The following is a 56,688-nucleotide window of genomic DNA, read 5'->3' as shown; positions in this document are numbered from 1 at the left end:
ATTCAGGGAAAGCGATAGCGGCAGCTGTGTTGCTCATATGCACAGTGGGCAGCTCAATGCCTTGATTCTTTAAAAAGCTGAGAAAACTGACAAATTGCTCGTGCTGCAGCTCGGTTAGTGCGGTGTCTGGTTCATCAGCTGTTGAGAAATGTGTAAAAATACCTGACCATCTTAGGAATTGACTTGCTGTTAATGCTTTCACTACTGCTAAAAGTTCTTCTTTTGTACGCACACCTAATCGGCCCATACCTGTATCTACATTAATATGTATACCCAGTCGGTTAGTACTTGCTTCATTTTCCAATATTTCGTTAGCTTCTTTAATCCAATCAACCTGAAATGCTGATAACTCTATATTCCAAGCTGCTGACTTTTTCACACAGCTTAGGGATGTAAAACCAAGCACAAGAATAGGTGCTGTAATCCCCGCTTTTCGTAAAACGATTCCCTCCTCCACGCTCGCAACAGCGAGCTCACTCGCCCCATGTTCCAGTGCATGTCGTGCCACTTCTACAGATCCATGACCATAACCGTTGGCTTTTACGACAGCCATAATTTTGCTCTTTTTTGGAATATGCCGGCGTATTGACCGCAAATTTTTTTTAATGGCATCAAGGTTGACTTCGATCCAAACTTCTCGGCAAAGTTTTGTCATCAACGATTCCTTCTTTCTTATGGTGTAGTACAAATGTATGTAGCCTCAATCAATCTAAATGTAAATGTTAATTGCTGGATGCGTTCAATCTTATTTTTATTCAACTTTAACTGAAATCATTCAACGGCAAAGCCATGATATACGAGAAGGGGTTAATCATCGAGGTTTGAAGGTTATCTTTACGTCAAGAAAATATGTGATATATGAGGCGCAAAAGAGAGGATAAATTGAACGACGACCTAGAATATAGAGATAGTACGTATCAGCGTATCAACCGGAAAAACAAGCAGGACAGTTAATATGTGAATCATTTTAAATTAAAAGAATAACAAAAATAAAAATAAGTGAGGCATAAGAACGAAGAGTGTATCAAACGATAATTGATTGCATGTTACACTGAAATAACAATTGAGTATAATGTTAGAGAGGGGTGACATGAAAAGGGGCGTTCGTTTTCAAATTCCGGGAATACTGCAGCCGTTTAAAATAGCGGCAAACGAGTGGAGAATCTGATTATGTTGTAGATAGAGAGCTAGATGCTGAAGCGTTCTTTAATGACTGCGCAATTGTTGAAGGGACTGACTTTGCAAATTAATTAAAAACAAATCAGTACTATACTATTTTCGTTGAACTGCAAGCATTTCCGTTTGGTAAAACGGTTAATCAAATCAAGACATATGCAGAGATTGTTGACAGTGATTGCGAACTTGTCCTATTGCTGGCAGACAGCAGCTATGTTTCGATATACTGCAAAGACGAAAATGTCATTGAAAGGATTTACTTCAATGCTTTACAGAACCACATTGTAGAGGTTCAGGTTGTTACTATGAAAATGACTCAAGAACCGGCCTTACCAATATGACAATTAATAATATTAAAGGGAGTAATACATATGACAATGCAAATTAAAATCAAATATCTGGATGAAACACAAACAAGAATCAGCAAAATTGAACAAGGAGATTGGATTGATCTTCGAGCTGCTGAAAATGTAACAATCAAAAAAGATGAATTTAAACTTGTTCCATTAGGTGTAGCAATGGAGCTGCCTGAGGGCTATGAAGCACATGTTGTTCCCCGTTCAAGTACGTATAAGAATTTTGGCGTTATTCAAACAAACTCAATGGGTGTTATTGATGAGTCATACAAGGGAGACAATGATTTTTGGTTCTTTCCTGCTTATGCATTGCGTAATACAGAGATTAAAAAGGGGGATCGGATCTGCCAGTTCAGAATTATGAAGAAAATGCCGGCCGTTGAATTAATTGAAGTTGAGCGATTAGGAAATGAAGATAGAGGCGGGCACGGTTCTACGGGAACGAAGTAAATAATAATTAAAAACCTTGGCTGTCTTCATGAAGCCAAGGTTAATGTCATGTCTTCATATAAAAAAGCCCCGGCAGGTCTCACCGGGGAACGTAATAGATGGTTATGAGATTTAGTGATGTTTTTTATAGGATTCGACAAAATCATAATAGTGATCATCATCATCATGATATTTTTTTTCATAATGATAATCGTGGTCATCGTAATACTTTTTATCATGATTATAATGCTTTTTGTCGTAATCATAATGTTTTTTATCATGATCATAATACTTTTTGTCGCAATCATAATGCTTTTTATCATGGTCATGATACTTTTTGTCGCAGTCATGATATTTTTTATCATGATCATAATACTTTTTGTAATACGTTTTCTTCCAAGTGTAATACTCTTCTTTATACTTTTTATAATAACCCAATTAAAGTCCTCCTTTTAGTTTTAATCGAAATTAATATATGAAGTTTAAATGATATGGTATGGTCTAATGAAATAATAATAGTAAAAAGAGGCTGTTTAAATCTGAAAAACCAGGATGGTACACTAATTAAAATAAGAGTAAGAGAAAGGTAAGAGAAAGGATTCAAAAAAATCAGGATACGTTAAGAGGGACTTCTTAAATGATAGAGGGATTTGAACTTCTTGGTTAAGATTCATGAGCTTGATCATGTAATTTCTGATGCTGCCTTGAAGGATTGAAAGATATGACCTCAACATCAGCAAAACGAAGGAATGATCAATAAAAAGTGTTATTGATGAAATGAAAGAGGATATGTATTAAAAAGGCCTAATTTTACTTGGACAAATGACAATTCATATTGAGAGAAATACAATGCATTAAACCATAGGGAGCAATTGGAGGATTTAACGTGTTTAGACAATATCCAATTTGGTACACACAAACACCTTCCGATTTGACTTTTTATGTGCCTCAATATCAAATCATGTCATATGATCCTCAACGATGTTATCAACGGTGTATGTATCAAACCGGCGGTAACTATGAGCTGTGTGACAGGTTATGTTATGGGGAAATACAGATGTAAAGAGGGGGCTAACTCCTCTTTACACATACAGTGATTGGAATAAGCATCTCTTTTTTATCTGCACGTGATGCGTTATTATTGTTCTTGTCTTGAATGGCAAGCAACTGAAAATGAAAGAAGGATATGAACAGTCATGACTCAATTTGATAAACAATACAACTCAATTATAAAGGATATCATGAATAATGGAATCTCAGACGAAGAATTTGATGTGAGAACCAAGTGGGACTCAGATGGAACACCGGCTCACACACTAAGCATCATCAGCAAGCAAATGAGATTCGACAACTCAGAAGTTCCGATTTTAACGACAAAAAAAGTTGCCTGGAAAACAGCGATTAAAGAGCTGCTCTGGATTTGGCAGCTGAAATCGAACAATGTTAATGATTTAAACAATATGGGTGTACATATCTGGGATCAATGGAAACAAGAAGATGGCACCATTGGACATGCATATGGATTCCAGCTGGGCAAGAAAAACAGAAATCTAAATGGAGAAAAGGTAGATCAGGTTGATTATCTTCTGCATCAATTGAAGAACAACCCATCTTCACGGAGACACATTACAATGCTTTGGAATCCTGATGAATTAGACTCAATGGCCTTAACACCATGTGTATACGAGACCCAATGGTACGTTAAACAAGGGAAACTCCATCTGGAGGTAAGAGCGCGGAGCAATGACATGGCGTTGGGAAATCCATTCAATGTATTCCAGTATAATGTGTTGCAGCGCATGATTGCTCAAGTCACTGGCTATGAACTTGGTGAATATATCTTTAACATTGGGGATTGCCATGTGTACACACGTCATATCGACAATTTGAAAATCCAAATGGAAAGAGAACAGTTTGAAGCACCTGAAATATGGATCAATCCCGAAGTCAAAGATTTTTATGACTTTACCATTGATGATTTCAAGTTAATCAACTATAAACATGGGGACAAGCTTTCATTTGAGGTAGCAATTTAATGCTGCCTCTTTATTATTTATTGGAAGGGTGACGGTATGAGCAGCAGATGATGTATCGAAGAAGTTTATCATTATTTTTAATATCATCCAAGCTATGAACAGCAAGCGATTCTTTTTGTGTATTTGTCCTAAGAAAACCGCCAGCGACGCCGGCGGCTTTTTGCTGCTTTGTTTATTTATTAACAGAAATCGTCACGTTGTTTCCTGAAACAGCAACCTTTGCGAAATCTTGTGTATCTACCACAGGTGTGACGGCTTTATTGTCGATTGTAATATTGTTAAAGGCCGTTGAAAAAGTTGCTTTGATGGCATTACGCTGACTTTCGTACGAAACAGCTGCGGTAGCAAGTGTTTTCCATTTCGAGATCGTTCCTATGCTGGTTCCCTGAATTTCCATGATAATCCGTCCGGTATAACCGTCATTGTTTGTTCCCCAAAGGGTCATGCGTGTATTGCCGTTCAAATTTTTATAGATTGTCATTTGGACTGTACTTCCTGGACGGAAGCCTTTATTGTATGTGAATTTGTCTTTTCCTTCGATGTACGTTTCATCATTTTTGGATCCGACCTTCATGAGGGGTTTCCAGACGTTGTACTGTTTGCTGTACTGAAGGCCGATATCCGCCTCAGTTCCGTTTTTTGCGCTAAATCCTGAATAAATATAAGGAGTAGAGACTGAGTCGTCATTTTTCACAGTATCAGGAAGTTTGATTTTTGCTGTAAAAACTGAGCCAGCGCTGTTCAGGTAGGCGCGGCCCCCGATGCCCTTAGGCAGCTGGGAGGCTGCTTTTGCGACTTGAGTGTCTGCTGCTGGCAAGCCGGGAATACCCGATGAAAGTGTTCCGAAAAGAACTGCAGTTCCTACTGCACCTGCAATAATTACTTTTTTCAACACAATTCCCCCTTTTTAGTGGTTTCGTTATTCATTATACCTTATTTTGGAACTCATTTTATGTATATAAAACGACAAATATTTAACTAAGAGAAACTGCTCCTTCAATTGTAAACTTTTTTAGCATTCTAACCTGCTTACACCCGTTTGAGATAATTTGACATCTTCCTCAAAATAAAAACACAAATGCTTATAGAAACGAGAATCAAAAGAATGACCGCTATCGTTTCCCAGCCGGCAAAGAAGGGGTGATCATTAATGAAAGGTCGTCCTTTTAAAATAATAAAAGTACAGGCACCGACTAGAAAAAGCAAACAAATACTTAGGATCGCAAACGCTTTACGGGTATATGTTTTCATTTCATCTCTAACGTATAGCAAAACGAAAACAAAGCAGCTCACATTGGCAATGGTGCTTATCATGTCAAAGCTTTTCATGACAATTGATATAAAAAGACAAAGTAAAATAAGATAAAATACTAAGTTATTAGACAAAGAATCTCTCCTTTTATGTATCACCATCAAAGAGTTTACAAAAGTTTCATTCCAGCTGCAATGCCTGGAAGAGGGATCAAATATAGTTAAATAAACTAATTAAACTATGTACTAAATATTCATTGTTAATTTAGATTCAGTCATTAAGGTGAAAAAAGATAGGAAGCGATGGATACAACCGGTGGCCAAACAAAAAAAACCCGGCATTTAGCCGGGGAAAAAAGTGAAAACGAGGAGATGTTAATGGAGTTTAGTAATGGTTTTTATGCTTCTTATACTCTACAACATAATCATAGTCTTTTTTGTCGTGATCATAATATTTTTTATCATGGTCATAATATTTTTTGCCATAATCACAGTCGTAATCTTTTTTATCATGGTGGTCATAGTATTTTTTATCATATTCATAATACTTCTTATAATACGTTTTTTTGACCGTATAATACTCTTCTTTATATTTTTTGTAGTAACCCATATATACTCCTCCTTTATTGTTAATACGCTTTATTATATGGCGAATAGATTGTATCGCTTGAGCAATTAAATCATAGGAGGAAAAAAAGGGCTGTCCAAATCATAGAAAAAAGAGACGATGATATAAAAATAAATCAAAATAAAAAGCCGATCATCATCGGCCAAATCATTTATCTTATATTTGTTTGTCTTCTTTGTTTTCTGATTCACTTTTTCTTACATCCTGAGTGAGTCCGCTGGTTGCTTGTTTAAATTCTGATAAGGCTTTTCCAGCAGCGCGGCCAAGTGCCGGCAGCTTATCAGGTCCAAATACTAAAAAGCCTACAAATAAAATAACGAGTATTTTTGTGAAGCTTAATTCCATATTCTTTTCCTCCTGATTGAAGTTCAACCTTCTACACAAATTATAAAAGATGGCGGTTCAAATGGAAATATGTTATTTTGGACATTTTAAAAACCGAGAGCGGGGAAGATGAATAATTCTTAAAATATCTGCGGCGGAATATAATGTCCAATGCCATCTACAAAAGAAGCGGGGAGGTGACCTGGACGGAAGGGACATAGAGGGCCATCCTTGGCTTCATACCGGGTGGCATGTCAGACTCAAAGAAATGACGTATAGTACTGTGAATTGGCTATGATCGAGTAGAGGGGAGATCTGGATGATGAGATTCACTAAGGTAATTGGATTCCTGTCTGTTTTAGGATTCGCTGCGGTTTTTCCATTAACGGCACAAGCTGAAAAAGCGGGGACTGCTGGAGCTGGGGAGTGGGATAAGCTGGGGACTTACACATATACTTATTCAAGTCCGACGGTATACTCGAGCGGGGGAGATTTTAGAGTCTGCCTTTCTGGAAGCACTCCTTTTTCGGTCTCGCTGCACCTATATGAAGATGATGCCGGTGATAATCCTGATGATTATGTAGGGTCAAACTATTTTTCACCCGGAGAATGTCATACCTTTAGCAGTATCGGAAAATTTGTAGATGGAAGCAATAATAGGGCGGAGTTCTTTGTTACTGATTACTCTGGCAAATCAAAAACCGTTACGTTTTATGATTAAAGAGAGAGACACCTCTCTCTTTTTTATTCTTCGACAGCCTTCCGAAGCCGCTCGTTAACAATTCCTGTCCAGCCTCCATCCATTTTGTCTCGAATGACGGAGCTTTTCTCGTTTGCCTTGCCGATCACTTCATTTGGCTTCTTCCACCCGCTGTGAATCAGTGTAAGCGCTGTCTTGTTCCCCAAGTCCTCTAAATGAAATGTAACGACCCATCCATCCGTGTCCCATGTAAAAGAAAGCTCAGTCGGAGCATGAAAATGTAAAACTTTACAAGGGGAGGGTCCAAACGGTGATTGTAAGTGGAATTCTTGTCCTTCCTTCAGCTGAAAGTCATTAGGCATAAACCACTTGGACATTCCTTCTGAAGTGGAGACTGTCTCCCAAACTTTCTGAATAGGCGCTTCCAGGGTAATATGTTTCGTAATATCCGGTAATGTATTTTCGTGATTTTGATTCATTTTGTTTACCTCTTAATAAAAGATATTTTTTCCGTTAAATCATATAATACATAATGAGATCATGTCCATAGCTTGTATTATTATGCTGCAGTCTGTTGATAATCATTTGTACCAGTCATCCAGTTTTATCTGTGAAAGGGTGTTTCTGCGTGTGTGAGAAAGAACATACAGTGAGAGAATGGAAAGTGTATATTTTCGTCTTTTTAATCATGAGTGTTTGTGCAGCGGCACTGGTTCTTTTTGAACCGGGCATCCTGTTCAGCCAAATTGTTTTGGGCGGATTTGATGCATTCATCGGTTATGTTTTACTAGCAAATGTTCTCTTTTTTTGGAGAAAGAGCAAAGGTATAGCATGTTTTTCAGGAGTTTTAGCTGTAATCAATTTTATTATGGTTATAGCTCTGGTTTAAAATCTAAAAACGGGAGGATTTTTGATGCTCGGAAAAATCAAAGCAGCCATTGATAACAGTCCAGGAAAACCGGCTAGAATTGTAGTCAGTGAAAAAACGTTTCAGCAATTAAAGGAGGAAATGCGATTTGTTTACGCTTCCAAACCGAAAACGATAATGGGGATACCTGTTGACGTTTCAGATCAGACAGAAAGCTTCAAACTGGAGTTTTAGTTTAATTGCAAACAGGCTCATTTTGCATCTATACTTGTCCTTTGGACTAGTCCTTGGATGTTGTCGTCGGTATGATTGGCGGCTTTCTTCTGACCTTTCTTAATATTGATTTCTAAAGCATGATGAAGATGTTCATCATGCTTTTTTTATTGTGAAAATGATGAACATAAAAAATAGATGTACGGGAAAAATAATCCTATTAGAGAGAAGGGAAATGACAGATGGATAATATGATATCAATACTTACTGATTGGACAGTGTGGTTTCAGGCATTAGTTGTATTTCTCGTTCCATATGCAATCTATAAAGTGTTTACTTGGATTCATATATAAGAAGGTGCAATCATGAGATGGCGGGGCAATCATTATAAACCACAAAAGCAGCATCAAGAATCAGAGCATACAAAAGATGATCACGATGTGTTAACCGGTAACTTCGGATACGACATCGAGCAGGTGAAAAAAAAGATCGGACATAACGGAGACATTCACATTCGGGAACTTCAGATCACTTCTTTATATCTGAAAGCGGTTTTGGTCTTTGTCGATGGACTGTCTGATCAGGATTTGATGAATAAAGGACTTTCTGCGTTGGTCGTGAATCGACCTCATCAGGTAAGCGATGAAGTTTCTCAATTTGGCAAAGACGTTCTTACTCCGCAATATATAAAGAATCAAATCGTATCAATCAGTGATGTTATAGAATCAGAGAAAATCAGTGATATCGTGATGAATGTTTTCATGGGTTCAACTGCGCTTCTAATCGAGGGAATGCCGCGGGCCTTTCTTCTGGGCACCGCCAAAAAACAAAATCGAAGCATCGAGGAGCCGCTTTCAGAAGCGCTTGTCAGAGGGCCGCGTACAGGCTTTACAGAGAAGCTGAGCACGAATACAGCTCTTTTAAGACAGCAAGGAAAAAATGATCAATTAACAATGCAAAAATTTGAAGTAGGTACACGACTCAAAAAAGATCTTATCATTGCTTATATGAATGACATTGCAGATACAAAAGTGGTCGAGGAAGTTAAAAAAAGAGTCAGAGGGATTGAGATCGATCATTTGCCGGAATCAGGCTACGTTGAACAGCTAATTGAGGATAACTATCTGAGCCCCTTTCCGCAAGTGCAGAATACAGAACGGCCTGATCGCGTGATAAGTGGATTAATGGAAGGCAGAGTAGCCATTCTGCTTGACGGCACGCCGTTTGCCTTGCTTGTTCCTGTCACTTTCAGCATGGTGCTTCAATCGCCTGAAGATTATTATGAACGATGGTTCCCAAGCTCGCTTATCAGATTGCTAAGGTTCATTGCGGCAATCATAACGTTATTTGCACCGGCTTTATATATATCATTTATTTCTTTTCATCCGGGGTTAATTCCGACCAAATTGGCGATATCAATTTCCGGGACGCGTATGGGTGTTCCGTTCCCATCTATCATTGAAGCATTATTTATGGAAATTGCAATTGAAATTTTACGAGAGGCGGGTCTTCGTCTGCCTAAGCCGATCGGACCTGCGATAGGCATAGTTGGCGGATTAATCATCGGGGAAGCAGCTGTGCAGGCAGGGATTGTCAGTCCAATTATGGTCATTGTCGTTGCGCTTACAGCAATTTCTTCATTTGCCATCCCGCATTACAGTACAGGCATTGCACTTCGGATGCTTCGGTTTGGCGCAATGTTTTGCGCCGCAGTGTTTGGATTATTTGGTGTCATTATGTATTATCTGCTTCTAAGCAGCCATGTTGTAAAGCTGAAGAGTTTTGGTGTCCCATACGCAAGTCCGGCAGTGCCTTACCACTTGAAAGATTGGAAGGATTTCGTCATCAGACTGCCTCTTTTAGTCATGAAGCGCCGGCCTAAAATGATGAATACGGATAATACAAAACGGGTGAAGTGACGAACTCCACAGGATGGTGATAGAGTCTTATGTTCAGCCCAACCAGTAAAATCACAACCGCTCAGGCAACGATTATCATCATTAATTATATGCTGGCTGCCGGAGTTCTTACACTCCCCCGTACAGTAACAGAACAAACGAAATCTCCTGATGGATGGATTTCAGTTTTATTAGGCGGAGTCATTGCGGTAATAGCCGGGATCATAATAGTTAAATTAAGCCAGCAGTATCCTGAAGAGACCTTTTATGAATATTCAGGACATATTGTAGGAAAGTGGCTCGGCCGTTTGATCAGTATGGTTTTTATTGCTTATTTTCTGGCACTCGGTGCATTTGAAATCAGAGTAATGTCTGAAATTGTTGAGTTTTTTCTCCTTGAAGGGACACCAGCTTGGGCCATTATTATGACAGTTCTTTGGATTGGGCTTTATTCGATTACACAAGGGCTCGATCCCATTGCCCGGCTTTTTGAAATGATCTTTCCGATTACGGTCATCATCTTTTTAACGGTGGCGCTCATGAGTATAGGTATATTTGAGGTCAATAATTTGCGCCCTGTATTGGGAAATGGAATCATGCCGGTTCTCAAAGGAGTTAAAACAACGACCCTTTCATTTACGTGTTCAGAAATTATGCTCATTTTAGTCGCATTTATGAAGAAGCCGAAGAATGCAGTGAAAGCGGTATTCATAGGGACAGGGGTTGTAACGTGTTTTTATATCATTACACTGATTATGGTCATCGGTGCACTGTCAGTTGATGGTGTCGTGACGAGAACATGGCCGGGGCTTGACCTGATGAGAAGTTTTGAAATACCGGGTTTAATATTTGAACGGTTTGAATCATTTTTGCTAGTCATTTGGATTATGCAGCTTTTTGCCACGTTTATTATCACTTTTTATGCAGCATCTTTAGGCGTCTCGCAAGTTTTCAAAAAGAAACCCATTTCATGTATGTTTGGGCTGCTTCCTGTTATTTATATTCTCTCTTGCATGCCGAAAAATGAAAATGATGTGTTTATTTTGGGCGATATGGTCAGTCATATGGCTTTGTATATATTTGGCGCTTTGCCGATTTTGCTTTTAGTCATATCGAAATGGAGGAAAAGAGGTGAATAGTAAAATAAAACATCCAGTGTCCGTTCTCGTTATATTATGTCTGATGATGTTTTGCGTAACAGGGTGCTGGAGCAGCCGGGAAATAGAAGAGCTTGGTCTCACATTCGCTATCGCAATTGATAAAGGAAAAGAAACAAACATTGAAAAAGAGTTAAAAGAAGAGGGCGGGAGCTATCCAAAAAAAGACAACATAACGCTGACCTATCAATTTGTTAATGAAAAAGCGGCGGGTGCGGGGACAAGCGGGGGAAGCGGTGGCGGACAAGGAGCACAAAAAGCATATATTAATATTAGCGAAACAGGAGATTCGTTACAGCAGATCGGAAGCGAGGTTGCGTTAAGAAGGGACCGTGAAGTGTTTAGCCCGCATTTAAAAGTTATTGTCATGAGTGAAGATGTGCTGCGTACATATCCTATCAACGAAATGCTGGATCAATTTTTTCGTGATAATGAAATCAGGCTGAGCTGTCTCGTTTTATCTGCAAAAGGGGAGGCGAGGGAAGCCCTCCAGCTGAAAGAAAGCGGTGAAATTCCGGCTTTTCGGCTGGTTGGGTTAGGTGAAAATGAACATAAAGTTTCCAGAATTCTTCCTCCTGTGACACTCGCGAAACTTATTGGTAAACTTCATTCCGGGAGCAATTTCTTACTGCAAAATGTGGTTGCGGCGAATGGAGCAATCAAATATTCCGGAGCAGCGGTAATCAGCGGGAAGTCTAAAAAAATGATCGGCACTTTAAACGAATATGAAACTGAGGGGATTACATGGATTACCGGGGAAGGAAAAGGCGGAGTTGTGAAAAGCTATGATAAAAAGAGCAAACACGTGATTGCGTACGATATCAATTATATAAAAAGTAAAATCAAGCCCATCGTAAAAGGAAAGGATATTTCATTTCATGTCGATATTGAATCAGAAGGGGATTTAGTTGAAAACTGGAACACAAAAGAGGCCTTGAATACCCAGTTTATTAAACGGATTGAAACAAATACCGAAAACGAAATAAAGAAAATAGTCGGTGATGTATTAACAAAGATCCAGCATGATTATAAAGCAGATGTTGCTGGTTTTGATGAATCATTAAGAGTTAAGCATCCTCACTTATGGAAAAAGGTGAAAAATAACTGGGATGACACCTTCAGTAAGGCTGACATCACGTACAGTGTAAATGCCACAATTACACATTACGGTACAGTTAAAACACAGTAATGAATCAAAAAGAGCTCTAAAAGAAGAGAAGAAAACATCTCTTCTTTTTTCTATGCATGATTTAGGTTGATAATACTTTTTTTGGGAGATATGTCTTTTATATAATGATCAATATGCTAATATAGGAATTGCTTGAAATAGAAGGGAGGAGGGGCTGTGAGGCAGAAACCGATTTATGTAGAAATCGAAATGACATCTGATCTGGACAAGCTCTGGGAATATACGCAAAACCCATCGCTGCATAAGGAATGGGACCTCCGGTTTACCAATATCACATACTTGCATAAGCAGCAGAAGTTTCTTTATGAGACGAGGATAGGCTTTGGATTAAAGGTGTCAGGTACAGGAGAAACAGCTGGTGTTTTTAACGAATATTCATCGGAAAGAGTTTCCTCTCTGGCTTTTGGCTCTGATCATCCGCTATCTCTGATTCAGCATGGCAGCGGTTATTGGAAGTACATACAGCGAGACAACGGGAAAATAACGTTTTTAACACAGTACCAATACAAAACAGCATACGGACTGCCGGGAAGATGGATTGATCATTTATTATTTCGGCCGCTGCTCGGCTGGGCAACCGCATGGAGCTTTGATGCCTTAAGGCTTTGGATTGAGCAAAATAAACATCCGAAACGCTTCATTCGACTTGCTATCGTCTATTTATTAATGTGTCTGTTTTTCAGTCTGTTTTGGTTTTATCAAGGCTTTACAGGTCTTGAAACAAGCATTTTTACAAGAACAGCGGAGATAGGATGGGGAATTTTGTGGTTGATTCCTTTCAAGGGAAAATGGTTCATTCATGCTGTCCAGGCTTGTATTTTTGCTGGATTGGCTTTTCTAGGCTCTGAGGCATTTTTATTGATTCTGTTGAGTGTCTTTTCTGCGGTAAGCGGCGTTCTTAGTCTTCAACTCCCCAGTGCCCGGCACACAAAACGAAAGAGAAAGAAGTGACATTGTGAGTTCGATTTATGAAAAAACGATCAATAACTATCATATGCTCCACCCCAAGCTGCAAAAACGCTATCAATTAGATGCATCTCATACATTCAGCGGGACAGGAACGATGTCAGAAATAAGCGGGGGCTCTTTTCTGGTTAGAATGCTGTTAAAGCTGGGTGTTTTTTTTAGATGCTTCTTTTCAGAAAGAGGCAGAGATATTCCTTTTATGATACAAAATAGAACTTGTCTTTTGAATCAGGAACAGGTCGGGATAGAATGGAATCGTACATTCTTTTTCAAAGGCAAAAAACGTTTTTTTGACGCGATAATGGTATACGACGAAAAAGAAGACAGAATACTAGATTTCTTTGGCAGACCTCATCTTCTGCTGTCTGTTTTAGCATTCGAGGCATCTCCTGACGGCTCTCTTACGATTACGTCGGGAAAGCAATGGCTGTTGATAGGCGGCAAAAGAATACCACTGCCCAAATGGCTGACCGGTACATCCGTTGTTTGCGAAACGTTTGACGAAAGCAAGAATTGCTTCACCATTCAAGTGCATGTGCAAAATACCATTCTCGGCACTCTTTTCTTTTATAAAGGAACGTTTCAGGAAGAAGAGAGAGAAACATGCTAAAACGAAATGGCATAATCAGTACGCTTTGCTTTATAGGATTTCTTGCAGCGGAAGCACCCCATATATCAGTGGCAGAGGCACTCGTTTTGTTATCTATACTGTTTTTCGTGCCGGGAATTTTTCCTTTTGTCTTTCGTCAATCACCGCTTCGGGCTGCTCAATCCCTGGAACCTTGGTTAATACAGTGCTATCCGGCAGCCGCTTTCTTTGCGATGCTCGCTCTTGTGACAGACAACGGAGGTTTCGCTCTGATCTGGTGGATGTACACCGTTTTTCTGGCATTGTACGGGATTCTTCGTCTTTGGAAAACAAAGATACATAGAATTGAAGAGACATCAGTTTTGTTTGGGCTTATCTATTTGGCGGGTGGAGGATTTTGGTTTGTTGCTTATGCTGCACATTTGCAGATCATGCAATTTGGTTCTCTCATCATCTTGCTGACGGCTGTCCACTTTCACTATTCAGCTTTTCTGATCCCGATCTTTAACGGCTTGCTTGGAAGAATCACCAGAAAAAATCGAATGTTGCACAGTTGGATAACATGGGTGATTTTGCTGTCGCCCCTTCTTATCGCGCTTGGCATTACATATTCAAAAACACTTGATGTCATTGCGGTTGGCATCTATATGGCGGCGCTTTATCTTCACGCTTTTTTGGTGTTCACCACAGCTTTTCGCAGCAAGACGGGGAAAATTCTTATTCGGCTTTCCTCGGCCGTTTTAATGATCACGATCACTTTCTCGATGATTTATTCATTTGGTGTATTTCGTCAAGAAATAACATTGACGATTCATCAGATGATTTGGATTCACGGTTTTGTCAACGCGTTCGCTGTTATATTGCCCGCTCTCATAGGATGGAGAATAGAAGCTCCGAAGGCTTTAGATGCTGACAGCGTAAAGACATTCAGCCGTATCTACGGAAAAAGAAGGATAGGAAAAGACTTTTTAGCTAACATTCAAGCCGAAAGTAATGCTCGATACAGAGGGCTTGTGGATGATATGGGAAGCCTTCGTTCAAAAGATTTTTCACCAGAAAGACTTGCACCGCTCATTGTATCATTTTATGAACAAACCATTGATTATGATGTAAAAGCAAAAGTGATGTGGAGCATGTGGTTTCGGCCGTTTGCAATTGCTTACGAATGGTTCAGCAGGCGAACCGGCCAGCTCCATCTGTCAACGAACCCTGACTGGTATAGAATGTACAGTACAATAAAAGGTGTCAATTCGAAAAAAGACGGAAGAAACAAAGTGCGTGCCTGGATCAGAACAAATGAAAAAAACGAAACCATTTTTACCGCACTATATTCAGTGTATCGTTCAAACGGAGAAGGGTATATGAACATCTGTCTCCCGCTTCCATTCAGCAGCATGACAGGCATTTTAAAGCCTTATCATCATCAGGAGAAGCTGGTTTTGACAAGCAGACGGAGAAAAAGCGGAGCAGGAGATGAGGGGATTTATCTGCAAACCGGAGCGGGAACTTGTCCGCTTCCTTTATCTGAAACCTTTCTGATAGCTGCTCATGACAATAGATTAACCGCTGTTCATCATATGTGGCTGTTTGGATTAAAATTTTTAACCGTTCATTACAGCATCACACATATTGCCCGCCCAAATGTAAGAACCTAATACAAAAAAGGGGGCTTCGTCTGACGCTGTTTGACGATTTGATCAGCCGCATTCCCATTCGGCATCTAGATCGGAAAGGAAGGATATTATCATGTTTTATATCAGTTTATTTCTGATTCTTTGGCTGGCTGCGGGATTTGCAGTGGGAGTGAAACAAGTGTATGTCGATCAGCTGTTTGATAAAGATGTGATCGAGAGGCTGGAAAAAGAGGCGGCTGTTCATGGACGCGCTGACCGGTTTATTAAAAGCCGTGTCCTTTACATCACAGCAGTGACATTAAGCGGTTTTATCGCTGTTTATCGTGAAGTGAAAACAATTCCGCAAAGGCGAAGAATAAAAATAATTGAAAAAAATATCATGAAACTGAATAAAGCAAAGAAAAGAAGAATGAAAAAAAAGTAAAAATGCACAGGCCAAAGGGCAGGTGCGTTTTTTTCTGTTTGATATGGGAATTGGGGGAAAGGTGGTGCCACATACTTTTCATAAATTCAAAAATGAGAAGAACAGCGCCCGGGCTAATGGTATATAATATTGTGAATTTAACAAAAATTTAACAAGGAGGACGAGAGAATTCGTGCTAAAGCCTCAAAGAAACCGACATCCTGTTTTGGACTTAGAGGCGGAGTAGATGAAACCGGCCAAAGTATCCCTGCTCCGCCGTTTGCTCCATTCCTTGAAGCATGTTGATTGTAACATAGCCAAACGTTTTCCATCAACTCTTAAAATTGTAAAATTGTTGTTTGTTATTATGGTGTTCACTCCGATTTCTTCAATATATGCTGAAGATGTATATCAGAATTTTGAGGAATTAAAAAACAATGAAGATCCTTCTGATTACGGCATTGTTACGAAGGAAGCCGGCAGCTCTGTCCTTGTTTTAGCGATTCATGGAGGAGGTATTGAAGGCGGGACAAGTGAAATAGCGAGAGAGCTCAGCAAAGAGTATTCGATGTATTTATTTGAAGGCTTACAATCGTCAGGAAACTCAGTGCTGCATATTACAAGCACGCATTTTGATGAGCCTCGGGCCCTGAAGATGACGGGAAGTCATGACTATGTCATTTCATTACACGGGTATGCAGAAGAAGATCAGCAGATCGAGGTCGGCGGTACAGATCGCGTAAGAGCGGCAGACTTAGTTGAAAAGCTGCAAAATGCTGGTTTTCCTGCCGTATTGCTCAGTACCGACCATCCTCATGCGGGCGTAAGTCCGAATAACATTGCAAACAAATCAAAAACAGGTCTGAGTATCCAGTTAGAAATGAGCACGGGTTTTAGAAAATCTATGTTCGGCATCTTTTCTTTAGAAAGCAGATCTGGTACTCAAAATGAGAGGTTTTATGATTTTACAGAAGTGATGTCCAGCTTTTTAAAAAGCAACTACTGAAAAATAGGAGGCGATCAGCCAGCCTCCTACTCCTCTTGCTGCTCTTTTGGAACGTCAGGAAACAGCTCGCCTGCGGCTTCTGTTTGATATTGCAGAGTGTTATCCTTGGCTGTCAGCTCATTTCGGAAGGTTTCATCCAGTACATTTTTCAGCAAATACCGATGAAAAAAATATTCAAATACAGTAAGACAGGCAGCGGAGAGAAGAGCGGCTGCAAACGGTGAGAAATCATTTCTTGTTTGGGTCAAAACAAAGACCCAAAGAATAACAAATGAAAGTCCAAAGTCAGCCAATGAAGCTGTAATATTGTTTGTTCTCGGAAGGACGATCATGTCACCGGAAAGATAAGAGACAAAGCCTAAGAAAAATGCAATAAACAGCACGCTTAAAAAGGGTGCGTGATAGAATCTGTCCAGAATCACATATAAAAGGGCAAGAGTGAGAGCAATCTTGGAAGCAAGTGCAATGATATGTTTCATTTGACCACCTAAATTGTTATTTTTGAGGAAACTCCTGGCTCGTAAAGCCTAATTAGTTGCAGTTATTATTTTGAACAATCCGATTTTGTTTACACTGGTATTTTTTGCTGCGGTATGAAACTTTCCAAGTAAACAATCGTACATATAGATGATTAGCTTGCAAGGGGGGATGATTTGTGAAGGTCAAAGGACTCAATCATTTGTTATTTTCAGTTTCTCATCTGGATTCTTCAATTGATTTTTATGAAAACGTGTTTGATGCCAAGCTTCTGGTAAAGGGCAGAACGACAGCTTATTTTGATTTAAATGGCATTTGGCTTGCGCTTAATGAAGAACCAGACATTCCGAGAAATGACATTAAGGCGTCTTACACCCATATTGCTTTTACGATTGAAGAGCGGGATTTTGAGGACATATCAGCAAAATTAAATAGGCATCATGTCAATATTCTGCCTGGCAGAGAACGAGATGAACGCGATCGAAAATCGATTTATTTTACAGACCCTGACGGCCATAAATTTGAATTTCATACCGGAACCCTTCAAGACAGACTTTGTTATTACAAACAGGAAAAAACACATATGGAATTTTATGAATGAACAAACTTAACATAAAGTGATTGAAAAAAACTGAACCAGCACTGGTATTAACGATTTTGTGATGCCATTTACCATAAAGTCTGGAACTCAACATAAAAACCGACACACGGGTGCTAATAAGCTGAACATATTGAAACGTTAAGCTCACTATAATAAAGGAGAGTGAGCTGTTTTTTTAGAAAAAACTGAACTAACTATACTATGTACTAAATTTTCACAATAATTCAATTTTTACGCTCCTTAAATAAACTTTAAGCCTAATCATTCCACGCCCTAAAAGAATGAAACATTTTTAAGAAGATGCCGTCTAATTATTTAAACAGATAGCATTCTGATAAAAGTTTCCTAAAGGAAAGAAAATTTCTTGACTTCAACAATTGTTTGATGGATAATTATGGTGTAAACATGATGTTCTTTTTCCTCCTATTCAGGCTCGCTCCTAAAAGTCAGGGCGAGCCTGCTTTTTTTGAACAACAAACCCCCTCTCCGTAAAGGAAGAGGGGGTTATTTCATAATGATAGATCAATAGGTTAATGGACCGTTCTGAACACGCCAATCACCTTGCCTAGAATGCTGACATTCTGTAAGATGATAGGTTCCATCGTTGGGTTTTCAGGCTGTAAGCGAATATGAGTATCTTCTTTATAGAAACGCTTTACCGTAGCTTCGTCATCTTCTGTCATCGCCACTACAATTTCCCCGTTGTTCGCAGTGTTTTGCTGTTTAACGATGACATAATCCTTATCGAGAATACCAGCATCAATCATACTGTCTCCCATAATCTCCAGCATAAATACATGCTCATCCGGGGGAACCATACGGTCAGGAAGCGGAAAATATTCTTCAATATTTTCTACTGCTGTAATAGGAGAACCCGCTGTGACTTTTCCGATGACCGGTACATTAACGACCTGGCTTTGCGGAATGTCTACTTCTTCATCTAGAATTTCTATCGCTCTTGGTTTTGTCGGATCCCGTCTAATCAGCCCTTTTGTTTCCAAACGTGCCAAATGGCCGTGGACAGTTGAACTGGAAGCAAGCCCGACAGCCTCTCCGATTTCTCTTACGGAAGGCGGATATCCTTTTGATTTAACCTCTGCTTTAATAAAACGGAGGATATCAAGTTGCCTTTTTGATAGCTTCGTCATTTTTCGCACCTCAAAACGTCGATTTTAAGAAGATTATAGCATGATTTTCCTTACAGTACAAACATAGGTTCGAAAAAAACAATTGACAGAAACGTTTGTTCGTATATACTGAAACTATAAAAAGCGAACAAACATTCCTGTTGGAGGTTATGATCATGAGTAAAGAATCTATTATTTTTGTCGGTCTGTTCACAGTGATTTTGAGCGCGGTTATCCTTTTGCTGTCATATACAAGCAGCGGCCAGGAGCTTAATCAGTATGTTAAAATAGAAGTCCAGCAAGGCGACACACTTTGGTCAATTGCGGATCAGGTAGCAGATAAAAAAAAGATAAACAAAAGTGATTTTATTCAATGGATAGCTGATAACAATCATCTTCAGACGTCTGATATCCAGCCGGGAGATGAGTTAGTGATTCCATTGAAAAAGAAGCATCAGGATGCCTATGAATTGGCAACTGTAAGATAGAGAGAGGAAAGAAAAAAAATGAAAGCACTCATTTATGCCCGCGTGAGCACAAATAAAGAACAGCAAGAGACCTCGTTAAAGCGGCAGGAGGAAGAGCTTACGGCCATTGCAGCCGAGAACGGCATGGAAGTTGTCAAAGTGATTTCTGAAAAAGCCAGCGGATATGAAATGGATCGGGATGGTGTATTTGAGCTGCTTGATGAGATCAAAAATTCTGGAATAGATGTTATTTTAGTTCAGGATGAGACAAGGCTCGGACGGGGAAATGCAAAAATCGCACTGCTTCATTGCATCTACAGAGAAGGTGTGAAAGTCTATACAACGGCTCACAGAGGTGAACTGGAGTTATCAGAGGCTGATTCGATGGTGCTGGAGATCGTCAGCATTGTGGAAGAGTACCAGCGGAAAATTCACAACATGAAAATTAAACGCGGAATGAAGCGTGCCGTGAAAAACGGTTTTAAACCGCAAAAAAACCTGAAAAACCAACATGAAAACAGCGGGAAAGAAAGAATAGAGGTCCCCATCTCAGAGATCGTCCGCCTAAGAGCCAATAAACTGACGTTCGCAGAAATTGCGGCTACGTTAAGAGGTTTTGGCTATGATGTGTCTAAAGCGACCGTCCACAGACGGTTTCAAGAATACATAGAGAATGAAGAGACTGCCGAGTGAATCAGTTGTAAAACTCATTTTGATCTAGTACTATATAGACAAATTGGAATAAAGGAGTTTAACATGATTTCAAACGCAAAAATTGCCAGAATTAATGAACTTGCTGCCAAAGCCAAAGCTGGCGTTATGACAGAAGAAGAAAAAGCCGAACAGCAAAAGCTCCGACAAGAGTACCTGAAAGGTTTTCGCTCTTCTATGAAAAACACTTTAAAAAGTGTGAAAATCATTGACCCAGAAGGCAATGATGTAACACCAGAAAAGTTAAAAAGAGAACAAAGAAATAACAAACTTCACTAATATAAGAGGAATACGGAAATATCGTATTCCTCTTTTGCATATACTACAACAAAACTTTTATGTGACAAAATTCAACAAGTTTCTCTCAAATTTAAGCTGAAACAGTTGAGAAAAAGTCGTCAGACATTTATGATGTAAGGGTACAACACATAAGGAAGGGGATTTTTATGGATACAATTGAAAAAAAATCAGTTGCTACCATTCGCACACTGTCAATAGACGCAATTGAAAAAGCAAATTCTGGTCACCCAGGGATGCCAATGGGGGCCGCTCCAATGGCATACACGCTGTGGACAAAATTTATGAATGTAAGTCCGGCAAATCCTGGCTGGTTTAACCGTGACCGTTTTGTTTTATCTGCTGGACACGGATCAGCACTTTTATACAGCATGCTTCATTTAAGCGGGTTTGATCTTAGCATCGAAGATCTAAAGGGATTCCGCCAGTGGGGCAGTAAAACACCTGGACATCCAGAATTCGGACATACTGCCGGTGTCGATGCAACTACAGGGCCTCTTGGTCAAGGAATTGCCATGGCGGTCGGAATGGCTATTGCTGAACGCCATTTAGCCGAGACTTATAACCGCGATTCATTTAACGTAGTCGATCATTATACATACAGTATTTGCGGTGATGGTGATTTAATGGAAGGTATTTCTTCTGAAGCCGCTTCACTCGCTGGCCATCTTCAGCTTGGCCGTCTGATCGTATTATACGATTCTAATGACATCTCTCTTGATGGAGATCTTGACCGTTCATTCTCTGAAAACGTGAAGCAGCGTTTTGAAGCAATGAATTGGGAAGTTCTTTATGTCGAGGATGGAAACAACATTGAAGAATTAACAGCGGCTATCGAAAAAGCACGCCAAAATGAAAAGAAACCTACATTAATTGAAGTGAAAACAACAATTGGATTCGGTTCACCTAACCGTGCCGGCACATCCGGTGTTCATGGTGCGCCGCTTGGTAAAGAGGAAAGCAAATTAACAAAAGAAGCTTACGCGTGGACGTATGAAGAAGATTTCTACGTTCCGTCTGAAGTATATGAGCATTTCGCTTCAGCAGTTAAAGAATCAGGCGAGAAAAAGGAACAAGAATGGAATGCCCAATTTGCTAAATATAAAGAAGTTTATCCTGAACTTGCCGAACAGCTTGAGCTGGCAATCAAAGGAGAGCTTCCGAAGGACTGGGATCAAGAGGTTCCTGTTTATGAAAAAGGAAGCAGCCTGGCATCCCGTGCATCTTCCGGTGAGGTTCTCAACGGGCTTGCGAAAAAAATTCCTTTCTTTGTCGGAGGTTCTGCTGACCTAGCTGGATCTAACAAAACGACAATTAAAAATGCCGGTGATTTCACAGCGGTTGATTACTCAGGCAAAAACTTCTGGTTTGGTGTTCGTGAATTTGCGATGGGTGCAGCTTTAAATGGTATGGCGCTTCATGGCGGACTTCGCGTATTCGGCGGGACTTTCTTTGTTTTCTCTGATTACCTGCGTCCGGCGATTCGCCTTGCAGCATTAATGGGTCTTCCTGTCACATATGTCTTCACTCATGACAGTATTGCAGTAGGTGAAGACGGACCGACGCACGAGCCTGTTGAACAGCTGGCTTCACTCCGCGCGATGCCTAATCTTTCCTTGATCCGTCCTGCAGACGGCAATGAGACAGCGGCAGCATGGAAGCTTGCAGTGCAAAGCACTGACCAGCCAACAGCGCTAGTATTGACACGCCAAAACCTTCCTACGATTGACCAAACAGCTGAAGAAGCATTGGCAGGAGTAGAAAAAGGTGCATATGTCGTTTCTAAATCTAAAAACGAAACACCTGACGCTCTTCTTATCGCTTCAGGCTCTGAAGTAGGTCTTGCGATTGAAGCACAAGCTGAATTGGCAAAAGAAAATATCGATGTTTCTGTTGTCAGCATGCCTTCAATGGATCGTTTCGAGAAACAATCTGATGAGTACAAAAACGCCGTTCTTCCTGCAGATGTGAAAAAACGTCTTGCAATTGAAATGGGCTCATCATTTGGATGGGGCAAATACACGGGGCTTGAAGGAGACGTTCTCGGCATAGACCGCTTCGGTGCATCTGCTCCTGGTGAAACGATCATTAACGAATACGGCTTCTCAGTACAGAACGTAGTGAATCGAGTTAAGGCATTAATCAATAAGTAAGTCTTTGAAAGAGGATGAGTCAAATCATCCTCTTTTTCTTGTTTATCCGACAAAAATAGTATTGGCTGTTTAACAGTAATAGACAATTCTTTCTTTTCTTCTTTTGTATAATAGAGAGCAAATGAAATGCTGCTGGTAAAGGGGATGAAAAGATGGAACGTCACTACTATACGTACCTGATAAAAGAGGAATTTGCCAATCACTATTTCGGGCGGGAATCGGTTATGTTTGAGCTGTTTCAAGACTATCATTGGACAAGCCTTGAAAAGCAGCAGTATGAAATGACAGAGAAACAGATTCAATATATTACACAGCCAATCCCAATTTTACATATGCATCAGAGGTTAAAAATGAATTTAAACAAGACGGATTACAGGCAGCTGGATTATATTTATAGAATAGCTTTGCCGAAAGCAAAAGGCCACGCAACGTTTATGATGAAGGAGCACATGATAGAAATTGTGGCTTCGGGAGATTACGAGGCAGAAACGATTTTCTTTGAAGTGTTAAGAAAGGTAAGCCCTTGCTTTCTGGCAATGGATTTCAATTCGAAGCGGTATGGATGGCTAAATCCGGTGAAAGAAAGAAATTTTGTCTAAAACCGAAGAAAAAGAGATGTAAATGTTGTATAATAGCTTTTGGTTTAGTACACTTTAAACTAGACAACATGAAGGAGGAAATAAAATGACTTTATGGGTTGGCATCCTAGTGGGCGTTGTTGCATTGCTCATAGGTGTTGCACTCGGGTTTTTTATTGCTCGTAAATATATGATGAGCTACCTTAAAAAGAATCCGCCTATTAATGAACAAATGTTACGCATGATGATGATGCAAATGGGAATGAAACCTTCTCAAAAGAAAATCAATCAAATGATGAAAGCCATGAATAATCAAACGAAATAATACGTAAAGATTATGATATAGAGAAACATGGTTATAAAATAAAAAACCCTTATACGGGTTTTTTATTTTGCAATTATTCATCACCCGCTACTGCTCGAAGGCGCTGCTTTTGATATTGTATGAGAAGATGGTCAAGCTCCTGACTGAGCTCTATCGTAATATGAGATGTCATTCCGTTCGCCATGACAATTTGCAGCAGCTCTGCTCTTTTTTTTTCAATTTCATTTAATAGATGCTCTCTAATCACAGGGATGTATCCTTTCATACATTAGATCTTCAAAAGTGAATGTTTATATTATATCCATATTTATACTAATTTTCAAATGAGAAGGAGTACAATATCTCAATGTCAAATTAAATTATATAAGTTTTTTCTATAAATAGAAATCCTTCAAGCAAAAGTGTTAAAAAAATGAAATCATTTTGTCATAACTTGAAGGTATGTCAAATGATGAAGGGATGATGACATGGGAGATGTAAATTACTTTTTGACATTCGGAGCGGGGTTTTTATCCTTTATTTCGCCTTGCTGCCTGCCGCTTTACCCAGCTTTCTTGTCATATATTACAGGGGTCAGCATGGATGATGTGAAAACCGAAAAGCTGCTGCTGCAGAAAAGAAGCTTGTTTCATACTTTGTGTTTTTTGCTTGGTTTTTCGATCATTTTTATCGCTTTAGGCTACGGAACATCCTTTATTGGCAGCCTGTTTAGGGATTATCACGATGCAATTCGGCAAATTGGGGCATTGCTCATTATTTTGTTCGGTTTCATTACGCTTGGCGTGTTCCGGCCTGAGGCAATGATGAAAGAGCGGAGAATCCATTTTAAACATAAACCAACCGGATTTTTAGGTTCCGTCTTAATCGGAATGGCATTTGCAGCGGGATGGACGCCATGTACCGGTCCGATTTTAGCCGCTGTTATCACGCTTGCAGGGACAAATCCAGGCTCAGCGGTGCCGTATATGCTGTTATATGTACTCGGCTTTGCTGTTCCGTTTCTTTTATTGTCTTTTTTTATCACAAAGCTGAAGTGGATAAGGAAAAACCAGCTTTTGATGATGAAAGCGGGAGGCGTTTTGATGATTGTGATTGGTATACTGTTATTCTTTGATTGGATGAGTGTGATCATTATTTTGCTGTCTGATCTATTTGGGGGATTTACTGGTTTTTGACGGTAAATTACTTTCGAACTACTACTAAACCTTTTGTTTTTGGTACAATAAGACTATTATCTGTGGAAATCGTTTTTTGGAGGGGAATATGACAAGAGTTTTAGTTGTAGACGACGCCAAGTTCATGAGAGTGAAAATCAGAGAGATCTTGGAAGAGGCAAATTACATAATCGCAGGCGAAGCAGCGGACGGTGAGCAAGCAGCGGACCTGTATAAAAAACTTCGGCCGGACATTGTGACAATGGATATTACAATGCCAGTGAAAAACGGCATTAAAGCGCTTCGTGACATCTTAACCTTTGACCCTAAAGCGAAGGTCATTATGTGCACTGCCATGCGCCAGCAAAGAATTGTAGCTGAAGCAATTGAACTGGGGGCGAAGGACTTTATTGTCAAGCCGTTCGAGGAATCAAAAGTGTTAGAAGCTGTTAGCCGCGTTATGGGGCATTAAAGTCATTTCTTTTGAAATTGGTTTTTTTTATTGTTTTGGAGTATAGTATATAGTATCACACTCCGAGAAACAAAGGAATGATATGTATGATGATTATAATTTCATCGATTATTGCTGTGTTAATGGCTGTAGCTGTGATGGTGGTCAGAATAAAGTCATCTGACAAGCCCGTTTCACCGAAAAAAATCATTCTTCCGCCGATTTTTATGAGTACGGGAGCGTTAATGTTTTTATTTCCGGTATTTTGGGTCACTGGTGCAGAGTTTTTAGAAGCCATCACCTTAGGCGTGATTTTCTCTATTTTTCTAATCAAAACGTCTAAGTTTGAAATTAAGAATAATGAAATTTACTTGAAGCGCTCTAAAGCATTTGTCTTTATATTAGTCGGTCTTTTAGTGATCAGAATCGTGATGAAATCAATTTTGAGCACATCAATTGATTACGGCGCATTGAGCGGAATGTTTTGGATTCTGGCATTCGGTATGATTGTGCCGTGGAGAATCGCCATGTATTTATCATATCGAAAACTTCATAATGAACTGCAGTCAGCTAATATTCAAATGAATTAAAAAACCTTTCCACCTGTCAGGAAAGGTTTTTTTATTTAAGAAGGGTCTGATAAGGTTCGAGATCGATATTTTTGTCTCGCAGATGTCTTTTTAAGAAGGTATGGTCTCTTTTAGGAGTTGCGAGAATATAGCCTCTGATCATCAGTTGCTGATCAATCTTTGATACCTTTTCTTTTAATGCTAGCTCACCTATTTTACCTGCGATTTTGGCTTTTGCGGCATCTCTGAACAGTTCCGGAACAGGCGATACCAATTCATTCAGAAATTGTTTGTTTTCATTGCTCCACAGATGCCTGCTTTTTTCGATATAGTAATCCTGCCAATCAAGCTCTGACCTGCCGTCTTCTTTTGGTAAACGCTTTAGAAACTTTCGAAACATAAAAAAGCCGCCGATTGATAATAAGACAACCATCGTGATCACCCAAAACAGAATAAACCACAAAAACCAGCCTTCAAGCATTAATCATTCCCCCTTATTCTAACCATATTGTATACGAAGAGAGAATAGAAGAACACAGTAAAAAAAGAATAGAAAAAAGTGATAGACGTCTAGTCAAAAGAGATAGTAGATCATATTTTATTGTATAGTGAATCTGCTATTTGGCCATGGGAGAGTCACTAGAGGGTATTTGACGATAAACGGACGGAAAAAAAGTCACTTTCATAATAGGGGATGAAAGTGACTTTTTATGTTTAGCTGAGAGGAAATTGAAGAGAAAAAGAAGAACCATCTTCTGTTTCTTTATTGACGGCAACTGTGAGTATTTGGTTTTCGCATTCAGTTTGAATGGTTTTGTCATTTAAATAAAAAGGAAGCATCATTTGTTTTTCAAACGTCTGTCCTGATGATTTGACTGTCAAAATGAACTCGCATCCGGACAGGGTAACCGTTACTTGTGTCGGCTTTAAAAACGTCAGATCCGCTTCAATAATATACTGCTGACTTGTTTCATATAAATCAATAGGCAATGTTTCGTCGTACCAGGCAAAGGGGTCTTCAAAAAATTGCCGAAGCCACTCATCCATACCATCGAAATCATTAGCATCATTACGTTTTGAATGGGTCATGGAAGCATTCCCTCCACATATCAACCTTGCTTTCCATCATATGCGGAGGTTGAGAAATGGGTGAACGCATAAAAAAACAGACACTTAGGTCTGCTTTTCTTACATATCATGGCTTGAGTTGTGCTTCTGTCTTGTGTGGTTTCGGTTCTTCACTTTTTTGCTTCCGCTCAGAGGCTCCGGCTGGCCCGGATTGTGTCCTTTAGGGGCGTTTTTATGCATATCTTTACTTGTATTTTTATTGGTCATAAAATGAGAACCTCCTTAAAAGAGTCCGAAGTTATTGATTGGTTTTTCTTTTTTTATTATTTTGGCGTTCAGCCTCAGTCAGTACAAGCTGGTCGTTTTCGATGTAGCCGGCGCCTTTGCCTTGGCTTTTCGCGTCATTCATTCCGTTAATGACGTGATTTGCTTTTCTTTTGACCATCATTATCACCTCAATCATAATATGGCTCCTTTTGTGATGATATATGAGAGAGCATAAACAGCAATAATTACCGGTACATTAGTCTCATAAGCCGAACTTATTGTATTTAATAAAAACATTGATATTTACTTATGTATGATTTTGTTTTAATATGAAATTGTGAGAAAATTGTGATGGAATGTAACATTCATCTGAGAATGATCTGATCTGAAGGGGGATTTTGGAGAATGGCAAACGAGCAAAAAACAGCAGCAAAAGACGTTTTCCAAGCGAGAAAAACGTTTACTACTAATGGGAAAACATATCATTACTACTCTTTAAAGGCGTTAGAGGATTCAGGTATCGGGAAAGTTTCGAAACTTCCTTATTCCATCAAAGTTCTTTTAGAATCAGTATTGCGTCAAGTTGACGGATTCGTCATTAAAAAAGAGCACGTGGAAAATTTGGCAAAATGGGGAACTGCCGAATTGAAGGAAATCGACGTTCCGTTCAAACCGTCTCGTGTAATTTTACAAGACTTCACTGGGGTTCCGGCAGTAGTAGACCTTGCTTCACTGCGTAAAGCAATGGCAGCTGTAGGCGGAGATCCAGATAAAATTAATCCTGAAATTCCTGTTGATCTCGTTATTGACCACTCTGTACAGGTTGATAAAGCGGGCACAGAAGATGCGCTAGCTGTTAATATGGATTTAGAATTCGAAAGAAATGCAGAGCGCTACAAATTTTTAAGCTGGGCAAAGAAAGCGTTTAACAACTATCAGGCAGTGCCGCCTGCAACAGGGATCGTGCACCAGGTAAACCTCGAGTTCCTGGCAAGTGTCGTTCATGCCATTGAAGAAGACGGCGAGCTTGTAACGTATCCTGATACGCTTGTCGGAACAGACTCCCACACAACAATGATTAACGGAATCGGCGTTCTTGGCTGGGGTGTCGGCGGAATTGAAGCTGAAGCGGGAATGCTTGGACAGCCTTCTTACTTCCCTGTTCCTGAGGTAATCGGCGCGAAACTTGTCGGCAAGCTTCCAAACGGAACAACAGCAACTGACTTAGCGTTAAAAGTGACACAGGTGCTGCGCGAAAAAGGCGTTGTCGGAAAGTTTGTTGAATTCTTCGGGCCGGGAGTTGCTGAACTGCCGCTTGCAGATCGCGCAACTATTGCGAACATGGCTCCGGAATATGGTGCTACATGCGGATTCTTCCCAGTAGACGAAGAAGCGCTTAACTACTTGCGACTGACAGGCCGTGATCCAGAACATATTGATGTTGTCGAAGCATACTGCAGAAGCAATGGCTTGTTCTATACTCCTGATGCTGAAGACCCTCAATTTACTGATGTGGTTGAAATTGACCTGTCTCAAATTGAAGCAAACTTATCAGGTCCAAAACGTCCTCAGGATTTAATCCCGCTTTCTGCTATGCAGGAAACGTTTAAAAAGCACTTAGTCAGCCCTGCGGGTAACCAAGGGTTCGGTTTAAATGCTGAAGAAGAGGATAAAGAAATTAAGTTTAAACTTCTCAACGGCGAAGAAACAGTTATGAAAACGGGTGCAATCGCGATTGCTGCGATTACAAGCTGTACGAATACATCAAACCCGTACGTTTTGATCGGCGCCGGACTTGTGGCGAAAAAAGCGGTTGAATTAGGGCTTAAGGTGCCTAATTATGTGAAAACGTCACTTGCACCGGGTTCAAAAGTCGTTACAGGGTATCTTGTGAATTCAGGCCTTCTTCCATACATGAAAGAGCTTGGTTTTAACCTCGTTGGATACGGATGTACAACATGTATCGGAAACTCAGGACCGCTTTCACCAGAAATCGAAGAAGCGGTTGCGAAAAACGATCTTCTGATTACATCTGTTCTTTCCGGAAACCGTAACTTTGAAGGGCGTATTCACCCGCTTGTTAAAGGCAACTATCTTGCTTCCCCGCCGCTTGTTGTGGCGTATGCACTGGCTGGAACGGTGAACATTAACCTAAAAACCGATCCGATCGGCGTGGGCAAAGATGGTCAAAACGTTTACTTTAATGATATTTGGCCGTCAATGGACGAAATTAATTCACTTGTTAAGCAAACTGTAACACCTGAGCTCTTCCGCAAAGAATATGAAACGGTATTTGATGATAACAAGCGCTGGAACGAGATTGAAACAACAGATGAAGCTTTATATAAATGGGATAGCGAGTCTACTTACATTCAGAACCCGCCATTCTTCGAAGAAATGTCTGTGGAACCAGGCAAGGTTGAGCCATTAAAAGGTCTTCGTGTTGTCGGCAAATTTGGCGATTCAGTCACAACCGACCATATTTCTCCAGCAGGGGCAATCGGAAAAGATACGCCTGCCGGTAAGTACTTGCAGGAGAAAGGTGTTTCACCTCGCGACTTTAACTCCTATGGTTCCCGCCGCGGAAACCATGAAGTGATGATGAGAGGGACATTTGCAAACATCCGCATCAAAAACCAAATCGCGCCGGGAACAGAAGGCGGATATACAACGTACTGGCCAACTGGTGAAGTAACATCGATCTACGATGCGTGCATGAGATATAAAGAAGATAAAACCGGTCTTGTCGTGTTAGCCGGAAAAGACTATGGTATGGGATCTTCACGTGACTGGGCTGCAAAAGGAACAAACCTTCTCGGCATCAGAACGGTAATTGCTGAGAGCTTTGAAAGAATTCACAGAAGCAACCTTGTATTCATGGGTGTGCTGCCGCTTCAATTTAAACAAGGTGAAAATGCGGAAACACTCGGCTTAACTGGTAAAGAAGTCATCGAGGTTGATGTTGATGAAACCGTTCGCCCTCGTGACCTTGTCACAGTAAGAGCAATCAATGAAGACGGTAATGTAACAACATTTGAAGCAGTCGTCCGCTTCGATAGCGAAGTTGAGATTGATTACTACCGCCATGGCGGCATCCTGCAAATGGTGCTTCGTGAAAAAATGAAGCAATCCTGATGAATCAATAGAAGAGAAGGCATTCAGCTTTCTCTTCTTTTTATGACTAATGTGCTGCGGAGGTGGCATATGCTGAAAAAATGGCTCGCAGGGATCCTGCTTATCATACTTGCCGGTTATATGGGATGGAATTTGTATCAAACATACAGCAAAAAAGAAGTCGGGATTGAAGAGGGACAGCAAGCACCTCATTTTACTTTGAAAACGCTGTCAGGGGAGAAAACCTCCTTACAGGACACAAAAGGAAAAAAAGTGCTGCTCAATTTTTGGGCAACTTGGTGTAAGCCGTGCCGTCAGGAAATGCCGGCGATGGAACAGCTCCAAAAAGAGCACGCAGATAAACTTGCTGTTGTGGCGGTGAATTTCACCTCAGCTGAGAAAAGCGAGCAACAGGTTCAATCGTTTGCTGATACGTATGATTTAACGTTTCCTATCCTGATTGATAAAAAAGGAATCAATGCTGACTATAACGTGATGTCATACCCAACGACGTATATCTTAGATGAAAAAGGCGTTATTCAAGACATACACATCGGCACGATGACAAAAAAAGAAATGGAACAAAGACTGGATCTTGATTAGATTCAGTTTTTTTATGTTCTGATACGCTTACAAGTTTTCAGAATTGGAAAAAATAAAAGAATATGCGGAGGTGAGAAGAGTGAAGAAGATGAGAAAGCGTTCTTTTCATGAGCTTGTCATGGAAAATAAAAAAGAGTTGATGACCAATACAGAGTATTTGAATCAGCTTGAAGAAAAGCTTGAACAGCGATTTAAGCAAAAATAACCTTTAATTTGTATTCATGTTTACCCCTCCTTTTGAGAATCCTATCTGTTGAGGAGGGATAAACATGGGAAACAACAAGAAAAACGGTCAGCCTCAATATGCTCCAAGCCACTTGGGTACAAAGCCTGTAAAATATAAAGCCAATAAAGGGGAAAAAATGCAGGATACTTCCGGCCAGCAGCCGATCATCATGCAAACAAAAGGCGAATAACGCGAATCGAATTTATTTCTAGGGGGTACATTCGAATGACGAATAACCAAAATCAATACCAGCAGCCTAATCCTGATGACCGTTCTGATAACGTAGAAAAATTGCAGGATATGGTACAAAATACAATTGAAAACATGGAAGAAGCAGAAGAATCAATGGAGTTTGCTTCAGGAGAAGATAAGCAGCGCATCAAAGAAAAAAATGCCAGACGCGAACAAAGCATCGAAGCGTTTCGCAATGAAATTCAAGACGAATCTGCAGCGAGAGAAAACGGATACCGCTCTTAAAAACCAGGGAAACCTGGTTTTTTTCTTTCTGATTTGATTATGGTAAAATGGGGCTAAATTGACGTTAAGGGAGCAGAGTAATCTTGCATGTATCAAAAAAAGAAATAGAAGTGCGTTACGCAGAAACAGATCAAATGGGGATCGTCTATCACGCAAATTATCTGGTGTGGATGGAGGTCGGCAGAACGGCCCTGATTAAGGATTTAGGCTTTTTATACAGCGATATGGAAAAGAGAGGTGTCCTGTCTCCAGTCGTTGATATCAATATTTCCTATAAAAAGCCGCTTCATTATGGAGAAACTGCGGTTGTGCACACGTGGATAGAGCAATACAACGGCTTTAAAACCGTCTATGGATATCACATTTACAATCCGGCCGGTGAGCTTTCTATTGAAGCTACCTCATCTCATATTTGTGTGGATAAAGAAAGCTTTAAGCCTATTCAGTTTCGCAAAGCTTTCCCTGATTGGCACGCAGCATATGAAAAGGCCAAAAAATAGGGAAGTGAACGAAATATGGCGTTTGGTGTGAAACGTGAGGAACTGAATCGGTGGAAACAAGCGGTAAAAAGAGGAGAAATCGCATTTTTAACACATTACTGGCTGGATGACCGGTTCCCAGAAGCGAAGACCGTGACAAAAGCCGGCTGTGCAGATATTGATAAGCTGATTCAATGGGGAGAGGCGTACGGTTTAAAAAAAGAATGGATACATAGGAAAAGTGGATTTCCTCACTTTGATCTGCTGGGTGAGACCCAAAAGTATATTTTGGAACAAGAAAACCTGACCGATCATCTTATTCGATTTCATTTGTAAAAAAAGAACGCACGTAATGTGCGTTCTTTTTTATTGGTATTCAAAAACAGGTTCATCAGCGTCCGCTGAATAGCTGACTAGAAGGTCGTGGTTATCGAAATACCATAGATCACTTTCTTCGATAAAGAAAGTAATGCCGCCGGCTTCTGCAGTGACTCCAGCCTCTTGTGGGGCATCTTTCGCCACACCGAGAGAAAAACCCTTTTGAACGTTGCTGCAGCCGCCGTAGCGGACGAAAAAGCGAACCTGGTCTCCGCTTTCTAAATCGAGCTCTTCTTTATACCAGTTCAGTGCGTCTTCGTTAATTGTCATATTCATAACAGAACACCCCTTTGTTCTTCAGTTGAATTTTCTCTATTATAAACGTATTAGGCTATTCTGTGTCAAAAGAGAAGTTTTTTACGTTTATAACCATTTTACTTTTGGTTCTGTTTTATTGATAATACGTTTAATGTTCGCCCGGTGTCTGTATATGACAAAGATAGTGAGCAGGGTAACGACAATCAATAAATACTTATCATGGACAAAGAGACTATATATAACAGTATAGATCCCTGTTAACATCGATGACAGAGAAACAAATTTAGTCAAGTATAAAAAGATGAAAAATACCGCGACCATCGTGATAAATAACAGAGGTGCGTAAAATAGCAAAACGCCTCCGGATGTTGCCACGGCTTTGCCGCCTTTAAATTTGGCGAAGATGGGAAACACGTGTCCTAAAACCGCAAAGACTCCTGCAAGAAGCGGATGAATATCAACATGCATGAGAAAAGGCAATGCAGTCGCCAGCGTCCCTTTCAAAATATCCCCGGCTATAACGACCGAACCAGCTTTTACGCCCAATGTACGGAATGCATTGGTAGCGCCTAAGTTGCCGCTTCCATGCTCCCGAATATCAATTCCCTTGGCAAGCTTGCCCACAATTAAGCCAGTTGGAATGCTGCCTATCAGGTAGGCCAAAATAATCAATAAAGCAATTAACATCTACATTTCTCCTTTTTCAAAATCCCTTCTTTCTATTTTAACATGAGATGTCATGATCTGATGACAAGTTTTTTGTAAAGTTTGCTTACAAATCCAATCAAACATGCATCATACTTTGATTTCTTTCATTTTTTTCGTGTAAGATAAATAAAAAAGGAGTGGTACATGATGCAAAACCCATCCAAAGCAGAAATTAAAGAGATTCTTGATAGAAGCAAACGAATCGCGGTAGTGGGGCTTTCAGACCGCCCGGATAGAACGTCCCATATGGTTTCAAAAGCGATGCAGGATGCGGGCTATGAAATCATTCCCGTTAATCCTACAATTGATGAGGCGCTTGGTGTCAAAGCCGTTTCATCTTTAAAGGAGATTGACGGCCCGATTGACATCGTCAATGTATTCCGGCGCTCAGAACAGCTTCCAGACGTGGCGAAAGAGTTTTTGGAAACTGATGCTCCAGTATTTTGGGCACAGCAAGGATTGGTAAACGAAGAAGCTTACCAGATGCTAAAGGAAAAAGGCAGAACGGTTATCATGGATCTGTGCATAAAAGTGGCGCACGCTGTAACAAAATAGGTGCAGAACTGCAAAAATCCTTGTAAATTCAAGGATTTTTGCTTTTTAATTTTAAGATATTGTTTGCGTATTACGGTGAAACAGATACAATAAAGCTTGAACAGCTTTTTTTGAATACCTTGTCCAGCTGGGTTTCGGCCGTTCGATTTGCGAAGGTCTGCTGCTTTATATATAATAAACAAACATACGTTCTCATGACGTAAAAACAGCACTAGCCGATGTTTTGCGAACTGATTCGTTCGCTCTATGTTGCGATCGCAAACATATTGGTTATAATGAGGAGTCCAAGGCAGTACCGGCTTGAGGCTAGGTTTATAAAAAATACTTTATACTATTGACGCGTAACACTGAAAAAGAGAAAGACAATGTTAGTTTTTGAAAGGGGTTTGTACGTTTGGCTAGAAAACAGCAATTTGATTACAACGAAGATGCCATACAGGTGCTCGAAGGCCTTGAGGCTGTCAGGAAAAGGCCGGGTATGTATATTGGCTCTACTGACGCGCGTGGCTTGCACCACTTGGTTTATGAAATTGTAGATAACTCTGTCGACGAGGTACTTGCCGGCCATGGAGATCATATTATCGTCAAAATACATAAAGACAACAGTATTTCTGTACAGGATAGAGGCCGCGGCATGCCGACCGGAATGCATAAGCTTGGCAAACCAACCCCTGAAGTGATTTTAACTGTGCTTCATGCCGGAGGAAAGTTTGGCCAAGGCGGCTATAAGACAAGCGGAGGGCTGCACGGAGTCGGTGCATCTGTCGTGAATGCTTTATCTGAATGGCTGACGGTTACCATTGAGCGGGACGGTTTCGTCTATCAGCAGCGATTTGAAAATGGAGGAAAACCGGTTACATCTCTTGAAAAGATCGGCAAAACAAAAAAGACAGGGACGCTTACGCACTTTAAGCCAGATCCAACGATGTTCAGCACAACCACTTATAATTTTGAAACGCTTTCTGAGCGCTTAAGAGAATCGGCGTTTTTGTTAAAAGGATTAAAAATTGAGCTGATTGACGAGCGGAATGACCAGCATGAGGTCTTTTATTATGAGAACGGCATAGAAGCGTTTGTCGCTTACTTAAATGAGGAGAAAGACGTCTTATCTGAAGTGGTCTCGTTTGAGGGAGAGCACCATTCAATAGAAGTGGACTTTGCGTTCCAGTTTAATGATGGCTATTCTGAAAACATCCTGTCATTTGTTAACAACGTCAGAACAAAAGACGGCGGCACGCATGAGTCAGGTGCAAAAACAGCGATGACACGTGCTTTTAATGAATATGCGAAAAAAGTGGCTTTGTTGAAAGAAAAGGATAAAAACCTGGAAGGCACCGATATAAGGGAAGGGCTTTCAGCCATTATTTCTGTCCGCATTCCTGAGGAACTTCTTCAATTTGAAGGACAAACAAAAGGAAAGCTCGGAACTAGTGAAGCGAGATCAGCAGTTGACGCAATTGTTTCAGAGCAGCTTGCTTACTTTTTAGAGGAAAACCGGGACACCGCAACACTTCTTGTCAAAAAGGCGATCAAAGCTAGCCAGGCGCGAGAAGCGGCACGAAAAGCCCGTGAAGAAGCAAGAAGCGGCAAAAAACGCAAAAAATCAGAAGCGACATTAAGCGGGAAGCTGACACCTGCGGGTTCAAGAAACCCTGCAAAAAATGAATTATATCTCGTTGAGGGGGATTCAGCAGGCGGATCAGCCAAACAGGGACGAGACCGCAGATTCCAAGCGGTACTGCCTTTACGCGGTAAAGTCATTAATACGGAGAAAGCTAAGCTTGCTGATATCTTTAAAAATGAAGAGATCAATACAATCATACATGCGATCGGCGGGGGTGTCGGAGCGGATTTCTCAATCGATGACATCAACTATGACAAAATCATCATTATGACCGATGCGGATACTGACGGCGCTCATATTCAAGTGCTGCTTCTCACCTTTTTCTATCGTTATATGAAGCCGCTCATTGAGCATGGCAAGGTGTTCATAGCATTGCCACCTTTATATAAGGTCAGCAAAGGAAGCGGGAAAAAGGAAATCATTGAATATGCTTGGTCTGATGAAGAGATGGATGATGTCTTGAAAAAAGTCGGCAAGGGCTATACCATTCAGCGGTACAAGGGTCTTGGAGAGATGAACGCAGACCAGCTATGGGAAACGACGATGAATCCGGAGTCCCGCACGCTTGTAAGGGTCAAAATCGACGATGCGGCACGCGTAGAGAGACGTGTGACGACGTTAATGGGAGACAAAGTAGAGCCGCGCAGAAAGTGGATTGAGAAAAACGTCGCTTTCGGCTTAGATGAAGAGAGCAATATTTTAGAAAATGAAAACTTATCGGTCGCTGAGGAGGTATAATGATTGTCACAGCCAGAATTATTTCATGATTTACCATTAGAAGAGGTCATCGGCGACCGTTTTGGACGCTATAGTAAATATATTATTCAAGACAGGGCGCTTCCAGATGCGAGAGACGGCTTAAAGCCGGTGCAGCGCAGAATTCTGTATGCGATGCATACTGACGGAAATACGTTTGATAAAAACTTCAGAAAAGCGGCCAAAACGGTCGGTAACGTTATCGGTAACTATCATCCGCACGGTGACAGTTCGGTTTATGAAGCAATGGTGCGTATGAGCCAGGATTGGAAAGTGCGAAATGTGTTAATCGAAATGCATGGGAACAACGGAAGCATCGACGGAGATCCCCCGGCAGCCATGCGTTATACAGAAGCGAGATTATCTCCAATCGCTTCTGAGCTACTTCGGGACATTGACAAAAATACAGTTGAATTTGTGCCGAACTTCGATGATACAAGCAAGGAGCCTGTCGTACTCCCGGCAATGTTTCCTAACCTATTGGTCAATGGATCTACCGGGATTTCAGCAGGATACGCAACCGACATTCCCCCTCACCACCTGGGAGAAGTCATTGATGCTGTCATCAAGCGCATTCAAATGCCATCTTGCTCTGTTGATGAACTTATGGAAGTCATTAAAGGTCCTGATTTTCCAACAGGCGGTATTATACAAGGCGTTGACGGCATAAAAAAAGCTTACGAAACCGGAAAAGGGAAAATCATTATCCGCGGAAAAGCTGAAATTGAAACAATCAGAGGCGGACGAGAACAAATTGTCATTACTGAAATTCCATTTGAAGTAAACAAAGCAAACCTTGTGAAAAAAATGGACGAATTCCGCATTGATAAAAAGGTTGAGGGCATCTCGGAGGTTCGTGATGAAACGGATCGAACAGGGCTGAGAGTAGTCATTGAACTGAAGAAAGAAGCAGATGCCAAAGGTATTTTGAATTTCTTATATAAAAATACCGATTTGCAGATCACATATAACTTTAATATGGTGGCCATCCATAACCGCCGTCCGATGCTGATGAGCCTGCCGTCTATTTTGGACGCATATATCGGCCACCAAAAGGAAGTCGTCACAAACCGATCCGTTTACGAGCTTCAAAAAGCAAAAGACAGACACCACATCGTAGAAGGTCTCATGAAAGCTTTGTCCATTTTGGATGAAGTGATTGCAACAATTCGTTCTTCCAGCGATAAACGTGACGCTAAAAATAATTTGATTGCGAAATATGAATTTACAGAGCCTCAGGCTGAAGCGATCGTGTCATTGCAGCTATACCGTTTAACAAACACAGATATCACAGCGCTGAAGGAAGAGGCAGAAGAGCTTGGCAAAAAGATTGAAGAGCTTGAATCTATTTTAAGCAACGATAAAAAGCTCTTAAAAGTGATCACAAACAGCTTAAAAGCACTGAAAAAGAAATATGCAGATGCGAGACGCTCAGTGATTGAAGAAAAAATTGAGGAAATTAAAATTAACCTTGAAGTGATGGTTGCGTCTGAGGATGTATATGTGACTGTTACAAAGGATGGTTACCTGAAACGTACGAGCCAGCGGTCATTTGCCGCTTCTAACGGTCAGGATTTCGGAATGAAAGATACGGACAGAATGCTGCATCAGTTTGAAATGAATACGACGGATGTGCTGCTGCTCTTTACGAACAAAGGAAGCTATATCTATTGTCCGGTTCACCAGCTGCCTGATATCAGATGGAAGGACATGGGCCAGCATTTTTCAAATATGATCACTATTGACCGTGATGAAACGATTGTAAAGGCTATACCGATAAAAGAATTTGATCCGTCGGCATATCTTTTGTTCTTTACGAAAAACGGCATGGTGAAAAAGACAGAACTTACCCATTATAAAGCACAGCGATATTCTAAGGCGCTTGTGGCCTTAAATCTAAAGGGTGAAGATGAACTGATCGATGTACATGTGACAAATGGGGAAAGCCAGATCTTTATGGCGACTCATCTAGGGTACGGCCTATGGTTTGGAGAAGACGAAGTAAATGTAGTTGGCGCGCGTGCGGCAGGTGTCAAAGGGATTAACTTAAAAGAAGATGACTTTGTTGTCTCCGGAGAGATCCTTCAGGAATCTGATTCAATTGTATTGTTCACTCAGCGGGGAGCGGTGAAACGCATGAGCCTTTCTGAGTTTGAAAAAACATCCCGCGCAAAACGCGGTGTCGTTATGTTAAGGGAACTGAAGAAGAATCCTCACCGTGTCGTCTCAGTGTTCGCTTGCGGTCTTGATCAGCGATTTATGGCAGAAACTGAAAAAGGCGACAGAAAAGAACTGCTGGCAAAAGACTTGCGGACAAACGACAGATACAGCAATGGCTCTTTCTTGATTGATGAAGAGGAATCAGGCAAGGTTACAGCTGTCTGGCGCCTTCATACAGAACAATAATAAAAAACCCGCTCGCATGATGTGAGCGGGTTTCGTTTGTTTATGAATCAGCTTTCATGGCTGGAGAAAAGATCCGTTACGGCATGAATGACTTCGATTCCTTGCCATACAAATAAATTCAGCGCTGTGAAAGAAAATAAGCCTAAAATCACCATTCTTAAGATAAACAACATGTTAAACAGCCTCCTCATATTTTGTTATATAATCGGGTGATGTTGAACATGAAGTTTGCCAAAATAAGACGATTGATAAAATTTGGCCAGTATAAAGCTTTTCTTTCGCTGTCGCCTCCGGGAGTAACCCGTATGTTTGCTTTCAGCGGTTACAAGCAGAACAGCCAATGCCCATAAAGCGGTCAGGGTAAATGCTCCTGTGATGGATTTCTTTTCATCATCTGCATTTTGTCCGGCTTTCATTTCATGCATTTCCTGCTGGTCAGCTACAGCCTTATAATGATGGCCAATATCAAAGGCATGGGGAATTGAGAACAAATGAAAACTGGCAATCGCCAAGAACAAGATGGATGCTTTCAATATCGTTACCTTTTTCAAATGATCTGCCCCCCTTTAATATTACTGAATATTTTTATAATAATACCCCAATTCATCCCCAAAGTAAACCTGATTTATTAAATTTAAAAATAAAGTTCACTTTGTTAAGTATATATCTTTTTGCTTATTTTTGAAAGAGAAATATCTTTTATTAGTGTATGTATACCCGATCTAAGGTGTGAATGAAAACACATTTTAAACGTTATGTTTGTTGTTTAGGATTTATAACTTTAATTATCTTAGGAAACAGAAAGTGACAGGCAAGAAAATCTTACATTTTTAAAAGAATCTCTTTTTTTAAATACAAGCTTAAATGAAATATTTTTATTCATGGGAAAATAAAAGAGAGAGGACCAAAGGGGTAAAACTCAATCTAGAACAATAATCTTCACGAAAAAACTTCCTAATTCGACATATTGTGATATAATAAGACTCGTTATGTTAAAAAATCTAACATCAAAATCGAATTCATAGTGATTGATGAAAACGGGAGGTAAATATGGAGTCTTTTTTCAACAGTTTGATTAATATTCCAAGTGATTTCATCTGGAAATACCTATTTTATATTTTAATAGGGCTTGGATTATTTTTTACCATACGTTTTGGTTTTATCCAATTCCGCTATTTTATTGAAATGTTCAGAATAGTAGGGGAGAAACCAGAAGGAAATAAAGGTGTTTCATCTATGCAGGCATTCTTTATTTCGGCCGCATCCCGAGTCGGTACAGGAAATTTGACTGGTGTCGCCTTAGCCATTGCAACTGGCGGACCGGGCGCTGTATTTTGGATGTGGGTTGTAGCTGCTGTAGGGATGGCTTCGAGTTTTGTTGAGAGTACGTTAGCGCAGCTTTATAAAGTGAAGGACGGAGACGATTTCCGCGGTGGACCGGCCTACTATATCCAAAAGGGCCTTGGGGTCAGATGGCTCGGCATTGTTTTTGCTGTCTTAATTACGGTCTCATTCGGTTTAATCTTTAACGCTGTTCAAACGAACACCATTTCGGGGGCATTAGATGGCGCATTCCATGTCAATAAAATTGTTGTCGCCATTGTTCTGGCAGCTTTAACGGCGTTTATCATTTTCGGCGGTTTAAAACGTGTTGTGGCTGTATCACAGCTAATCGTGCCGGTTATGGCAGGCATTTATATTCTCATTGCTTTGTTTGTCGTTATTACTAATATAACAGCATTCCCTGGCATTATCGCAACAATTGTGAAAAATGCTTTCGGTATTGAACAAATCGTCGGCGGCGGATTAGGAGGCATCATTGTTATCGGTGCTCAGCGCGGACTTTTCTCAAACGAAGCTGGAATGGGAAGCGCTCCGAACGCGGCTGCGACAGCTCATGTATCGCATCCGGCAAAGCAAGGCTTTATTCAAACATTAGGCGTATTTTTCGATACCTTTATCGTATGTACATCTACAGCCTTCATTATTTTGCTGTACAGTGTGGCACCAAAAGGTGATGGTATCCAAGTAACGCAGGCTGCCCTTAATCATCATATTGGAGGCTGGGCGCCTAGCTTCATCGCTGTCGCAATGTTCCTGTTTGCCTTCAGTTCAGTTGTCGGGAATTATTATTATGGCGAGACAAACATTGAATTTATTAAAACTAGCAAGACATGGCTGAACATTTACCGTATCGCTGTTATTGCTATGGTTGTCTATGGATCTCTATCAGGCTTCCAAATCGTTTGGGATATGGCGGACCTCTTTATGGGTATCATGGCGCTGATTAACTTAATTGTGATTGCGCTGCTGTCAAACGTTGCTTATAAAGTGTATAAGGATTACGCGAAACAGCGTAAGCAAGGGCTTGATCCTGTATTCAAAGCGAAAAACATCCCGGGCCTGAAAAACGCTGAAACTTGGGAAGATGAGAAACAAGAAGCATAAGAACACGGCTGCATTCAATTCATTGGATGCAGCTTTTTATTTGCTGAAAAGAAGCGGAATTTTTTTAGATGAAAAAATAACGTGTAAAGTCCTGGTTAAACACTTTTATGTTTTGTTAACATGTATCAGCTGTACCTGAAATAAGGCAAAAAGAGCAAATAGACAGGGTTTTAAGCTGCTTAAAAACAAGAAATTAGGTTGATAGACAATGATGAGAAAGATTTTTACAATGAGTTCGTGCTAAACAAAGAGAAGGGAGGGGGGAGTGGTAAGTCGGTAGGCATATTCCTTATATAATGTTTAAAGGAGGAAAGATCTATATATGAAACGTTCAGTCTCTTTTTTAATCATTTGTTTATTAATTGCATTATTGGCAACCAGCAGCTTGGGGCCGGCTGCATCCGCAGCAGCGGCAAAAACGCCAGTATCCATAAATGGCCAGCTCAGCTTAAAAGGTACACAGCTAGTCAGTCGAGACGGGAAAGCGGTGCAGTTGAAGGGGATCAGTTCACATGGATTGCAATGGTACGGCGATTTTGTCAATAAAGACAGCTTAAAATGGCTGAGAGACGATTGGGGCATTACGGTTTTCCGAGCGGCGATGTATACGGCAGACGGTGGCTATATTGATAATCCTTCTGTGAAAAACAAAGTGAAAGAAGCGGTTGAAGCGGCAAAAGAGCTCGGGATATATGTCATCATTGACTGGCATATTTTAAATGATGGCAATCCGAATCAACATAAAGAAAAGGCAAAAGAATTCTTTGAGGAAATGTCAAGACTTTACGGAAACACGCCAAACGTCATTTATGAAATTGCAAATGAACCAAACGGCGATGTGAACTGGAAGCGTGATATTAAACCGTATGCGGAAGAAGTCATTTCCGTTATCCGTAAACATGATCCCGATAATATCATCATTGTCGGAACCGGTACATGGAGCCAGGATGTAAATGATGCTGCCGATGATCAGCTAAAGGATGCAAATGTCATGTACGCGCTTCATTTTTATGCCGGCACACACGGCCAGTTTTTACGGGATAAAGCCAACTATGCTCTCAGCAAAGGAGCGCCTCTTTTTGTGACGGAATGGGGGACAAGCGATGCTTCCGGAAATGGCGGAGTATTCCTTGACCAGTCGCGGGAATGGCTGAATTATCTCAACAGCAAGAACATCAGCTGGGTCAACTGGAATCTTTCTGATAAGCAGGAATCATCTTCAGCTTTAAAGCCGGGAGCAGCTAAAACAGGCGGCTGGCCATTATCAGATTTATCTGCTTCAGGAGCATTCGTAAGAGAAAACATTCTCGGCACTAAAGATTCGACTAAAAACAGTCCTGAAACGCCAGCACAAGATAAACCCACACAGAAAAACAGTATATCTGTGCAATACAGAGCGGGTGATGGGAGTGTGAACGGAAACCAAATCCGCCCGCAGCTTCTTATCAAAAATAACGGCATCACTACGTTAAATTTAAAAGATGTTACTGTCCGTTACTGGTATAACGGGAAAAATAAAGGCCAAAACTTTGATTGTGACTACGCTCAGATCGGATGCGGAAATGTGACCCACAAGTTTGTGACGTTACATAAACCTAAGCGAGGCGCAGATACCTATTTAGAACTAGGGTTTAAAAATGGAACACTGTTACCGGGAGCAAGCACAGGGAATATTCAGCTTCGTCTTCATAATGATGACTGGTGCAATTATGCACAAAACGGAGATTATTCCTTTTTCCAATCAAATACGTTTAAAACAACGAAAAACATCACATTATATAATCACGGAAAACTGATTTGGGGAGAAGAACCCAAGTAGTTAAGCTTTTGACGGACATCAGCAATAATGATGTCCGTTTTCATCATCTTATACAGCAAAACAAGGAGGTTTACGTTGTGGATGAAACATTGAGACAGTATATGGTGCTGTTCAAAGAAATGAACGATGTGATCAATGGTCCGGATTATCCAGGTAAGGAAAAAGACATCCAACATCAAAAAGAACAGATCGATGGTTACGAAAAACAGCTACAGCAAGGTTTTTCAACGGATTATGACTACGATGTGTTTGCTGACTCGGTTATCAAATGCGCATATGGCGATATGACGCTGGAAGATTTAGAAGCAGTTTATTATGGATTGACAACGCCATTTTTTTGATTAGGCATTCAACTGTAACATTTCAATTTCTGTCTCACTAACTTAAGTATACTTTGACAATGAGACAGAAATTTATTTCTTTCAGTTACTTCCTAGAATATATATTATGTAAACTGATAAAAACTCAAGAAGTAAGCTTTGCTGTTTGTACATACTTCTTCTCTCCCTAATTTGGCCTATACCTTCTATAAAAAAGCGATTTCCCGATCAGGAAATCGCAAATTCAGACATTCTATTGAAAAATGAGTTTGCGGGTCTTAGGTGCCCTTAACGATTGACAACAAAAGTTGTCACGCTTTGAGCTGGAAGATGAGCCCAAAAGTGATTGCCCGTTACGTTGAGATTCGTTCCAGGTTGTAGATTGCTGCTGCTGCTCGTGATCCATCTGGATACCTGAGAAGCAGATCCATTCTGCAAAACAAAGTTTTGGTTAACACCTGTGTTGCTTTTGTTAATGGCAACAATAACGACCTTGTTATCACCTTTATAGGCTGACACGTAAACGTTCGCATTAGGGTTTTTCGTTGCATCAATCCTTACATCGCCGGGACGCACAAACTTCGAGAAATGAGCCATATTGTAACCTCGTTTGCTGATCGTACCATCTTCTTTCATAGGTCCATATGATCTTCGGATGTACCACCATACATAAGCTTGAAAGTCCCCCTCTACCATCGCATTGTGAATATGCTGTGAAACATCCAATGCCTCAGGCCATCGATCCGACGAGTTGTTATCACTGTTCGGATAGTATACTTCCGTCATCCAAAGGTCCTTCCCCGCTCCTTTTTGTTTGAAAAGAGGATAAGGGAATTGGCTGACCTGGGTGCCGTACAGGTGAGTTCCGAGAATATCCATATTGGCAAGAGCCTGCGGATCGTTCAAAATCGGGTCCGACAAATTCTTCAAGTATTGAAATGACTCAGGTGCAATGACGCGGGCATTGATCGAGCCGGCGTTTTCTCTCATAAAGCGAAGGATCTCTTGCGGCGTCCACCACGTCCACTCGTGAGCGTAATCAGGCTCATTTTGGACTGAAATTGCGTAAAGATTCACACCATTATTTTTCATGAAGGTAACAAAATCGTTAAGATGCTGCGCATATGCGGCGTACTTATCGTATTTCAGCCGTTTAGCCGATGTGTCACCATTCCGATTAAAGGTCTCAACCATATTACTTGGAGGATTCCAGGGAGAAGCAAAAACGATTGCTCCATGTTTGACCGCACTCTTGGCAGTCTCCACCTCTTTATACCAATTATTTCGGTTTTCATCTACATGAATTCTTAAGATTGAGAAGCCTAACTGATTCTGTCCATTGCCAAAGGCGGCTTCTCTTTGAGCTGCTGTAAGATCCCCAACCCAAGCCGGATGGTTCATCCCTCCAAAACCGCGAATCACTTGTTTCTCTGCAGATACATTAACTGTTACATCACTGGCTGCCAAAACTTCAGTAGCGCCTGGTCCTAACATGACTGACAGCATAGTGAAACATACTAATAGTACACAAATTGTTTTTTTTATGCGTGGAATCATTTATTCCTCTCCTTCGTCATGTGTCTTTTACGGTATTAGAAAATCTGCATGGCATATCCATAATGGCGAGTTCCGGTGTTGGCCCGTTCTTCACGCGTCTCGTTTTTAAACGGTCCCATTACAAGTCCTATCTTTGCGTAAACTGCCAGTAATCAAAATTAAACAAGTTTCCTGTGCCTGTTCCGGTAAATACAAAGAATACTTTGTGCACACCGGTAGCCCCGCTTACTGCAGTTTCTATTTCTCTCCAGGTTTGCGCTCCGCCTGTTGAAGGTACATTCAGAGTTCCAACAAGCTTACCATCAGCACTGTCGAGGCGCACTTCTATTTTCCCGCCTAAAGTGGATGCTACATTTGCTTTAAATGTCCTGGCACCGCCCGCTCCGAAGTCTGCATTTCCTACAGCAATCCAGTCTCCATTTTGAATACTTGTTACATGCTGATTATTTACTGGCCCGCCGGGTGCTGTCGATTTCTCTGTCAAAATGCGTCCATTCCAAGCGAACGTTTCAACTTCTACCCGGTTATATGGGTTTAAATTGGAAAGTTGTGTTACACCTGCATAATTTGCCGCTACCTCTTGAATAGATCCATCTGCATTATGCACCAGCTTATTAATATGGGGAGAGCGGTATCCTTTGCCTGCCCCGAACAGAGCCGAACTGACAGTTTGCGCATGGTACACGACATACCACTCGTTTTTAAAATTGAAAACAGCATGATGGTTGTTTCCGCCGCCTCCGAAAAATGCACCCGGATTTTTCAGGAAGTGCCCTCTATATGTAAAGGGACCTATGGGATTTGAACTGGTCATGTAGCCGATCTCGCCTGGGGGTTTATCGGCCGGGTGTATGCCACCGAAATTGATGCAATAGGTATAGTAGTATGTTCCGTTATACTTGTGCAACCCCGAATCTTCAAACATGAAAGGCGCATCAATTGTAGATGCACTTCCCTCAACACTCGTCATATCAGGCCCTAATTTTATGACCCTTGCCGTTTTAGGACTGGCCCATTGTCCCTGCGTTGGATTTGAACCGCCAGGAACGCCTCCCCCGGCATATAGGTAACCGGTGCCGTCATCATCTACAAATACTGCCGGATCAAAAAGCCATACAACACCAGACATTCCTGGCGTACTTGGCGTTACGAGGGCTTTTCCGATGGGGTCGGTCCATGGACCAATCGGGCTGTCTGCGGTGAGAACCCCGATACCTCCGCCGCTGTTTGCGAAATAAAGGAAGAATTTATCCTTGCCATTGATTTTTTTTACTGCGATTGCCGGTGCCCAGGACGCACCGGCCCATTTTGCAATTCCACGGCCTCCATTAGCTCCATTGGCACCTGCTACCGGAATGGCTCCATGGTCTGTCCAGTTCACCATATCCGCTGAAGATATGACGAATACTCTATTCAAATTGGCAAATGAATTATCTTTAATCGTTCCGTTGCTATTATATTCATAGTCATCACTTGACATATAGATGTAGACTCTTCCATTATAGGTCAGCGCAACCGGATCTGCTCCCAAATGATGGTCTATAAGCGGGTTTGAATTTCCTATATGTTTTGCAATTGTAGTACTGGTGGCAGCATACGCAGACTTCGCAGATAAGCAGCTCAATAATAAAGCAAGAACCCATAAACAAACGCTACACTTTTTACGCATAACTTAACACCCTCCTTTTTCCTTAAATAAGGGATTTTCTTTCGGAATATGAAGACTACAGTCATGAAGCATAAAATAGATGAAAACTATTTAATTTGACATATTAATTTTGCACATGAATCGAATGTTCCGAGTTCTTGTTCTGAAAGCTCATCTTCGTGTGTTTTCATTCTCTTTCCTTCGAGGTGATCGCACCACTCGCTTCTTCAAATTTGTTCCAACCCCCCATTCCTAGCGACCATTGACCAGAAAATAAAAAGACAGGATTGATCATCGTCTCCCTTTTATCACACCGAAAGGGGATACAGAATTATCCATAAATACCTTTATATAACATCCTACATCATTAAAAAAATTGTGCATAGAACCTTTTGGAGGAGTTAGTGTTCGATTCTACATAGGAACTGGATACATTTATTCATTGTTAAGATAGGGCTAACACTCCGTTTATATTTGTATATAAAAATAGTTTTCAGGCACAAAAAAACAGCCGTTCAATGCGGCTGTTTTTCTAGAGTATAAGAACGATTAAGCGGTATACGGTTTTTTCATGTTTTGTTCATATTTTATTAATTGTTTTTTCAACACTGTCCGCTAAAGTAATCCCTATCAACAAATATAATAGCCATCCGCATCTATTATGAAGGGAGGTCAAATTAGGTACCGTTATGCTGAAAGAAAAAATAAAGACATTAGGCCGTTTTTGCACCGTAGGCGCCGGCAATACGCTGATAGATTTTGGTGTTTTCTTTCTTCTTACTGCTTGTCATGTCCCTTATCTGCCGGCACAGATCTGCTCCTATTCTGCAGGTATCATCAACAGCTATGTGTGGAACCGGAATTGGACGTTTCGTGTAAAACATAAGACTGGCGGGAAAGAGATCGGGCGCTTTCTTATGATTAATATTGCCGCGTCGGGGATCACCTTTTTGCTGCTTTATTTGCTTCAAAAAGGCGGTTTTTCGCTTTTGGTGAGTAAGCTCGCCGCCACTATCGGCGGGATGATGATGAATTTTATCGGAAACCGAATCTGGGTATTTGGAGATTCGCTGAAAAACATACAGGATCAGGAGTGAAGATGAATGAGTAAAAAAGTGAGAAAAGCGGTCATTCCCGCAGCGGGTTTAGGAACGAGATTTCTGCCAGCGACAAAGGCGCAGCCAAAAGAAATGCTCCCAATCGTTGACAAACCAGCAATTCAATACATTGTAGAAGAAGCTGCAGAGTCAGGAATTGAAGATATACTGATTATTACAGGGAGAAACAAACGCTCGATTGAAGATCACTTTGATCGGTCGGCGGAATTGGAATTCAATCTGCGAGAAAAAGGCAAGACGGAGACACTTAAGGAAATGCAGCAGATTGCTGATTTGGCCAATATTCATTACATCCGCCAGAAAGAGCCGCTCGGATTAGGCCATGCGGTGCTGTGTGCGGAGCATTTTATCGGAGATGAGCCTTTTGCCGTTCTCTTAGGCGATGATATTATGGTGTCTGAAAAACCGGCTCTTCGGCAGCTAATGGATGTATACGATGCTTACGGCACAGAGGTTGTCAGTGTACAGTCCGTTCCCCCTGAGGATGTCAGCAAATATGGTATGATAAATACATCAGGCTCTCAAGGGCCTGTGTATGAAGTGAATGATTTAGTTGAAAAGCCTTCGCCTGAAGAAGCGCCTTCGGACATCGCCATAATGGGACGGTATGTGCTGAATTCTTCGATCTTCCCCGTGTTGAAGTCCATTGGCAGAGGCGCGGGCAACGAAATTCAGCTCACCGATGCGCTTCGTGAGGTTTGCCGTAAGCAGCCGATCCATGCCCGGCTGCTGGAAGGAAATCGATATGACATTGGCGATAAGCTGGGCTGTTTTAAAGCGAGCACGGAAATCGGTTTAATGCGCCCCGAAATAAGATCACAGCTTTTGGCTTATTTAGAAGAGGTGATCAAGCGGGAAACAAAAGAAATGCTTCGGTAAAAAAATTGTAACCATCTTGCTCGTCAATCAGTCATATAATAGTGAAAAAGATGAGGACAGGTTGTGAAGAATGTGGGCAGTTTGATAAGCGAAATTTTAACTTGGCTGACGAATATGGGGTATGCAGGCATTGCAATTGGCTTGATGATTGAGATTATTCCGAGTGAAATTGTATTGGCTTATGGCGGCTATATGGTATCGGAAGGCACGATTGGGTTTATTGGCGCCATTATTGCGGGTGTCATCGGAGGCACCATTGCCCAGATCTTTATTTATTGGATCGGACGCTATGGCGGCAGACCGTTCTTGGACAAATACGGGAAGTACTTATTGATTAAAAAGCATCATATCGATATGGCAGAAAACTGGTTTCAAAAATACGGCACGGGGGTTGTCTTCTCGGCGCGTTTTATACCAGTTGTCAGACATGCGATATCCATTCCTGCAGGCATTGCCAAAATGCCGTTTCTCAAATTTGTGGTACTGACTGTACTTGCTATCATTCCGTGGTCTATCCTCTTTGTTTATTTAGGCATTCAGCTCGGAAGCCAGTGGGATGACGTTGAGAACATTGCGGGCACTTATACCACGCCGATTATGATACTGGCTATTGTCGTCATTGCCCTTTATTTTGTCATAAAAAAACGTACAGCTATATTTAAACGATAACGCGGATATGCATAGGGAAGATCAATTCTCCCCCTATGCATATTTTTTTACCTGCGATGCTGGTTTGCCCGCTTCAAATTCTCCGCTAGAAATGCGACAAACACTTCATCCCGCACGAGCGATGCGGCATAATTTCTTTTAATGAACCATTCTGCTTCTTCAAACGCTGTGAATGTTTCATCCTGTGTTTCCCCGTTAATTTGGATATTCCACTCGTTGTCTAAAGGAAACAGAAAAAATCTCATTTGTGCACGATTTTCATATAATGAGCCGTTCGCAGATCCCTTTATATTATAGATGTTACGGAAAGCATCCGGCCGGACAGGCTCAATCCGGAATGCTTCAGCAACAAACAATTCGTATACTTCATCGGTTATCGAACAGCCGGATGCCTTTGCATGCCCTCCGCCTCCGTATCGGCCCGCGATTTCTGACACATCGACGTAATCATGAATGGTGCGCAGGCTGACCCGTTTTGACCCCATGCTTAAAATTGCAATGTAATCAAGGTGGGGATTTTCTTTTCCAAGCCTGTTTCCAAGCTCTGAATGGTACGATTCTGCATGAACGATGCCTACACAGTGTTCATGAACAAAGGTTTGCACCATTTCCCTTTTCTTTCTGCGGAGATAGCGTTCGATTTTTTCGTCTTCCAGATCAAGCAGTTTTTCTTCAAAATCATCAAAGAAAAATTCGTCATGCGCCGAAAGCCGCTGAATCATTTTTTCTTCAAATTCATCGATTGACAGCAAAAAGAAAAGGTCATTAAGCCGCTTCGCCTGTTTTTGATCGTACCGCTCCCATTCCCATGTATCATATTGGCGGACGAGCTCTGTGAATTGATCTAAGGCGTTTGTCGGTTTCATGAAGCCATTTTCAACGAGATAGTCATATAAAAGCGATGTGGCTGATGAGAGCCGTCCATCATCGTATTCCACTTGGACAAAGCCCCATTCATGCTCATTTAAATGAAGCGCTGTTTTATGGTGGTCGATCAGCTTCACTTTTCCGCCCGCATGAACATACTCATTCAATCTCTCTTCGTTTTCTTCGTTGACAGCGAGATCGGTAATGAATAACGCGTCTTGTCTGTTGCTCTCTTTCGCTTTTTCTAAAAAGTACTGGACTTGGGCGTTTAAGCCATTGACAGAGTTATACCGGACCTCAACATCTTTTCCAAATGCCAATTTTGCTACAATTCCGCATCCTACTCCGTCCAAGTCGTTATGTGAATATAAATGATACATAATGTGGGCCCCTTTTTATGATGAACTGACAATTGCCGCTAGAGATGCGGCAGCCTTTATTTACTATTCTAAAAAACATAGCGTTTTATGCAAAGTCGGTTAGTTTACATAATGTTATTATTGTAAATATATAAAAGGAGCGCTTTTACGCTCCTGAGTCACATTGCGTTTATACCGGATACACTGGATGCTTTCGATAGGTAAAGGTCATTTCCTTTGTCATGTATGCCTTCAGCCGTTTGTTCAGCTCATCCCGCAGTGAATTGGCTGGGATTACGGCATCGATGATCATTTCTGAAGCCAGGCGGTATATATTGATGTCTTCTTTGTATTCCTCCCGTTTGCTGTTGATAAATTGGGCCCTCTCTTCTTTCGGCAGCTCAGCGATTTTTTTAGCGTAGACGGCGTTTACAGCTGCTTCAGGACCCATGACGGCGATTTGGGCGGTTGGAAGCGCTAAACAGCAATCCGGTTCAAAGGCCGGCCCTGCCATTGCATACAGCCCCGCTCCGTACGCTTTTCGGACAATGACAGAGAGCTTAGGAACGGTTGCCTCCGACATTGCTGAAATCATTTTGGCTCCGTGCCTGATAATGCCTGCTTGTTCTACCTTTGTGCCGATCATAAAGCCGGGGATATCCGCTAAGAACAGCAATGGAATATGAAACGCGTCACATAAGGTTATAAATTTAGCGGCTTTGTCTGCTGAATCGTGAAATAAGACGCCTCCCTTTACCTTCGGCTGATTGGCAACAATACCGACAGGCTGCCCCTCGATCCGTGCGAAGCCTGTTATTAATTCGGGTGCAAATAAGGCTTTAATCTCAAAAAATGAGCCTTCATCAATAACCCGCTCAATCAGCTCATTCATATCAAAAGGCGCATTTTGATTTTGCGGAATGATGTCCGCAAGCGGGATATCAAAGTGTTTTGGAGGACGTTTATCCTGTATCGGTGCTTTTTCTCGATAATTAGCAGGAAAGTAAGATAAATAAGTTCGGGCCAGACGTATGGCTTCTTCTTCAGTTTCCGCAAGAATATCGCCGCACCCTGAGATTGAGCAATGCATACGGGCACCCCCCATTTCTTCAAGAGACACTTTTTCGCCGATAACCATTTCCGCCATCCGCGGCGAGCCTAAATACATGGAGGCGTTACCGTTTACCATGACGACAATGTCACAGAAGGCGGGGATATAAGCGCCTCCTGCCGCAGACGGTCCGAATAGCAGGCAGATTTGCGGAATGCGCCCTGATAATTTGACTTGATTGTAAAAAATTCTTCCTGCGCCACGTCTCCCTGGAAAGACATTGATTTGGTCGGTGATTCTGGCGCCTGCCGAATCGACTAAATAGATAAGCGGGCAGTTTACTTTTTCGGCTGTTTCTTGAATGCGGATGATTTTTTCAACGGTTTTCGCTCCCCATGACCCCGCTTTTACCGTAGAGTCATTTGCCATCACACAGACGGTTTGGCCGCCGATTTTGCCGATGGCGGTTACGACTCCGTCCGCGGGAAGCCCGTCTGACATGCATTCCGCAAAAAAAGCGTCTTCAAGCTCAATGTCATTGTCAAACAAAAGAGCAAGCCGCTCTCTTACAAAGAGCTTGCCCTTTTCTTGGTTGCTGCGATGATACTTTTCCGCCCCGCCTTTTTGTATCCGTTCGGCCCGTTCTGTTCGTTCCTTTTCATAATCCATGAGCATTGCCTCCCTTTTATATTCCTTTGTATACGGCCCGTCTTTTTTCTTGAAACGCCTGAAGCCCTTCTCTCCTGTCTTTTGTTGGAATGGTATGTTCATAAGCTTTTTGTTCAATTGCCAGGCCTGTAGCGAGGTCTGTTTCCAATCCTTTATTGATTGCAAATTTAGCCTGACGGACAGCAATCGGCCCGTTGGCAGAAATAACTGCGGCCAGTTCCTCCGCTTTTGGCATGAGGTCACGAGGAGCCGTGACTTGCTCGACAAGGCCTATCTCTTTTGCTTTGTGTGCTGTTACGCGATTTCCTGTATAAATTAATTCTTTTGCTTTTCCTCTGCCAATCAGACGCGGCAGCCTTTGGGTTCCTCCAGCGCCCGGGATAATGGCTAACCCTGTTTCCGGCAGGCCCAGCATGGCAGATTCAGCTGCGATTCGAAGGTCGCATGCCATTGCCAATTCAAGACCGCCGCCTAAGGCGCTACCGTTCATCGCAGCGATGACCGGCTGCGGCAAGGCTTCAAGTAGAGCCGCGGTTCTTTGAATGAGAGATACACTTTCAAGTACCTGATCTTCTTTCAGCTTTATCCTTTCTTTCAAATCTGCCCCCGCACAAAACGCTTTTTCACCGGTGCCTGTGAGGATGACGCAGCGGATGTTTGAGTTGAATTCAATTTTCTGAAGAATCAATTGCAGGTTTCTAAGCATTTCCGCTGAAAGTGCGTTTGCCGCCTGAGGCCTGTTTAAGGTGATCACGGCAATATGTTCATTTTGGATAGTAAATAGAATCGATTCTCCCATTGTTTTTTCCTCTCTTTTATCAAGATGATTTATATACCTGTAAATTTCGGCTCGGCAGCTGTTTGCCCATTTTTTTCTCTATCCATTTGGCTGCGGATAGCAGTTTTTCGAGCTTTACATTTGTTTTGATGTCCATCTGTTCAAGCATGTATACGATATCCTCAGTTGCGGCGTTTCCTGACGAGCCAGGAGCATATGGACATCCCCCAAGCCCGCCTGCCGAGCCGTCGAACACCGTGATGCCCATTTGGAGAGCTGTGACCATGTTGGCGAGCGCCGTTCCTCTCGTATCATGAAAATGCAGGGCGATTTGATTGGCTGGAAATCGGGCCAAAAGTGCTTCGAGCACGGTTTCTACTTGGGCAGGATTTGCCGCTCCGATTGTGTCACCTAGCGACAGTTCAGAGATCCCAAATTCAAATAGAGCTTCAGAAAGGCGAATGATTTGATCAATGGGGACATCTTTTTCGTATGGACAGCCGAAAACGGTTGAGAGGTAGGCTCTTGTTGTGAGGTTTGCTTTTTTTGCGTCATCGTTTACTTGTTTGAGAATGTGAAGTGTATCAGCAGTGGATTTGTTGATGTTTTTTCTGTTGTGCGTCTCGCTTGCAGACATAAAGACACAAGCTTCGTTAATGCCTCCTTCAAGCGCATTCTCCAGCCCCTTTTGGTTCGGGACAAGTGCCGCGTACGTTACCCCTTCTACACGGTCGATGCCTTTTGCCACGTCGATTGCATCTCGAAGTGCGGGAATCCATTTCGGGTGAACGAAGGATGTGATTTCGATATATGAAAGCCCAGTCCGGGAAAGCTGGTTGATCCAGGCGATTTTATCTTCGGTTGCGATCCATACGGGCTCGTTTTGTAAGCCGTCACGCGGACCGACTTCTTTGATTGTCACTTTTTTAGGATATGACATGGTCTTCCTCCAGTTTATTGCGTGGAATCGCTCAGTTCGAGCAGCACATCTCCCTCATTCACGAAATCTCCCTCATTTTTTTTGACTTCTTTTACGGTTCCGCTTCTGTCTGCAACGATCGGAATCTCCATTTTCATTGACTCCAAAATGGCAACTTCCTGGCCTTTCTTTATTTGGTCGCCCGCTTGGACGTGCACTTTCCATAGGTTTCCCGCCATCTGTATCTTAACTGTCATATGAACGGCCTCCTTTATAAATGTTGTTTCAAAAAGTCAGTCGTGACATCCCCTTCTTTAAATGCTTTTGATCCGGCAGCCTGTATGAGGAGCGGAAGATTTGTTTTGATTCCCTCTATCCGGTAGTCACGGAGCGCCGTCTCCAGCTTTTCAATTGCCTCCGCTCTGTTTTTGCCTTTGACAATCATTTTGGCGATCATCGGGTCATAAAAAGGGGTGACAGTACTGTCTTTTGCTACCGCGCATTCGTGTCTGACCCCTTTTTGGCCAGGAAGTGAAAACGCGGTGATCGTGCCTGGTGACGGGTAGAAGGTCTTGGGATCTTCCGCGTATATTCGAACTTCTATCGCATGCCCGTTTCGTTTGATGTCTTGCTGGGAGAATGTGAGTGTATGGCCCGCAGCAATCCGCAGCTGCTGCTCAACTAAGTCCAGGCCTGTTATTTCTTCAGTCACGGGGTGTTCAACTTGCAATCTCGTATTCATTTCAAGGAAATAAAAGTTTTGACTCGGGTCAACTATAAATTCAATCGTTCCTGCGTTTGTATAGCCGATCGCCTTCGCTGCTTTTACGGCCGTTTCCCCGATCTTCATTCTCAGTTCATCATCTAAAAATGGTGACGGCGCTTCTTCAATAACCTTTTGGTGGCGCCTTTGAACAGAGCAATCGCGTTCAAACAGGTGTACTGTATGGCCGTGCTGATCCGCCAAAAGCTGAACTTCGATATGGCGGGCATGTTCAATGACTTTCTCTATATACATCGACCCGTCACCGAAAAAATCTGCAGCGCGCTTTTTGTTTCCCTCGTACGCCTTTATTAAGTCTTCCTCGTTTTGGACAAGCTGCATTCCAATGCCTCCCCCGCCCGCTGAAGCTTTCAGCATGACAGGATAGCCAATTTGATTTGCAGCGCGGCAGGCTGCCTGAATGTCTCCGAGGGATTCAGAAACACCGGGAACGACAGGGACACCTGCGGCTTCCATTGTTTTGCGTGCTTCAATTTTGCTCCCCATTTTTGCAATGATATCGGGAGATGGTCCAATAAACACGATGTTTTCCTGCTTGCAGCGTTCGGCGAAGCGGCTGTTTTCTGATAATAACCCATAGCCGGGATGGATGGCGCCGGCATTTGCTTTTTTCGCCGTCTCTATGATTCTCTCTATATTTAAATAGCTTTCATTGACTCTCGATTCACCTATTCGATAAGCCTCTGTGGCTGCCTTAGTATGTGGCGCATCTCTGTCTGCTTCAGAATAAACTGCAACGGTTTTTATGCCGAGACGGCTGCACGTACGGATGATCCTCATTGCAATTTCTCCGCGATTAGCGATCAGTACTTTTGAAAACATGACTTCACCTCATTGACTTGATGATAAGCGGTACATGTCAATCGTTTTTTCACGCAGCTTATATTTTTGAATCTTGCCTGAAGCCGTCATCGGGTACTCGTCTGTAAAAATAACATAACGCGGAATTTTGTGGCGCGCGATTTTCCCTTTGCAGTAGGCTTTAAGTTCATCAGGTGAAACACTCTTACCGTCTTTCAGCTTAATCCAGGCAGCTGCCTCCTCTCCGAATTTTGCGTCAGGGACACCAACGACCTGTACATCTAAAATGGCGGGATGCCGGTATAGGAATTCTTCGATTTCCCGCGGATAAATGTTCTCACCGCCTCTGATGAGCATATCTTTTAATCTTCCAGTAATACGGCAGTACCCGTCTTCATCCATGACAGCAAGATCACCGGTGAACAGCCATCCGTCGGGATTGATTGCTTCTCTGGTCGCTTCGTCGTCTTTATAGTAGCCTTTCATGACATGATAGCCGCGGGTGCATAGCTCTCCCTGCACGCCTCTTTGAACTTCTCGACATGTCCCAGGTTCTACGATTTTTACTTCTGCATGCGGTAAGGCTCGGCCAGTTGTTTCGACCCTTCTGATGAAGGAATCATTTGCTCTTGTTTGCGTAATAACCGGTGATGCTTCGGTTTGTCCATAGGCGATTGTAATGTCTGTCATGCCCATCTTTTCAATCACGGCTTTCATCACCTCGCTTGGACAGGGTGAGCCGGCCATGATGCCTGTTCGGAGTGTTGATAGATCATATGCATTAAAATCCGGATGATGCAGCTCTGAGATAAACATGGTCGGTACGCCATGAAGCGCTGTGCATTTCTCTTTTTCGACTGTCTTGAGGACAGTAACGGGATCAAATTCTTGTACAGGTATCATGACTGCCCCGACTGACACACACGCCAAAACCCCAAGCACGCATCCGAAGCAGTGAAAAAACGGAACTGGGATGCACATGCGGTCTTGAGAGGTTAACACCATACATTCTGCGATATTGACAGCGTTATTGATGACATTAAAATGCGTAAGCATCACGCCTTTAGGAAACCCTGTCGTACCTGATGTGTATTGCATGTTAATCACATCGTCTTTTTCAAGGCTGTTCATTCTTGCTTCCAGTTCAGCATCCGTCACTGTTTTCGCCAATATCTCTATATCGTCCCAATGATACATGCCAGGAAAGCGTTTTTCGCCAATATGAATGAGCGTTTTTAAAAAGGGATAACGTTCTGAGTTCAGCTGGCCGGGCTTTGCTTCCTGCGACTCTGGAATTAGGCTGTTCACGATATCTGTGTAAGAAGTGCCCCGGTAAGAATCCATGACAAT

64 protein-coding genes and 3 pseudogenes (2 of these 67 cut by a window edge) are annotated in these 56,688 nt (G+C 41.6%); 40 read left to right on the top strand and 27 right to left on the bottom strand.

Going from position 1 to position 56,688, the window contains the following annotated elements:
* Positions 1-655: the 5' portion of an alanine racemase gene (gene alr / locus MOB98_RS05675; protein WP_268361013.1), read on the bottom strand. 530 nt of this gene lie to the left of the window's left edge; 655 of the gene's 1,185 nt are visible here — the first part of the coding sequence; it begins with the start codon at positions 653-655; the stop codon falls past the left edge of the window.
* A 435-nt stretch (positions 656-1,090) separates the two neighbouring features.
* On the opposite strand from alr, the pseudogene MOB98_RS20800 reads away from it, so the two are divergent.
* Positions 1,091-1,564: pseudogene (locus MOB98_RS20800) on the top strand (DUF2691 family protein).
* Positions 1,548-1,982 carry a dUTP diphosphatase DutA gene (dutA, locus tag MOB98_RS05665; protein ID WP_268361012.1) on the top strand — a complete coding sequence of 145 codons (435 nt, stop codon included), beginning with the start codon at positions 1,548-1,550 and terminating at the stop codon, positions 1,980-1,982. The pseudogene MOB98_RS20800 and the gene dutA overlap by 17 nt, the downstream one beginning before the upstream one ends.
* Positions 1,983-2,093: 111 nt before the next feature.
* Here the strand turns inward: dutA and MOB98_RS05660 are convergent, their stop codons facing one another.
* Positions 2,094-2,399 (bottom strand): hypothetical protein, encoded by a 306-nt coding sequence (locus MOB98_RS05660; RefSeq protein WP_268361011.1) that lies wholly within the window; start codon positions 2,397-2,399, stop codon positions 2,094-2,096.
* A 758-nt stretch (positions 2,400-3,157) separates the two neighbouring features.
* Between MOB98_RS05660 and MOB98_RS05655 the strand changes: the two genes are divergently transcribed.
* On the top strand, positions 3,158-3,997 hold the full coding sequence (locus MOB98_RS05655; protein ID WP_268367291.1) for a thymidylate synthase: 840 nt from the start codon (positions 3,158-3,160) through the stop codon (positions 3,995-3,997).
* A gap of 172 nt (positions 3,998-4,169) precedes the next feature.
* On the opposite strand, the gene MOB98_RS05650 is transcribed toward MOB98_RS05655, so the two are convergent.
* The 4 genes from MOB98_RS05650 to MOB98_RS05635 all read right to left on the bottom strand — a co-directional run bounded on the left by MOB98_RS05650 (position 4,170) and on the right by MOB98_RS05635 (position 6,221).
* Positions 4,170-4,892, bottom strand: coding sequence for a YrpD family protein (locus MOB98_RS05650; protein WP_268367289.1), 723 nt, complete (start codon positions 4,890-4,892; stop codon positions 4,170-4,172).
* 134 nt (positions 4,893-5,026) lie between these two features.
* Complete coding sequence (locus MOB98_RS05645; RefSeq protein WP_268367288.1) at positions 5,027-5,383, bottom strand: YoqO family protein; 357 nt, start codon at positions 5,381-5,383, stop codon at positions 5,027-5,029.
* 250 nt (positions 5,384-5,633) lie between these two features.
* Complete coding sequence (locus tag MOB98_RS05640; RefSeq protein ID WP_268362241.1) at positions 5,634-5,858, bottom strand: spore coat protein C; 225 nt, start codon at positions 5,856-5,858, stop codon at positions 5,634-5,636.
* A gap of 174 nt (positions 5,859-6,032) precedes the next feature.
* Complete coding sequence (locus tag MOB98_RS05635; RefSeq protein ID WP_268362244.1) at positions 6,033-6,221, bottom strand: twin-arginine translocase TatA/TatE family subunit; 189 nt, start codon at positions 6,219-6,221, stop codon at positions 6,033-6,035.
* Positions 6,222-6,522: 301 nt separating this feature from the next.
* Between MOB98_RS05635 and MOB98_RS05630 the strand changes: the two genes are divergently transcribed.
* Entirely contained in the window at positions 6,523-6,921 is a 399-nt protein-coding gene (locus MOB98_RS05630; RefSeq protein WP_268362267.1) for a hypothetical protein, read from the top strand.
* Positions 6,922-6,944: 23 nt separating this feature from the next.
* Here the strand turns inward: MOB98_RS05630 and MOB98_RS05625 are convergent, their stop codons facing one another.
* On the bottom strand, positions 6,945-7,379 hold the full coding sequence (locus MOB98_RS05625; RefSeq protein ID WP_268362246.1) for an SRPBCC family protein: 435 nt from the start codon (positions 7,377-7,379) through the stop codon (positions 6,945-6,947).
* Between the two features lie 149 nt (positions 7,380-7,528).
* Between MOB98_RS05625 and MOB98_RS05620 the strand changes: the two genes are divergently transcribed.
* From MOB98_RS05620 to MOB98_RS05575, 10 genes are all read left to right on the top strand, one after another.
* Complete coding sequence (locus tag MOB98_RS05620) at positions 7,529-7,789, top strand: hypothetical protein (RefSeq protein WP_268362247.1); 261 nt, start codon at positions 7,529-7,531, stop codon at positions 7,787-7,789.
* Positions 7,790-7,813: 24 nt separating this feature from the next.
* Positions 7,814-8,002: a hypothetical protein gene (locus MOB98_RS05615; RefSeq protein ID WP_268362249.1), complete on the top strand. Its 189-nt coding sequence runs from the start codon at positions 7,814-7,816 to the stop codon at positions 8,000-8,002.
* Between the two features lie 341 nt (positions 8,003-8,343).
* The gene (locus MOB98_RS05610) at positions 8,344-9,900 is read left to right on the top strand and encodes a spore germination protein (protein WP_268362269.1); all 1,557 of its coding nucleotides are present in this window, start codon (positions 8,344-8,346) and stop codon (positions 9,898-9,900) included.
* A gap of 29 nt (positions 9,901-9,929) precedes the next feature.
* Entirely contained in the window at positions 9,930-11,018 is a 1,089-nt protein-coding gene (locus tag MOB98_RS05605) for a spore germination protein (protein ID WP_268362252.1), read from the top strand.
* A 43-nt stretch (positions 11,019-11,061) separates the two neighbouring features.
* Positions 11,062-12,225 carry a Ger(x)C family spore germination protein gene (locus MOB98_RS05600; RefSeq protein ID WP_419901005.1) on the top strand — a complete coding sequence of 388 codons (1,164 nt, stop codon included), beginning with the start codon at positions 11,062-11,064 and terminating at the stop codon, positions 12,223-12,225.
* Positions 12,226-12,381: 156 nt separating this feature from the next.
* Positions 12,382-13,176 carry a hypothetical protein gene (locus tag MOB98_RS05595; protein ID WP_268362257.1) on the top strand — a complete coding sequence of 265 codons (795 nt, stop codon included), beginning with the start codon at positions 12,382-12,384 and terminating at the stop codon, positions 13,174-13,176.
* Between the two features lie 4 nt (positions 13,177-13,180).
* The gene (locus MOB98_RS05590; RefSeq protein WP_268362260.1) at positions 13,181-13,801 is read left to right on the top strand and encodes a DUF4166 domain-containing protein; all 621 of its coding nucleotides are present in this window, start codon (positions 13,181-13,183) and stop codon (positions 13,799-13,801) included.
* Entirely contained in the window at positions 13,795-15,435 is a 1,641-nt protein-coding gene (locus MOB98_RS05585; RefSeq protein WP_268367287.1) for a YndJ family protein, read from the top strand. Before MOB98_RS05590 ends, MOB98_RS05585 begins: the two co-directional genes overlap by 7 nt.
* Positions 15,436-15,523: 88 nt before the next feature.
* The gene (locus MOB98_RS05580) at positions 15,524-15,838 is read left to right on the top strand and encodes a hypothetical protein (RefSeq protein ID WP_268362271.1); all 315 of its coding nucleotides are present in this window, start codon (positions 15,524-15,526) and stop codon (positions 15,836-15,838) included.
* 226 nt (positions 15,839-16,064) lie between these two features.
* Positions 16,065-16,823, top strand: a complete 759-nt coding sequence (locus MOB98_RS05575; RefSeq protein ID WP_268362262.1) for a poly-gamma-glutamate hydrolase family protein — start codon at positions 16,065-16,067, stop codon at positions 16,821-16,823.
* A gap of 26 nt (positions 16,824-16,849) precedes the next feature.
* Here MOB98_RS05575 and MOB98_RS05570 read toward each other — a convergent pair whose 3' ends face one another.
* Positions 16,850-17,302 (bottom strand): YndM family protein, encoded by a 453-nt coding sequence (locus MOB98_RS05570; protein ID WP_268362263.1) that lies wholly within the window; start codon positions 17,300-17,302, stop codon positions 16,850-16,852.
* A gap of 176 nt (positions 17,303-17,478) precedes the next feature.
* Here MOB98_RS05570 and fosM point away from each other — a divergent pair, with 176 nt between their 5' ends.
* Entirely contained in the window at positions 17,479-17,901 is a 423-nt protein-coding gene (gene fosM / locus MOB98_RS05565; RefSeq protein WP_268362265.1) for a FosM family fosfomycin resistance protein, read from the top strand.
* A gap of 530 nt (positions 17,902-18,431) precedes the next feature.
* On the opposite strand, the gene lexA is transcribed toward fosM, so the two are convergent.
* Positions 18,432-19,049, bottom strand: coding sequence for a transcriptional repressor LexA (gene lexA, locus MOB98_RS05560; protein WP_003238209.1), 618 nt, complete (start codon positions 19,047-19,049; stop codon positions 18,432-18,434).
* 149 nt (positions 19,050-19,198) lie between these two features.
* Between lexA and yneA the strand changes: the two genes are divergently transcribed.
* From yneA to MOB98_RS05530, 6 genes are all read left to right on the top strand, one after another.
* Positions 19,199-19,516, top strand: coding sequence for a cell division suppressor protein YneA (gene yneA, locus MOB98_RS05555; RefSeq protein ID WP_268362930.1), 318 nt, complete (start codon positions 19,199-19,201; stop codon positions 19,514-19,516).
* Positions 19,517-19,534: 18 nt separating this feature from the next.
* Entirely contained in the window at positions 19,535-20,188 is a 654-nt protein-coding gene (locus MOB98_RS05550) for a YneB family resolvase-like protein (protein ID WP_019258523.1), read from the top strand.
* Positions 20,189-20,251: 63 nt separating this feature from the next.
* A complete protein-coding gene (locus MOB98_RS05545; RefSeq protein WP_071579098.1) occupies positions 20,252-20,485 on the top strand; it encodes a DUF896 domain-containing protein in 234 nt (77 codons plus the stop codon).
* A 167-nt stretch (positions 20,486-20,652) separates the two neighbouring features.
* A complete protein-coding gene (gene tkt, locus MOB98_RS05540; RefSeq protein ID WP_268367285.1) occupies positions 20,653-22,656 on the top strand; it encodes a transketolase in 2,004 nt (667 codons plus the stop codon).
* Between the two features lie 152 nt (positions 22,657-22,808).
* Positions 22,809-23,255, top strand: a complete 447-nt coding sequence (gene sirA / locus MOB98_RS05535; RefSeq protein ID WP_003231591.1) for a sporulation inhibitor of replication protein SirA — start codon at positions 22,809-22,811, stop codon at positions 23,253-23,255.
* A gap of 85 nt (positions 23,256-23,340) precedes the next feature.
* A complete protein-coding gene (locus MOB98_RS05530; RefSeq protein ID WP_003221221.1) occupies positions 23,341-23,559 on the top strand; it encodes a YneF family protein in 219 nt (72 codons plus the stop codon).
* A 73-nt stretch (positions 23,560-23,632) separates the two neighbouring features.
* Here the strand turns inward: MOB98_RS05530 and ynzD are convergent, their stop codons facing one another.
* On the bottom strand, positions 23,633-23,806 hold the full coding sequence (gene ynzD, locus MOB98_RS05525; RefSeq protein WP_024121579.1) for an aspartyl-phosphate phosphatase YnzD: 174 nt from the start codon (positions 23,804-23,806) through the stop codon (positions 23,633-23,635).
* Positions 23,807-24,026: 220 nt separating this feature from the next.
* Between ynzD and ccdA the strand changes: the two genes are divergently transcribed.
* From ccdA to MOB98_RS05510, 3 genes are all read left to right on the top strand, one after another.
* Positions 24,027-24,734, top strand: coding sequence for a cytochrome c-type biogenesis protein CcdA (gene ccdA / locus MOB98_RS05520; RefSeq protein WP_268363046.1), 708 nt, complete (start codon positions 24,027-24,029; stop codon positions 24,732-24,734).
* 88 nt (positions 24,735-24,822) lie between these two features.
* The gene (locus tag MOB98_RS05515) at positions 24,823-25,185 is read left to right on the top strand and encodes a response regulator (protein WP_268363045.1); all 363 of its coding nucleotides are present in this window, start codon (positions 24,823-24,825) and stop codon (positions 25,183-25,185) included.
* A 77-nt stretch (positions 25,186-25,262) separates the two neighbouring features.
* Positions 25,263-25,754 carry a CcdC family protein gene (locus MOB98_RS05510; RefSeq protein ID WP_268367283.1) on the top strand — a complete coding sequence of 164 codons (492 nt, stop codon included), beginning with the start codon at positions 25,263-25,265 and terminating at the stop codon, positions 25,752-25,754.
* Between the two features lie 31 nt (positions 25,755-25,785).
* Here MOB98_RS05510 and MOB98_RS05505 read toward each other — a convergent pair whose 3' ends face one another.
* From MOB98_RS05505 to sspO, 4 genes and pseudogenes are all read right to left on the bottom strand, one after another.
* Positions 25,786-26,214, bottom strand: a complete 429-nt coding sequence (locus tag MOB98_RS05505) for a DUF2621 domain-containing protein (protein WP_268360739.1) — start codon at positions 26,212-26,214, stop codon at positions 25,786-25,788.
* Positions 26,215-26,447: 233 nt separating this feature from the next.
* Positions 26,448-26,841: pseudogene (gene cotM / locus MOB98_RS05500) on the bottom strand (outer spore coat protein CotM).
* An 80-nt stretch (positions 26,842-26,921) separates the two neighbouring features.
* On the bottom strand, positions 26,922-27,068 hold the full coding sequence (locus tag MOB98_RS05495) for a small acid-soluble spore protein P (protein ID WP_003221237.1): 147 nt from the start codon (positions 27,066-27,068) through the stop codon (positions 26,922-26,924).
* A 31-nt stretch (positions 27,069-27,099) separates the two neighbouring features.
* On the bottom strand, positions 27,100-27,246 hold the full coding sequence (gene sspO / locus MOB98_RS05490; protein ID WP_003244839.1) for an acid-soluble spore protein SspO: 147 nt from the start codon (positions 27,244-27,246) through the stop codon (positions 27,100-27,102).
* Between the two features lie 227 nt (positions 27,247-27,473).
* On the opposite strand from sspO, the gene acnA reads away from it, so the two are divergent.
* The 7 genes from acnA (at position 27,474) to MOB98_RS05455 (ending at position 32,303) form a co-directional block, all read left to right on the top strand.
* A complete protein-coding gene (gene acnA / locus MOB98_RS05485; protein WP_268360737.1) occupies positions 27,474-30,203 on the top strand; it encodes an aconitate hydratase AcnA in 2,730 nt (909 codons plus the stop codon).
* 69 nt (positions 30,204-30,272) lie between these two features.
* Positions 30,273-30,785 (top strand): redoxin domain-containing protein, encoded by a 513-nt coding sequence (locus tag MOB98_RS05480; RefSeq protein ID WP_268360735.1) that lies wholly within the window; start codon positions 30,273-30,275, stop codon positions 30,783-30,785.
* A gap of 79 nt (positions 30,786-30,864) precedes the next feature.
* Positions 30,865-30,990, top strand: a complete 126-nt coding sequence (locus MOB98_RS05475) for an FbpB family small basic protein (RefSeq protein ID WP_003244964.1) — start codon at positions 30,865-30,867, stop codon at positions 30,988-30,990.
* A gap of 64 nt (positions 30,991-31,054) precedes the next feature.
* Positions 31,055-31,201 carry an acid-soluble spore protein SspN gene (sspN, locus tag MOB98_RS05470; RefSeq protein ID WP_268360734.1) on the top strand — a complete coding sequence of 49 codons (147 nt, stop codon included), beginning with the start codon at positions 31,055-31,057 and terminating at the stop codon, positions 31,199-31,201.
* A gap of 35 nt (positions 31,202-31,236) precedes the next feature.
* Positions 31,237-31,488 carry a small acid-soluble spore protein Tlp gene (gene tlp / locus MOB98_RS05465; protein WP_268360732.1) on the top strand — a complete coding sequence of 84 codons (252 nt, stop codon included), beginning with the start codon at positions 31,237-31,239 and terminating at the stop codon, positions 31,486-31,488.
* Positions 31,489-31,571: 83 nt separating this feature from the next.
* Positions 31,572-31,988 (top strand): YbgC/FadM family acyl-CoA thioesterase, encoded by a 417-nt coding sequence (locus tag MOB98_RS05460; protein ID WP_014476945.1) that lies wholly within the window; start codon positions 31,572-31,574, stop codon positions 31,986-31,988.
* A gap of 15 nt (positions 31,989-32,003) precedes the next feature.
* Positions 32,004-32,303 (top strand): hypothetical protein, encoded by a 300-nt coding sequence (locus MOB98_RS05455; protein WP_187956246.1) that lies wholly within the window; start codon positions 32,004-32,006, stop codon positions 32,301-32,303.
* A gap of 30 nt (positions 32,304-32,333) precedes the next feature.
* Here the strand turns inward: MOB98_RS05455 and MOB98_RS05450 are convergent, their stop codons facing one another.
* Together MOB98_RS05450 and plsY are read right to left on the bottom strand one after the other, a co-directional pair.
* A complete protein-coding gene (locus MOB98_RS05450) occupies positions 32,334-32,621 on the bottom strand; it encodes a HesB/YadR/YfhF family protein (protein WP_268360731.1) in 288 nt (95 codons plus the stop codon).
* Positions 32,622-32,708: 87 nt separating this feature from the next.
* Positions 32,709-33,290 carry a glycerol-3-phosphate 1-O-acyltransferase PlsY gene (gene plsY / locus MOB98_RS05445; protein ID WP_268360730.1) on the bottom strand — a complete coding sequence of 194 codons (582 nt, stop codon included), beginning with the start codon at positions 33,288-33,290 and terminating at the stop codon, positions 32,709-32,711.
* Between the two features lie 168 nt (positions 33,291-33,458).
* Between plsY and MOB98_RS05440 the strand changes: the two genes are divergently transcribed.
* The 3 genes from MOB98_RS05440 to parC all read left to right on the top strand — a co-directional run bounded on the left by MOB98_RS05440 (position 33,459) and on the right by parC (position 38,652).
* Positions 33,459-33,866, top strand: coding sequence for a CoA-binding protein (locus MOB98_RS05440; protein WP_268360729.1), 408 nt, complete (start codon positions 33,459-33,461; stop codon positions 33,864-33,866).
* 394 nt (positions 33,867-34,260) lie between these two features.
* The gene (gene parE, locus MOB98_RS05435; RefSeq protein WP_268360727.1) at positions 34,261-36,228 is read left to right on the top strand and encodes a DNA topoisomerase IV subunit B; all 1,968 of its coding nucleotides are present in this window, start codon (positions 34,261-34,263) and stop codon (positions 36,226-36,228) included.
* A gap of 3 nt (positions 36,229-36,231) precedes the next feature.
* Positions 36,232-38,652 carry a DNA topoisomerase IV subunit A gene (parC, locus tag MOB98_RS05430; protein ID WP_268360725.1) on the top strand — a complete coding sequence of 807 codons (2,421 nt, stop codon included), beginning with the start codon at positions 36,232-36,234 and terminating at the stop codon, positions 38,650-38,652.
* 47 nt (positions 38,653-38,699) lie between these two features.
* On the opposite strand, the gene MOB98_RS05425 is transcribed toward parC, so the two are convergent.
* The gene (locus MOB98_RS05425; protein WP_268360724.1) at positions 38,700-38,825 is read right to left on the bottom strand and encodes a hypothetical protein; all 126 of its coding nucleotides are present in this window, start codon (positions 38,823-38,825) and stop codon (positions 38,700-38,702) included.
* Positions 38,826-38,849: 24 nt separating this feature from the next.
* Positions 38,850-39,203, bottom strand: a complete 354-nt coding sequence (locus MOB98_RS05420) for a hypothetical protein (protein WP_268360723.1) — start codon at positions 39,201-39,203, stop codon at positions 38,850-38,852.
* A gap of 499 nt (positions 39,204-39,702) precedes the next feature.
* On the opposite strand from MOB98_RS05420, the gene MOB98_RS05415 reads away from it, so the two are divergent.
* The 3 genes from MOB98_RS05415 (at position 39,703) to MOB98_RS05405 (ending at position 43,260) form a co-directional block, all read left to right on the top strand.
* Positions 39,703-41,100, top strand: coding sequence for an alanine/glycine:cation symporter family protein (locus MOB98_RS05415; RefSeq protein ID WP_268360722.1), 1,398 nt, complete (start codon positions 39,703-39,705; stop codon positions 41,098-41,100).
* Positions 41,101-41,422: 322 nt separating this feature from the next.
* The gene (locus MOB98_RS05410) at positions 41,423-42,919 is read left to right on the top strand and encodes a cellulase family glycosylhydrolase (protein WP_268360720.1); all 1,497 of its coding nucleotides are present in this window, start codon (positions 41,423-41,425) and stop codon (positions 42,917-42,919) included.
* A gap of 77 nt (positions 42,920-42,996) precedes the next feature.
* Positions 42,997-43,260, top strand: coding sequence for a YnfE family protein (locus tag MOB98_RS05405; protein WP_088110833.1), 264 nt, complete (start codon positions 42,997-42,999; stop codon positions 43,258-43,260).
* Between the two features lie 267 nt (positions 43,261-43,527).
* On the opposite strand, the gene xynC is transcribed toward MOB98_RS05405, so the two are convergent.
* Both xynC and xynD read right to left on the bottom strand, forming a co-directional pair.
* Entirely contained in the window at positions 43,528-44,796 is a 1,269-nt protein-coding gene (xynC, locus tag MOB98_RS05400) for a glucuronoarabinoxylan endo-1,4-beta-xylanase XynC (RefSeq protein WP_268360718.1), read from the bottom strand.
* A gap of 127 nt (positions 44,797-44,923) precedes the next feature.
* Positions 44,924-46,465, bottom strand: a complete 1,542-nt coding sequence (xynD, locus tag MOB98_RS05395; RefSeq protein WP_268360717.1) for an alpha-L-arabinofuranosidase — start codon at positions 46,463-46,465, stop codon at positions 44,924-44,926.
* Between the two features lie 618 nt (positions 46,466-47,083).
* Between xynD and MOB98_RS05390 the strand changes: the two are divergent.
* From MOB98_RS05390 to MOB98_RS05380, 3 genes and pseudogenes are all read left to right on the top strand, one after another.
* A pseudogene (locus MOB98_RS05390) lies at positions 47,084-47,541 on the top strand (GtrA family protein).
* A 6-nt stretch (positions 47,542-47,547) separates the two neighbouring features.
* Complete coding sequence (gene galU, locus MOB98_RS05385) at positions 47,548-48,441, top strand: UTP--glucose-1-phosphate uridylyltransferase GalU (protein WP_268360716.1); 894 nt, start codon at positions 47,548-47,550, stop codon at positions 48,439-48,441.
* Between the two features lie 72 nt (positions 48,442-48,513).
* Positions 48,514-49,110, top strand: a complete 597-nt coding sequence (locus tag MOB98_RS05380) for a DedA family protein (protein WP_268360715.1) — start codon at positions 48,514-48,516, stop codon at positions 49,108-49,110.
* Positions 49,111-49,157: 47 nt separating this feature from the next.
* On the opposite strand, the gene nrnB is transcribed toward MOB98_RS05380, so the two are convergent.
* The 7 genes from nrnB to MOB98_RS05345 form a co-directional block, all read right to left on the bottom strand.
* Positions 49,158-50,357, bottom strand: a complete 1,200-nt coding sequence (nrnB, locus tag MOB98_RS05375; RefSeq protein ID WP_268360714.1) for an oligoribonuclease NrnB — start codon at positions 50,355-50,357, stop codon at positions 49,158-49,160.
* A 169-nt stretch (positions 50,358-50,526) separates the two neighbouring features.
* Complete coding sequence (locus tag MOB98_RS05370; protein WP_268360713.1) at positions 50,527-52,062, bottom strand: acyl-CoA carboxylase subunit beta; 1,536 nt, start codon at positions 52,060-52,062, stop codon at positions 50,527-50,529.
* Between the two features lie 10 nt (positions 52,063-52,072).
* On the bottom strand, positions 52,073-52,855 hold the full coding sequence (locus tag MOB98_RS05365; RefSeq protein WP_268360711.1) for an enoyl-CoA hydratase: 783 nt from the start codon (positions 52,853-52,855) through the stop codon (positions 52,073-52,075).
* Positions 52,856-52,874: 19 nt separating this feature from the next.
* The gene (gene ldeG / locus MOB98_RS05360; protein ID WP_268360710.1) at positions 52,875-53,774 is read right to left on the bottom strand and encodes a hydroxymethylglutaryl-CoA lyase; all 900 of its coding nucleotides are present in this window, start codon (positions 53,772-53,774) and stop codon (positions 52,875-52,877) included.
* Positions 53,775-53,788: 14 nt separating this feature from the next.
* Positions 53,789-54,010, bottom strand: a complete 222-nt coding sequence (locus MOB98_RS05355) for an acetyl-CoA carboxylase biotin carboxyl carrier protein subunit (RefSeq protein ID WP_268360709.1) — start codon at positions 54,008-54,010, stop codon at positions 53,789-53,791.
* Positions 54,011-54,024: 14 nt separating this feature from the next.
* Positions 54,025-55,359 carry an acetyl-CoA carboxylase biotin carboxylase subunit gene (locus MOB98_RS05350; protein ID WP_268360708.1) on the bottom strand — a complete coding sequence of 445 codons (1,335 nt, stop codon included), beginning with the start codon at positions 55,357-55,359 and terminating at the stop codon, positions 54,025-54,027.
* A 9-nt stretch (positions 55,360-55,368) separates the two neighbouring features.
* Positions 55,369-56,688 carry the 3' portion of an AMP-binding protein gene (locus tag MOB98_RS05345; RefSeq protein ID WP_268360707.1) on the bottom strand. 330 nt of this gene lie beyond the right edge of the window, so 1,320 of the gene's 1,650 nt are visible here — the last part of the coding sequence; its start codon lies beyond the right edge, outside the window; it ends in the stop codon at positions 55,369-55,371.

Source organism: Bacillus sp. N13C7 (assembly GCF_026790065.1).
GTDB lineage: Bacteria > Bacillota > Bacilli > Bacillales > Bacillaceae > Bacillus.
The sequence above is the reverse complement of the archived record's forward strand: the minus strand, read 5'-3'. Positions and strand labels throughout refer to the sequence as shown.

Bases quoted from the DNA above. Each gene is read 5' to 3' on its own strand.
- plsY (WP_268360730.1), bottom strand. From the start codon at position 33,290: ATGTTAATTGCTTTATTGATTATTTTGGCCTACCTGATAGGCAGCATT.
- MOB98_RS05370 (WP_268360713.1), bottom strand. From the start codon at position 52,062: ATGCTCATGGATTATGAAAAGGAACGAACAGAACGGGCCGAACGGATA.
- MOB98_RS05355 (WP_268360709.1), bottom strand. From the start codon at position 54,010: ATGACAGTTAAGATACAGATGGCGGGAAACCTATGGAAAGTGCACGTC.
- MOB98_RS05585 (WP_268367287.1), top strand. From the start codon at position 13,795: ATGCTAAAACGAAATGGCATAATCAGTACGCTTTGCTTTATAGGATTT.
- MOB98_RS05510 (WP_268367283.1), top strand. From the start codon at position 25,263: ATGATATGTATGATGATTATAATTTCATCGATTATTGCTGTGTTAATG.
- ldeG (WP_268360710.1), bottom strand. From the start codon at position 53,774: ATGTCATATCCTAAAAAAGTGACAATCAAAGAAGTCGGTCCGCGTGAC.
- MOB98_RS05530 (WP_003221221.1), top strand. From the start codon at position 23,341: ATGACTTTATGGGTTGGCATCCTAGTGGGCGTTGTTGCATTGCTCATA.
- tlp (WP_268360732.1), top strand. From the start codon at position 31,237: ATGACGAATAACCAAAATCAATACCAGCAGCCTAATCCTGATGACCGT.
- acnA (WP_268360737.1), top strand. From the start codon at position 27,474: ATGGCAAACGAGCAAAAAACAGCAGCAAAAGACGTTTTCCAAGCGAGA.
- MOB98_RS05640 (WP_268362241.1), bottom strand. From the start codon at position 5,858: ATGGGTTACTACAAAAAATATAAAGAAGAGTATTATACGGTCAAAAAA.
- MOB98_RS05410 (WP_268360720.1), top strand. From the start codon at position 41,423: ATGAAACGTTCAGTCTCTTTTTTAATCATTTGTTTATTAATTGCATTA.
- sirA (WP_003231591.1), top strand. From the start codon at position 22,809: ATGGAACGTCACTACTATACGTACCTGATAAAAGAGGAATTTGCCAAT.
- MOB98_RS05350 (WP_268360708.1), bottom strand. From the start codon at position 55,359: ATGTTTTCAAAAGTACTGATCGCTAATCGCGGAGAAATTGCAATGAGG.
- xynD (WP_268360717.1), bottom strand. From the start codon at position 46,465: ATGCGTAAAAAGTGTAGCGTTTGTTTATGGGTTCTTGCTTTATTATTG.
- dutA (WP_268361012.1), top strand. From the start codon at position 1,548: ATGACAATGCAAATTAAAATCAAATATCTGGATGAAACACAAACAAGA.
- galU (WP_268360716.1), top strand. From the start codon at position 47,548: ATGAGTAAAAAAGTGAGAAAAGCGGTCATTCCCGCAGCGGGTTTAGGA.
- MOB98_RS05600 (WP_419901005.1), top strand. From the start codon at position 11,062: ATGATGTTTTGCGTAACAGGGTGCTGGAGCAGCCGGGAAATAGAAGAG.
- MOB98_RS05515 (WP_268363045.1), top strand. From the start codon at position 24,823: ATGACAAGAGTTTTAGTTGTAGACGACGCCAAGTTCATGAGAGTGAAA.
- tkt (WP_268367285.1), top strand. From the start codon at position 20,653: ATGGATACAATTGAAAAAAAATCAGTTGCTACCATTCGCACACTGTCA.
- MOB98_RS05480 (WP_268360735.1), top strand. From the start codon at position 30,273: ATGCTGAAAAAATGGCTCGCAGGGATCCTGCTTATCATACTTGCCGGT.
- MOB98_RS05495 (WP_003221237.1), bottom strand. From the start codon at position 27,068: ATGACCAATAAAAATACAAGTAAAGATATGCATAAAAACGCCCCTAAA.
- MOB98_RS05570 (WP_268362263.1), bottom strand. From the start codon at position 17,302: ATGAAACATATCATTGCACTTGCTTCCAAGATTGCTCTCACTCTTGCC.
- ccdA (WP_268363046.1), top strand. From the start codon at position 24,027: ATGGGAGATGTAAATTACTTTTTGACATTCGGAGCGGGGTTTTTATCC.
- sspN (WP_268360734.1), top strand. From the start codon at position 31,055: ATGGGAAACAACAAGAAAAACGGTCAGCCTCAATATGCTCCAAGCCAC.
- MOB98_RS05455 (WP_187956246.1), top strand. From the start codon at position 32,004: ATGGCGTTTGGTGTGAAACGTGAGGAACTGAATCGGTGGAAACAAGCG.
- lexA (WP_003238209.1), bottom strand. From the start codon at position 19,049: ATGACGAAGCTATCAAAAAGGCAACTTGATATCCTCCGTTTTATTAAA.
- MOB98_RS05450 (WP_268360731.1), bottom strand. From the start codon at position 32,621: ATGAATATGACAATTAACGAAGACGCACTGAACTGGTATAAAGAAGAG.
- MOB98_RS05575 (WP_268362262.1), top strand. From the start codon at position 16,065: ATGAAACCGGCCAAAGTATCCCTGCTCCGCCGTTTGCTCCATTCCTTG.
- nrnB (WP_268360714.1), bottom strand. From the start codon at position 50,357: ATGTATCATTTATATTCACATAACGACTTGGACGGAGTAGGATGCGGA.
- MOB98_RS05605 (WP_268362252.1), top strand. From the start codon at position 9,930: ATGTTCAGCCCAACCAGTAAAATCACAACCGCTCAGGCAACGATTATC.
- MOB98_RS05415 (WP_268360722.1), top strand. From the start codon at position 39,703: ATGGAGTCTTTTTTCAACAGTTTGATTAATATTCCAAGTGATTTCATC.
- MOB98_RS05545 (WP_071579098.1), top strand. From the start codon at position 20,252: ATGATTTCAAACGCAAAAATTGCCAGAATTAATGAACTTGCTGCCAAA.
- MOB98_RS05615 (WP_268362249.1), top strand. From the start codon at position 7,814: ATGCTCGGAAAAATCAAAGCAGCCATTGATAACAGTCCAGGAAAACCG.
- yneA (WP_268362930.1), top strand. From the start codon at position 19,199: ATGATCATGAGTAAAGAATCTATTATTTTTGTCGGTCTGTTCACAGTG.
- xynC (WP_268360718.1), bottom strand. From the start codon at position 44,796: ATGATTCCACGCATAAAAAAAACAATTTGTGTACTATTAGTATGTTTC.
- MOB98_RS05365 (WP_268360711.1), bottom strand. From the start codon at position 52,855: ATGGGAGAATCGATTCTATTTACTATCCAAAATGAACATATTGCCGTG.
- MOB98_RS05550 (WP_019258523.1), top strand. From the start codon at position 19,535: ATGAAAGCACTCATTTATGCCCGCGTGAGCACAAATAAAGAACAGCAA.
- MOB98_RS05425 (WP_268360724.1), bottom strand. From the start codon at position 38,825: ATGTTGTTTATCTTAAGAATGGTGATTTTAGGCTTATTTTCTTTCACA.
- MOB98_RS05635 (WP_268362244.1), bottom strand. From the start codon at position 6,221: ATGGAATTAAGCTTCACAAAAATACTCGTTATTTTATTTGTAGGCTTT.
- MOB98_RS05625 (WP_268362246.1), bottom strand. From the start codon at position 7,379: ATGAATCAAAATCACGAAAATACATTACCGGATATTACGAAACATATT.
- MOB98_RS05630 (WP_268362267.1), top strand. From the start codon at position 6,523: ATGAGATTCACTAAGGTAATTGGATTCCTGTCTGTTTTAGGATTCGCT.
- sspO (WP_003244839.1), bottom strand. From the start codon at position 27,246: ATGGTCAAAAGAAAAGCAAATCACGTCATTAACGGAATGAATGACGCG.
- MOB98_RS05440 (WP_268360729.1), top strand. From the start codon at position 33,459: ATGCAAAACCCATCCAAAGCAGAAATTAAAGAGATTCTTGATAGAAGC.
- MOB98_RS05655 (WP_268367291.1), top strand. From the start codon at position 3,158: ATGACTCAATTTGATAAACAATACAACTCAATTATAAAGGATATCATG.
- MOB98_RS05505 (WP_268360739.1), bottom strand. From the start codon at position 26,214: ATGCTTGAAGGCTGGTTTTTGTGGTTTATTCTGTTTTGGGTGATCACG.